This window comes from Microcoleus sp. A006_D1 (assembly GCF_036702805.1).
GTDB lineage: Bacteria > Cyanobacteriota > Cyanobacteriia > Cyanobacteriales > Microcoleaceae > Microcoleus.
In genome coordinates this window covers 560,143-605,213 of record NZ_JAUBVZ010000002.1, presented here as the reverse complement: position 1 = coordinate 605,213, position 45,071 = coordinate 560,143, and the positions used below count along the sequence as shown (strand labels likewise).

44 protein-coding genes are annotated in these 45,071 nt (G+C 46.8%); 27 read left to right on the top strand and 17 right to left on the bottom strand.

Annotated features, from left to right (window positions below; all coding sequences use genetic code 11):
- Positions 1-148: 148 nt before the first annotated feature.
- On the bottom strand, positions 149-1,522 hold the full coding sequence (locus QUB68_RS05485; protein ID WP_332990095.1) for an FAD-binding oxidoreductase: 1,374 nt from the start codon (positions 1,520-1,522) through the stop codon (positions 149-151).
- Between the two features lie 85 nt (positions 1,523-1,607).
- Between QUB68_RS05485 and QUB68_RS05480 the strand changes: the two genes are divergently transcribed.
- The 4 genes from QUB68_RS05480 to QUB68_RS05465 all read left to right on the top strand — a co-directional run bounded on the left by QUB68_RS05480 (position 1,608) and on the right by QUB68_RS05465 (position 5,608).
- Positions 1,608-3,083: an ATPase domain-containing protein gene (locus QUB68_RS05480; RefSeq protein ID WP_332990093.1), complete on the top strand. Its 1,476-nt coding sequence runs from the start codon at positions 1,608-1,610 to the stop codon at positions 3,081-3,083.
- A 225-nt stretch (positions 3,084-3,308) separates the two neighbouring features.
- Entirely contained in the window at positions 3,309-3,680 is a 372-nt protein-coding gene (locus tag QUB68_RS05475; protein ID WP_332990092.1) for a response regulator, read from the top strand.
- The gene (locus tag QUB68_RS05470) at positions 3,677-4,837 is read left to right on the top strand and encodes an ATP-binding response regulator (RefSeq protein ID WP_332990091.1); all 1,161 of its coding nucleotides are present in this window, start codon (positions 3,677-3,679) and stop codon (positions 4,835-4,837) included. The genes QUB68_RS05475 and QUB68_RS05470 overlap by 4 nt, the downstream gene beginning before the upstream one ends.
- A 33-nt stretch (positions 4,838-4,870) precedes the next feature.
- Positions 4,871-5,608 (top strand): DUF4079 domain-containing protein, encoded by a 738-nt coding sequence (locus QUB68_RS05465; RefSeq protein WP_332990089.1) that lies wholly within the window; start codon positions 4,871-4,873, stop codon positions 5,606-5,608.
- A 106-nt stretch (positions 5,609-5,714) separates the two neighbouring features.
- Here the strand turns inward: QUB68_RS05465 and QUB68_RS05460 are convergent, their stop codons facing one another.
- A complete protein-coding gene (locus tag QUB68_RS05460) occupies positions 5,715-6,566 on the bottom strand; it encodes a DALR anticodon-binding domain-containing protein (RefSeq protein WP_332990086.1) in 852 nt (283 codons plus the stop codon).
- A gap of 356 nt (positions 6,567-6,922) precedes the next feature.
- Here QUB68_RS05460 and QUB68_RS05455 point away from each other — a divergent pair, with 356 nt between their 5' ends.
- The 5 genes from QUB68_RS05455 (at position 6,923) to QUB68_RS05435 (ending at position 12,181) form a co-directional block, all read left to right on the top strand.
- Entirely contained in the window at positions 6,923-7,741 is an 819-nt protein-coding gene (locus QUB68_RS05455) for a Crp/Fnr family transcriptional regulator (RefSeq protein ID WP_332990084.1), read from the top strand.
- Positions 7,742-7,969: 228 nt separating this feature from the next.
- Positions 7,970-8,641 carry an HAD-IB family phosphatase gene (locus QUB68_RS05450; RefSeq protein ID WP_332990082.1) on the top strand — a complete coding sequence of 224 codons (672 nt, stop codon included), beginning with the start codon at positions 7,970-7,972 and terminating at the stop codon, positions 8,639-8,641.
- Between the two features lie 337 nt (positions 8,642-8,978).
- On the top strand, positions 8,979-9,599 hold the full coding sequence (mtnB, locus tag QUB68_RS05445) for a methylthioribulose 1-phosphate dehydratase (RefSeq protein WP_332990080.1): 621 nt from the start codon (positions 8,979-8,981) through the stop codon (positions 9,597-9,599).
- A gap of 301 nt (positions 9,600-9,900) precedes the next feature.
- A complete protein-coding gene (locus QUB68_RS05440) occupies positions 9,901-10,935 on the top strand; it encodes a patatin-like phospholipase family protein (RefSeq protein WP_332990079.1) in 1,035 nt (344 codons plus the stop codon).
- A gap of 430 nt (positions 10,936-11,365) precedes the next feature.
- Positions 11,366-12,181 carry an MlaE family lipid ABC transporter permease subunit gene (locus QUB68_RS05435; RefSeq protein WP_332990078.1) on the top strand — a complete coding sequence of 272 codons (816 nt, stop codon included), beginning with the start codon at positions 11,366-11,368 and terminating at the stop codon, positions 12,179-12,181.
- 311 nt (positions 12,182-12,492) lie between these two features.
- Here the strand turns inward: QUB68_RS05435 and QUB68_RS05430 are convergent, their stop codons facing one another.
- Positions 12,493-13,965: an SGNH/GDSL hydrolase family protein gene (locus QUB68_RS05430; protein ID WP_332990075.1), complete on the bottom strand. Its 1,473-nt coding sequence runs from the start codon at positions 13,963-13,965 to the stop codon at positions 12,493-12,495.
- Positions 13,966-14,282: 317 nt separating this feature from the next.
- Here QUB68_RS05430 and QUB68_RS05425 point away from each other — a divergent pair, with 317 nt between their 5' ends.
- Positions 14,283-14,627, top strand: a complete 345-nt coding sequence (locus QUB68_RS05425; RefSeq protein ID WP_332990073.1) for a Dethiobiotin synthetase — start codon at positions 14,283-14,285, stop codon at positions 14,625-14,627.
- 49 nt (positions 14,628-14,676) lie between these two features.
- Here QUB68_RS05425 and QUB68_RS05420 read toward each other — a convergent pair whose 3' ends face one another.
- From QUB68_RS05420 to QUB68_RS05410, 3 genes are all read right to left on the bottom strand, one after another.
- The gene (locus QUB68_RS05420) at positions 14,677-14,865 is read right to left on the bottom strand and encodes a hypothetical protein (RefSeq protein ID WP_332990072.1); all 189 of its coding nucleotides are present in this window, start codon (positions 14,863-14,865) and stop codon (positions 14,677-14,679) included.
- A 434-nt stretch (positions 14,866-15,299) separates the two neighbouring features.
- Positions 15,300-16,586, bottom strand: coding sequence for a glycoside hydrolase family 24 protein (locus tag QUB68_RS29940; RefSeq protein WP_442923042.1), 1,287 nt, complete (start codon positions 16,584-16,586; stop codon positions 15,300-15,302).
- A 201-nt stretch (positions 16,587-16,787) separates the two neighbouring features.
- Complete coding sequence (locus QUB68_RS05410; RefSeq protein WP_332990070.1) at positions 16,788-17,447, bottom strand: NAD(P)H-binding protein; 660 nt, start codon at positions 17,445-17,447, stop codon at positions 16,788-16,790.
- Positions 17,448-17,568: 121 nt separating this feature from the next.
- Here QUB68_RS05410 and QUB68_RS05405 point away from each other — a divergent pair, with 121 nt between their 5' ends.
- From QUB68_RS05405 to QUB68_RS05390, 4 genes are all read left to right on the top strand, one after another.
- Entirely contained in the window at positions 17,569-18,282 is a 714-nt protein-coding gene (locus tag QUB68_RS05405; protein ID WP_442923044.1) for a DUF1997 domain-containing protein, read from the top strand.
- Positions 18,283-18,463: 181 nt separating this feature from the next.
- A complete protein-coding gene (locus QUB68_RS05400) occupies positions 18,464-18,592 on the top strand; it encodes a hypothetical protein (protein ID WP_332990066.1) in 129 nt (42 codons plus the stop codon).
- Between the two features lie 20 nt (positions 18,593-18,612).
- Positions 18,613-18,888, top strand: coding sequence for a hypothetical protein (locus tag QUB68_RS05395; protein ID WP_332990064.1), 276 nt, complete (start codon positions 18,613-18,615; stop codon positions 18,886-18,888).
- Between the two features lie 134 nt (positions 18,889-19,022).
- Positions 19,023-19,781, top strand: coding sequence for a Fe-Mn family superoxide dismutase (locus QUB68_RS05390; RefSeq protein ID WP_332990063.1), 759 nt, complete (start codon positions 19,023-19,025; stop codon positions 19,779-19,781).
- Positions 19,782-20,066: 285 nt separating this feature from the next.
- On the opposite strand, the gene rsmG is transcribed toward QUB68_RS05390, so the two are convergent.
- A complete protein-coding gene (gene rsmG, locus QUB68_RS05385; protein ID WP_332990061.1) occupies positions 20,067-20,810 on the bottom strand; it encodes a 16S rRNA (guanine(527)-N(7))-methyltransferase RsmG in 744 nt (247 codons plus the stop codon).
- A gap of 162 nt (positions 20,811-20,972) precedes the next feature.
- Complete coding sequence (locus QUB68_RS05380; RefSeq protein ID WP_332990059.1) at positions 20,973-21,644, bottom strand: ABC transporter ATP-binding protein; 672 nt, start codon at positions 21,642-21,644, stop codon at positions 20,973-20,975.
- Between the two features lie 385 nt (positions 21,645-22,029).
- Here QUB68_RS05380 and QUB68_RS05375 point away from each other — a divergent pair, with 385 nt between their 5' ends.
- On the top strand, positions 22,030-23,049 hold the full coding sequence (locus QUB68_RS05375; RefSeq protein ID WP_332990057.1) for a Sll0314/Alr1548 family TPR repeat-containing protein: 1,020 nt from the start codon (positions 22,030-22,032) through the stop codon (positions 23,047-23,049).
- 15 nt (positions 23,050-23,064) lie between these two features.
- The gene (locus QUB68_RS05370; protein ID WP_332990056.1) at positions 23,065-23,523 is read left to right on the top strand and encodes a DUF3531 family protein; all 459 of its coding nucleotides are present in this window, start codon (positions 23,065-23,067) and stop codon (positions 23,521-23,523) included.
- Between the two features lie 205 nt (positions 23,524-23,728).
- Here the strand turns inward: QUB68_RS05370 and QUB68_RS05365 are convergent, their stop codons facing one another.
- The 3 genes from QUB68_RS05365 to QUB68_RS05355 form a co-directional block, all read right to left on the bottom strand.
- Positions 23,729-24,091, bottom strand: a complete 363-nt coding sequence (locus tag QUB68_RS05365; protein WP_332990055.1) for a phage holin family protein — start codon at positions 24,089-24,091, stop codon at positions 23,729-23,731.
- 20 nt (positions 24,092-24,111) lie between these two features.
- A complete protein-coding gene (ychF, locus tag QUB68_RS05360) occupies positions 24,112-25,203 on the bottom strand; it encodes a redox-regulated ATPase YchF (RefSeq protein WP_332990054.1) in 1,092 nt (363 codons plus the stop codon).
- Between the two features lie 267 nt (positions 25,204-25,470).
- Positions 25,471-25,719: a gamma-aminobutyric acid A receptor, epsilon-like protein gene (locus QUB68_RS05355; protein WP_332990052.1), complete on the bottom strand. Its 249-nt coding sequence runs from the start codon at positions 25,717-25,719 to the stop codon at positions 25,471-25,473.
- 230 nt (positions 25,720-25,949) lie between these two features.
- Here QUB68_RS05355 and QUB68_RS05350 point away from each other — a divergent pair, with 230 nt between their 5' ends.
- The 3 genes from QUB68_RS05350 to QUB68_RS05340 all read left to right on the top strand — a co-directional run bounded on the left by QUB68_RS05350 (position 25,950) and on the right by QUB68_RS05340 (position 29,572).
- Entirely contained in the window at positions 25,950-27,527 is a 1,578-nt protein-coding gene (locus QUB68_RS05350) for an aminotransferase class I/II-fold pyridoxal phosphate-dependent enzyme (RefSeq protein WP_332990049.1), read from the top strand.
- A 138-nt stretch (positions 27,528-27,665) separates the two neighbouring features.
- Positions 27,666-28,259, top strand: coding sequence for a precorrin-6Y C5,15-methyltransferase subunit CbiT (gene cbiT, locus QUB68_RS05345; RefSeq protein ID WP_332990047.1), 594 nt, complete (start codon positions 27,666-27,668; stop codon positions 28,257-28,259).
- Between the two features lie 404 nt (positions 28,260-28,663).
- On the top strand, positions 28,664-29,572 hold the full coding sequence (locus QUB68_RS05340; protein ID WP_332990045.1) for a phosphatidate cytidylyltransferase: 909 nt from the start codon (positions 28,664-28,666) through the stop codon (positions 29,570-29,572).
- A gap of 29 nt (positions 29,573-29,601) precedes the next feature.
- Here QUB68_RS05340 and QUB68_RS05335 read toward each other — a convergent pair whose 3' ends face one another.
- Positions 29,602-30,405: an LmeA family phospholipid-binding protein gene (locus QUB68_RS05335; RefSeq protein ID WP_332990043.1), complete on the bottom strand. Its 804-nt coding sequence runs from the start codon at positions 30,403-30,405 to the stop codon at positions 29,602-29,604.
- Positions 30,406-30,992: 587 nt separating this feature from the next.
- Between QUB68_RS05335 and QUB68_RS05330 the strand changes: the two genes are divergently transcribed.
- Complete coding sequence (locus tag QUB68_RS05330; RefSeq protein WP_332990175.1) at positions 30,993-31,787, top strand: pseudouridine synthase; 795 nt, start codon at positions 30,993-30,995, stop codon at positions 31,785-31,787.
- Positions 31,784-32,662 carry a helix-turn-helix domain-containing protein gene (locus QUB68_RS05325; protein ID WP_332990042.1) on the top strand — a complete coding sequence of 293 codons (879 nt, stop codon included), beginning with the start codon at positions 31,784-31,786 and terminating at the stop codon, positions 32,660-32,662. Before QUB68_RS05330 ends, QUB68_RS05325 begins: the two co-directional genes overlap by 4 nt.
- A gap of 255 nt (positions 32,663-32,917) precedes the next feature.
- On the opposite strand, the gene malQ is transcribed toward QUB68_RS05325, so the two are convergent.
- The 4 genes from malQ to QUB68_RS05305 all read right to left on the bottom strand — a co-directional run bounded on the left by malQ (position 32,918) and on the right by QUB68_RS05305 (position 38,103).
- Positions 32,918-34,426: a 4-alpha-glucanotransferase gene (gene malQ, locus QUB68_RS05320; RefSeq protein WP_332990040.1), complete on the bottom strand. Its 1,509-nt coding sequence runs from the start codon at positions 34,424-34,426 to the stop codon at positions 32,918-32,920.
- A 695-nt stretch (positions 34,427-35,121) separates the two neighbouring features.
- Complete coding sequence (locus tag QUB68_RS05315) at positions 35,122-35,247, bottom strand: photosystem II protein Y (RefSeq protein WP_332990038.1); 126 nt, start codon at positions 35,245-35,247, stop codon at positions 35,122-35,124.
- A 235-nt stretch (positions 35,248-35,482) separates the two neighbouring features.
- Positions 35,483-36,241 (bottom strand): MinD/ParA family ATP-binding protein, encoded by a 759-nt coding sequence (locus tag QUB68_RS05310; RefSeq protein WP_332990037.1) that lies wholly within the window; start codon positions 36,239-36,241, stop codon positions 35,483-35,485.
- A gap of 71 nt (positions 36,242-36,312) precedes the next feature.
- Positions 36,313-38,103 carry a CHASE2 domain-containing protein gene (locus QUB68_RS05305; protein ID WP_332990036.1) on the bottom strand — a complete coding sequence of 597 codons (1,791 nt, stop codon included), beginning with the start codon at positions 38,101-38,103 and terminating at the stop codon, positions 36,313-36,315.
- Positions 38,104-38,444: 341 nt separating this feature from the next.
- On the opposite strand from QUB68_RS05305, the gene QUB68_RS05300 reads away from it, so the two are divergent.
- The 6 genes from QUB68_RS05300 (at position 38,445) to QUB68_RS05275 (ending at position 42,915) form a co-directional block, all read left to right on the top strand.
- On the top strand, positions 38,445-39,185 hold the full coding sequence (locus tag QUB68_RS05300; RefSeq protein ID WP_332990035.1) for a DUF928 domain-containing protein: 741 nt from the start codon (positions 38,445-38,447) through the stop codon (positions 39,183-39,185).
- Positions 39,186-39,330: 145 nt separating this feature from the next.
- A complete protein-coding gene (locus QUB68_RS05295; RefSeq protein ID WP_332990034.1) occupies positions 39,331-40,065 on the top strand; it encodes a DUF928 domain-containing protein in 735 nt (244 codons plus the stop codon).
- Between the two features lie 40 nt (positions 40,066-40,105).
- Complete coding sequence (locus tag QUB68_RS05290; RefSeq protein WP_332990032.1) at positions 40,106-40,903, top strand: HAD family hydrolase; 798 nt, start codon at positions 40,106-40,108, stop codon at positions 40,901-40,903.
- Between the two features lie 96 nt (positions 40,904-40,999).
- Positions 41,000-41,308 (top strand): hypothetical protein, encoded by a 309-nt coding sequence (locus QUB68_RS05285; RefSeq protein WP_332990031.1) that lies wholly within the window; start codon positions 41,000-41,002, stop codon positions 41,306-41,308.
- A gap of 143 nt (positions 41,309-41,451) precedes the next feature.
- Entirely contained in the window at positions 41,452-42,669 is a 1,218-nt protein-coding gene (locus QUB68_RS05280; protein ID WP_332990030.1) for a DNA double-strand break repair nuclease NurA, read from the top strand.
- A 27-nt stretch (positions 42,670-42,696) separates the two neighbouring features.
- A complete protein-coding gene (locus QUB68_RS05275; protein WP_332990029.1) occupies positions 42,697-42,915 on the top strand; it encodes a hypothetical protein in 219 nt (72 codons plus the stop codon).
- A 175-nt stretch (positions 42,916-43,090) separates the two neighbouring features.
- Here the strand turns inward: QUB68_RS05275 and QUB68_RS05270 are convergent, their stop codons facing one another.
- The gene (locus tag QUB68_RS05270) at positions 43,091-44,965 is read right to left on the bottom strand and encodes an ABC transporter ATP-binding protein (RefSeq protein ID WP_332990028.1); all 1,875 of its coding nucleotides are present in this window, start codon (positions 44,963-44,965) and stop codon (positions 43,091-43,093) included.
- Positions 44,966-45,071 lie beyond the last annotated feature (106 nt).

Below are 45,071 nucleotides of genomic sequence, written 5' to 3'. Positions count from 1 at the left end.
TCGGCAGCGGATTATTTAACGGATTTAACGGATGGCAGAAAGTTCGGCAGCGGATTATTTAACGGATTTAACGGATGGCAGAAAGTTCGGCAGCGGATTATTTAACGGATTTAACGGATGAAATTCCGGTTCGTTAAAAAAATCTAGTTCACACTAGAAAACGATCGCAATTCAAGATATTTTCCGGGTCAAACTCTTGCTTAATCCGGCGCATTAGATCGATCGCACTTCCAGTATAGCCCCAAACATCTAACTCTTGCTTGATGTCAGCAGGCGCTACCAAAACAGTCAGAAAACCGCCTTTAGCCTCGCACCCCCTGCGTACCTGCAACAGCGTTTCGGCTGTCGCAGTCTCAAATCGCAAAACCCCCAAACCGCTGCCGGCATGAATCAAAGCGTCCTGTACCGGCAATTCGTTAATTGCCTTGACAGCTTCCGACGGTCTGATGCCTATTTTGCAAATAATTGCCGACTTTGTGCTATAATTCCAGACAGTTTCTGGTAATCTTTGCCATAACTGATGCTCATCGTTCTCGCCGCAGCTAGTGCCTTGCAAACCCAACTTTTCGGCAACTTCCAGCAAGCGGGCTGATTGTTGTTTAACGCTTTCGGCGATGCTTTGAAACCTCACCACTAATCCAGAACCTTTACCTAAACTCAGTTTTTCTACTAACTGCGGTGACAGCAAATCAACAGCCGTCGGTGTAAGAGCAGAAGATAATAAGATTTGAGTGGCTTCAGCTAAAGCATTAGTTTCTCCTGTCAGTATGAGAGTTCCCGATGATTCTGGCAGCGGATAAACTCGGAATGTTACTTGACTGATGATGCCTAATGTGCCGTAAGCACCGGTAAACAGTTTCATCAAGTCGTAACCGGCGACATTTTTCACGACTCTACCGCCAGCTACAGCAATTTTACCGTCCGATCGCACAAACGTCATTCCCAACAGCAAATCGCGCACGCCTCGATAGCGATGCCGCAAGGAACCCGTGTCAGCAGTAGAGATAATTCCGCCCAAAGTTGCCTGTTGCGGATATGCTGGATCGATCGGCAAAAATTGACCGGCTTTACCTAAAATTTCCTGCAAATCTGCAAACATCATTCCCGCTTCCGCAGTCACGGTTAAATCGCCCACAGCGTGTTCTACAAGCCGATTCAGGCGCGCCGTACTGACGGCAAAGATCCCCCCTGCCCCCCTTAAAAAGGGGGGTTCTGAAAGCCCCCCTTGGTAAGGGGGGTTGGGGGGTTCTAATTTAACTAAACCGCCCCAATCGATCTTGCTGCCACTTCCGCAAGGCAAGACGGCGCAGCGATTTTGCCTTGCCCAAGCAATCACCGCCGCGAGTTCTTCCTGAGTATTGGGGTAAACGGTACAGGCGATCGAAGTACCGGGCGCAACTGCTTTTTCTACCCGTTCTTGCCAAAAAGCCTCTGTATCTTGCTGCTGACAGATGCCAGAAGTGCCGACAATACTTTCTAATTCTTGTGTGCTAACGTAATTTCTGGTAGAAAAAGATTTCATGAAGGTTATCGGACGCCCGGTAAAAATAATAATCAAAACACTGCCTCAAACCATTAAATATTAATACGGGCCCGATATTCAAAACATGAACCAACAAATGTCTCAAAACCGACTTTCTGTAGGAATTACCGGTCTCAACGAAGTGATAGACGGTGGCCTGGTTCCTCAACGCTCTTATCTGGTACGCGGCGGCCCGGGTACTGGCAAGACTACCCTGGGCTTTCACTTTTTGGCGGCAGGTATTGCTCTGGGAGAAACGCCCCTATTCATTACTTTAGGAGAACCGGAAGCGCAATTGCGCGCCAATGCCGAAAGTCTCGGTTTTGACATGGAGGCGATGTCCTTCCTGGATTTGAGCCCCTCTTCAGAATTTTTTACCGAAGTTCAAACCTACGACATTTTCTCGCCGTCGGAAGTTGAGCGAGAACCGACTACACACAAAATTATCGATCGAGTCCAAGCTGTCAAGCCGCAACGCGTGTTTTTGGATGCGATTACTCAATTTCGCTACTTAGCTGCGGATGAGTTTCAGTTTCGCAAGCAAGTTTTGTCTTTTCTGCGGTTTTTGGTGGAAGGGGGGGCGACGGTGGTGTTTACCTCGGAAGGGACATTAAATGCTCCCGACGACGATTTGCAATTCATCAGCGATGGCGTAATTTATTTGGAATTGCGGCCAGAAGGGCGCACTCTGTCTGTCACTAAGCTGCGCGGTTCCAACTTCCGCGACGGCCGCCATTCGCTGCGCCTGACTGGGGCTGGGATGGAGGTGTTTCCGCGACTGCTTCCTGACAACTATCAACAGGATTTTGTGGCTGAACCGATTTCTGCTGGGGTTCCTGAAATGGATGAACTGCTGCATGGGGGACTGGAACGGGGGACTGTGACGGTGATTACTGGGCCTAGCGGGGTGGGTAAAACGACGGTGGGGATGCAGTTTATGAAGGAGGCGGCGGGAAGGGGGGAGCGATCGGTAGTTTACATCTTTGAGGAGTCAATTTCTACTCTGCTCGGCCGCTGCGAATCTGTCAATATCCCGGTTGGGGCGATGATGGCGCAAGGAAATCTTTCGGTGATACCCGTGGAACCGTTGCTGTATTCGCCGGATCAGTTTGCGAGTATGGTACGGCAAGAGGTGGAGCAGCAAAAGACGCGGATTGTGATGATTGACAGTATTTCTGGCTATCAGATTTCGATGCGGGGGCAAGATTTGGTGAATAATTTGCACGCTTTGTGCAAGTATCTCAAGAATATGGGAGTTACTGTTATCTTGATTAATGAGGTAGAAGCCATTGGCGGAGATTTTCGGCTGACTGAGATCGGGATTAGTTATTTGGCGGACAATCTGATGTTTATTCGCTATCTGGAGCGCCAACTGCATAATAGAACAGAAATCCGCAAGGCGATCGGCGTAATTAAAAAACGAGTCAGCAATTTCGAGAAAACTATGCGAGAACTGGATATTACTCGCTATGGTATCAAAGTCAGCAAACCGATACGGGGACTGCGCGGCATTTTGAGTGCGGCCCCGGTGTGGGTTGAGGTGGGAGAGGATGAAGATTGAATCAAGGTTCTCAGTGCTATTTTTGGCGGAGTGCAGCTAATGAAAGCAGTTGTCGATCTAATCAGTAGTGCGCGCAGCCCGCACCTCAGCAATAGCAGTAGTGCGCGCACCGCGCCAGCAGCATAAGTCCTGGAAAAGTTAAATATCTCGGTAAAATTGTGTATTTTCTGACTTCTAATAGCTCGCCGAAAAGTAAGGTAAACCGTATTCACAGGAAGCCGATCGATGACTGGCAACTCAATAATTTTAGCGGTAGACCGCAATCAGCGAAATCTGGAACTCCTAGCCCAATTCCTCAATAAAGAAGGATACCAGACGATCGGGGCTTCTAGCTTTGAAGAGGTGGCACAGGCGATCGGCGAACCTGCTAGAATCGGGATGGCTTTAGTAGATATTTCTGGTTTCGATCGCCGAATTTGGGACTGCTGCGAACAACTGCGAAATCACCAAATCCCTTTTCTGATACTTTCGCCCAAACAAAGCGCGGCGATTCAGCACGAAAGCCTTTCCCGCGGTGCTCGGAGTATGTTGGTAAAACCTTTGATAGTTAAAGATTTGCTGTGCATTGTTCACAGTTTGCTAGGAGAACCTGCGTGAGTCAAATTTTATTGCTTGTCGAACAGAAAGAAAATCGTCGCTTATTATTAGAATGGCTGGCAGTTCACTATGAGGTATTGCTGCCCAACTCAACGGAAAATATTGATGAAATTTTACCATTTAATCAATCTTTTGACATGGGGATAGTTGACGGTCTTGCCCTGAAACGGCACGGGCAATGGATCGCCGCCCAAAAACAAGCAGAAGGCCCGGTATGCTTGCCTTTTCTGTTGATTACATCCCGCTCGGATGTGGGAATGGCAACGCGATTTATTTGGCAAACTATTGATGATTTAATTATTGTTCCGATCGAGAAGATAGAATTGCAAGCGCGGGTGGAGATTTTGCTGCGATCGCGCCAGTTGTCTTTAACTCTCAAATTGTCTCACGATCAACTCGATCGCACCCTGCAAACAGCTAAAGAACTCAACGAGATAAAAACTTCTTTGCTGTACATGATTGCCCACGACGTTCGCAATCCTTTAAACTTCATCATCGGTACTACGCAAGTTCTTTCCAGGTACAAATCGAAATTATCAGATGAGAAAACACAAGAACTGCTAGACAAAACTCAAGTTGCAGCAAAAAGCATCGATCTGTTATTAGATGACGTTCTGCTGCTGGGCCGCTCGGAGTCGGGAAAAATTGCGCTTCGTTTGCTACCGCTAGACTTGGCAAAGTTTTGTAATGAGTTGGTAGAAGAATTTCAAAGCAGCCTGAATTTGAAGCGTCAAAATGATGCGGTGAAGTTGATTTTTGTGAATCACTGTCAATCGGCGCTCGCGTGTTTGGAGGTGAGCTTGCTGCGGGGCATTCTCAGCAATTTGCTGTCAAATGCTATTAAGTATTCTCCCCCAAATACTCAAGTAATATTTGAATTAAAACTTACTGAAACTGAGGCTATTTTTTCGGTACAGGATGCCGGAATTGGCATACCTTTTGCAGACCAAGAACGACTGTTTGATTCGTTTTACCGGGCAAAAAATGTGGGTATCATTCCCGGTACTGGACTGGGGTTGAGTATTGTTAAAAAGTGCGTGGACTTGCACGGTGGCGAAATTACGTTGAGCAGCGAAGAAGGTGTCGGGAGTACGTTTACGGTAACGCTGCCGATCGCCAAAATTGAAGAAGAGCAACTCTCGCCTGTAACGCCTTAAACTAGATACAGGTATTATCTTGGAATATTCAGTATGGAACTCGCAGATGTAATGGCACTCGTCCATCCGGCGATCGCAGTGGCGGTAGTTTTCCCGATTATTGGTACTGTTGTCAATGCAGCGTGGCAAACTCGCCAGCGCAGGCTGCAAGTCGCTGACGGTGGTAAAAGCAAAATTCCGCCGGTGGTTGGCCCGGAGCATTTGAAGTTGGGCCAGTTGCTGACTGGGGCGATCGTAGGAATTACGTTAATTGCTCTTGCCTACTCTATTTATTTTAAAAGTATTTTGGAAAAAAATCTGTGGGGAAAATCCCCCAGTCAAGTAGTTTTCATTGCACTAATGTTTGCCGCGACAATTGCTTCTTTGGTATTTTTGTATCAAGCAAGACTGCAACTTTGGCGGGGAGTTTTTGCGACTTTGACTGGTGTCGGTTTGGTGGTTTTGGGATTCCAAGAGGGGATTTTTCGCAGGGATGACGAATGGCTGGTTTCTCATTTTTATTACGGGATTGCGGCGGCGCTGTTGATGGTTTTTTCCCTGGCAATTGCGCCGGAAATTTATCAGGATCGATCGCACGGCTGGCGGAAAATTCACACTGTTTTAAACTGCATCGCCCTGCTGCTATTTTTAGGTCAAGGTGTTACGGGGACTCGCGATTTGTTGGAAATTCCTTTGAGCTGGCAAAAAGAACATCTCTATCAGTGCGATTGGAAAAATAAAACTTGTCCGAAACCTCCACAGTCACAAAGTTTTGCTCCTGCAATTAATTAGAAGATTGTTCGGCAACGGAATAATTGGTTTGTAGTGAGGACTTTAGTCCTATGATGAAAGATGAGGACTTGCATTCCGAACGCTCGAACATTTTGTAGGACTGCAATCAAAGTTCTAGAGGAGCAACGGCGTTTAATAATTCTTCTAGGATAAATCTGAGCAAAGATTGAGTTGCTAATACTAAACCCAATCGGGCTTGAGCGAGTTTTGGTGTTTCTGTTTTAACTTCGCCCCAAATCCGACATTGACTGTAAAAAGTCTGAAATGCTTGGCTCAAACTATTAGCTATTGTTAGATAATTGACTGGTTTTTCGTGGCGGCAATTCCCAAAAACCGGATCTAAGGTATCTAGCACTGTTATTAGTTGCGAAATTAAACTACGATCGCCTGGGTGCACTAACCGCAGCCGATCGCCCCCGTCAACCCAGGGTATGGGATTTGGGGCCGCCAGCGACCAAATTTGCGGTGCTGTAGCGACATCCGGCTGCGCGATCGAGATTAGGCGATCGCGGTGGGCCATTCGCAGCAGGGAACAGCAGCGTGCGTGGCTGTACTGAATCGGAAACAGTCGATCGGCTGACACCACAGGAGAGAATATGCGAGATTCAGGAACAGGTAGGGGAATTTGAGCTAAACGCTGCAACCACAGGGCTAAACCCGCATCAGTCATCTCTAGTTCAATAATTCCCGCCGGTGCGACTTTAACGGCGAAATCTGGGTAACATAGCGGTTCGAGAGTAGCGGCAAGCTGTGTGGCGATCGCCTGCGGTGTCTGCTGCCAAGTTTTAGCCAATTTCAGGGCGATCGCCGATACGTACACCACCCGCACGCTATTTTTACCCCGATTTAACGGAATTTCGCCGATTGTCCCTTCCCGGGCGATCGCGCCCTGCAACCTTAAGAGCAAGAAACGTTTCACTGTAACTTCGGGGCACTGAAAGATATTTAGTGTATCCATATTGGCTGATTTTGCGGTAAAAGTGACTGAGGAGTGTTACCGCTGGCGCTGTTGTTGTACGTTAAACTGCTGATGTCAGAGATGGTCGATCGGCTTCTCCGGGCTGGGTCACATCCAAGCAATCAGCTTTCTAGGGATTTTTTGGCTAAATATACAATAATTTACGATCGACTCATTGCTGAATTCTACCATTTTGATGTATTTTTTGCTACATTAAATTTCTTGGTAAAACTGAGAAGAGTCAGCACAGTTAACCAGCGTGCAAGCTCGATTGGGGGTTGGTTGTCTCACTTTGTATCGCACTGCTGGCAGAAGCTGTTTTTCTCACTGATTAAATATATCCCAGAGCCTCACCTATGCAATCAACTTCCACACCTCTAGAGACTATCGATCGACCGTTTATCACTTGGCAGCGAATTATCGACTGGGCCCAGGAACACTACCGCTGCCGCACTTTTAGCAAAGACGAAAAGATTCCCGCCAGACCCGGACTGCTGTATTTAGTGCAGAAAGGTTCTGTGCGGCTCGTAGGTAGCGCTCAAGTTAGCGCTACTGCGAAGCCGGGGTTAAAATCCGCTAGCAAAACTACAGAAGAAGCTTTTTTGGGCTTCGTCGGCGCGGGTCAGCCCTTTGAACTGGTTGCTCAGTCCCCGTTTACGCTCCAAGCTTTCGCTCACGCCGATCAAACTCACGTAGTGTGGATGTATTGGCACGATTTGGATAATTGGCCTCACTTCCGCCGGGAAATTTTGGATGCGTTTCGCTACCAGCACCAGCGGAAACTGCTCTGGTTGAGCACTTTGGGACAGCGCCGCACGATCGACCGACTGCTGGGTTTTCTCACTTTGTTGATCGAAGAGTTCGGCGAACCTTACGTAGGTGAGGCAGAACCGGATGTGGTTCGGGGCTACCGACTGCCCTGGACATTGACTCACGCTCAAATTGGTAGCGCCATTGGCTCGACGCGGGTGACGGTGACGCGGCTGATGGGGAAATTGCGATCGAAAGGTTTGATTAATACTGAGGATGATAATTTGATCTGTTTGCCGGCTAAGTCTACCCCCCAAAAGACTAAAAATCAAAAGCAGGATGTAGAAGCATTCCTCGAAGACGATATTGAAGACGATATTGAAGACGATATTGAAGACGATATTGAAGACGATTCTCTTGAATAATTTGCCTAAAATCCTGCGGGTGATTCCCCACAAATAGCGCATCGCTATTAGAGAAATCGCCGAAATGGTGGGAAGTTGTTAATTGCTGAAATATCAGCGATCGATTGTCGATCTCGCGAAGATAACTTAAGCCTTCCCTCTTCCCTCTTCCATCGGACGATTTCTATCTGACTTCTGCTTTCTGCAAATTGTGTAAACTTTTTCCGTTCTCGAAAGGTGCGACAGACAATGACGACCGATGACAAGCAAAAATATTCTACCCCAAATAATCAGAAACGGGTGGTGTTCTGCGACTTTGACGGCACGATAACTGTTGAAGAAACTTTTGTGGCAATGCTGAAGCGTTTCGCACCGGAATTGTCGTCTCAACTGATGCCGGAAATCTACGCTAGAAGGCTGAGTTTGCGATCGGGAGTGCGGCAGTTACTAGAGTCTATTCCCTCGGAATGTTACGGGGAAATTGTGGAATTTTCTAGGGGAAAGCTGATGCGGCCGGGATTGGTGGAATTGCTGGATTTTTTGGACGCGCAAAAGGTGGATTTTGCGATCGTTTCCGGTGGGCTTCGGATTATGGTAGAGGCGGTGATGGGCGATTTGGCACACCGGGCGATCGCTATTTACGCTGTGGATGTGGACGCTAGCGGTCTCCACTTGCAAGTCAATTCTGAGTTTGAAGGAGATGCAGAATTGGTGTCTAAGGTGCGGGTGATGCGCCTGCACCCGGCTTCTGAACAGGTGGCGATCGGAGATTCGGTGACGGATTTTAATATGGCTTTGCAGGCGAATTCGGTGTTGGCGCGCGATCGGCTTGCCGAATATCTGGACGAACAGCAAAAGCCTTATACTAAATGGGATAATTTTTTTGACGTATTAGAACATTTGTCCCAGAAATGGAAGTGAAACCAAAATAGGAATTGGGCAAAAATCTCACTCTAAGCTATATGTATTCCTGAGGTGCGCGCGGGTGGTGAGAAACCGGGTTTTTTAGCACGATACTGCGGACAGTTTTTTGGCTTGCGACTGAAACCCGGATTTTACCGTTGGCGATCGAAAAGTGTCCGGAGTATTGTCGTTACAACCCGCAGAAATAGTAAACAACCCGGTTTCTAGGCCTCGTCCATTCGTCCAGGAATGTATGTATCGGTAAGGTGTTCCACTAGCACCCTATGTTGAGATCTGCCAGCGAAATTCCTATCAAGTAAAAAAAAGTAGATAAAAAACTGAGGATTTGCAGAGAATGAGTGGCGATTTGAGATCGGATTTAATTGCAGCAGCCAAACATTTTTACGATCGCGGTTGGATGGTGGGGACTGCTGGCAATCTTTCAGCCCGCTTACCAGACGGCAGTTTTTGGATTACTGCTAGCGGGCGCCAGAAAGGGCAGTTAACTGAAGCAGATTTTATCAGAATGAGCTCCGACGGTGCGATCGTCGAGCAACCTGTTCCCGAAGCCCGCCCTTCCGCCGAAACCAGCATTCATTTAGCCGTTTACAATTGTTTTCCAGACGCTCAAGCTTGCTATCACGTTCACTCGATCGAGGCAAACTTAGTTTCTCGGCTAGTCTCCGGCGATGCAGTGCCTTTACCCGCGATCGAAATGCTCAAAGGTTTGGGGGTGTGGGAGGAAAACCCGCAAGTGGCGATACCCCTATTTGCAAATTATTTGGAAGTGCCTAAGATAGCCAAGGAAATTTGTGAATATTTTGCCGTTTGTACACCATCTGTACCCGCTTTGTTAATTCGCGATCACGGCATCACAGTCTGGGCGAACTCGCCAGCCGCCGCCTACAATTACGTAGAAATTGTAGAATACATTTTTCGCTACACGATCGCAGCCCACCAATTAAATTTAGATTGAAAATGTTAGATTAGGACAGTCTGAGACGCAAAACCTAATTATTGCACAATACGGTTTACTTAAGACTGATCTCCCTGGCACACCCCTTCCCAAGGGGGGGACAAGAAATTGCTCAAAGTCCCCCTTGCTTTTGGGGGATGCGAGGGGGATCTCCGGGGGCATAAACATGATTAACTGAACGGTATTGAATTATTGCAGGTTCGCACTGCGCACCTTACTGCATTAGAGTAGTGTGTCAAACCAGCTTTTGCATCCACCAACTTAGGAAACGAGCACACATCAAGAAGAGGCAACAAACATTATGGCTAAATATACCAGAGTCTTATCCATAGATGGAGGCGGAATTAGAGGGATTGTCCCCGCGCAAGTTGGAGTCAGCATTGAGTCAAAGCTGCAACAGAAAACCGGCAACCCCGATGCGAGAATAGCTGACTATTTTGATTTAATCGCCGGCACAAGTGCGGGAGGAATTTTAACTTGCCTCTATTTGTGTCCCGATACCGAAAATCCCAGCAGGCCTCGGTGGACGGCCCAAGATGCTGTTAATTTTTCCATCAAGAGCGGCCGCGACGTTTTTAAGAGTTCACTTTGGCAAAAAATTCACTCTCTAGACGGTTTAATAGATGAGAAATATCCCAGCGATGCCTTAGAACAATTTTTTAGGGAAAACTTTAGAGATTGCAAACTCAGCGAACTGCTAAAACCTTGTTTAATTACCAGTTACGATGTCGAAAGGAGAAAAGCTACCTTTTTCAATCAAATAGATGCTAAAAAATATCCAGAAGCCAACTATTTTATCAGAGATCTCGCCCGAGCCACATCTGCCGCTCCTTCTTACTTTGAAATTCCCAAAATCTACTCTTTGACAAACGAATCCTACGCTTTAATTGACGGGGGAGTATTCGCAAACAATCCCGCACTTTGTGCCTATGCGGAAGTGAGAAATAAATTGAGAATTGCCGACGACCGTCCCGACAGAGGCCCCACAGCAAAAGACATGGTAATTTTATCGCTGGGAACGGGACAAGCTCAGAAAAAATTCCCCTACGAAGAAGTGAAAAATTGGGGTCAAGTTGAGTGGGTTGAGCCTTTGATTAGTATCATGATGACGGGAGTTGCTGAAACTGTAAATTATCAACTAATCCAAATTTATGATGCGATTGAAAAACCCAATCAATATTTGAGAATTAATCCAGATTTGAGCAAGGAACAACCTCTGCCAATTGATGATGCTTCGGAACAGAAAATATCGGAACTCCTGAGAATTGGCAAGGAGCAAGCGGAAAAGTATAGCGAACAGTTGGATAAATTTATCGATTTGTTGCTGGCAGAGTAATCAGTCAAATTGTGTGGGTGGGGCGCGGCGATTAACTTAAATCACCAATAAATAAATCTTAAACCGCGCCCTACCCACCAATTAAAAAAAAGAATGTAACTTGAGGTTAGCTCCAAAATCGTACAGAATCAATCAGTATAGCAGTGGACAGTTGACAGTGGACAGTTGACAGTTGCAGAATCAGGAAATCACACCGTTTAGGCTATGGGTTAGGAGGCTCTATTCATGAGGTTATTTATGTCCTCACCGCTGTGGCGATTGCTATACAAATCTCAAATCGAAAATGGAAAATCGTCTAATCCACCAACAGCAGGGCAGACAGACTGAAAATATATGTTGACAAATCGTGCAATAATTGCTGTACAATTGGCGATAATCTCTATGTGACAGTGCTTCGCTCTGTTTGCAATTAATCGCCAGCCGTCAGTCATTGGTTAAAAAATACCAAAAGCGCGATCGACATTTAGATGAAACCTTAAATAACAGGTGGTTTCAGCGATTTTTAGTCACCCTGTTCCTGGGCGGCCAAGTTTTGCTGCGCGTACTCCAAGGCAAAATTGACCGCCGCAAAATCATGGAACATTTAGTAACAGTAGGCCTGGATTCTTTGCGCTCCGTGCTGCTAATAGCCTTTTTTGCGGGCATGATTTTTACCGTTCAATCCGCCAGAGAATTGATTCGGTTTGGGGCGGTTGGGGCGGTGGGAGGTGCTTTTGCTGTGGCATTTTGCCGCGAATTAGCACCAGTTTTAACGGGGGGGGTGGTGGCGGGACAAGTAGGTTCGGCTTTTGCGGCGGAGATAGGAGAAATGCAGGTGACGGAACAAATAGACGCCCTGTATATGTTGAGAACAAATCCGGTTGATTATTTAGTAGTACCGAGGGTGATAGCTTGCTGCGTCATGCTGCCGATTTTAACAATTTTTTCGGTAGCGGTGGGGATTTTGGGAGGGCTATTTGTGGCGGTTTATTTTTACGAGTTGGAACCGTCGGTATTTTTGGAATCGGTGCGGACTTTTTTGGGGCCTTGGGATTTAGTAACTGTGGCGATTAAGAGTGTAATTTTTGGGTTGATAATTGCCCTTGTCGGTTGCGGTTGGGGGTTGACTACGACGGGCGGAGGGAAAGGAGTAGGCCAAGCTGCAACGGCGGCGGTGGTGACTTCTTGGGTGTTTATCTTTGTGGCGGATTTCTTTTTATCGCTGTTGATGTTTCACGAGTTGGGGATTACCAGAAGCGGGGGTTGACAGTTGACAGTTGACAGTTGACAGTTGACAGTTGAGGGCGACCTCTACCTGGAAGTCCGAGGATTCGAGTAATGAATAGTCTTGTTTTAATTTCTCGCCTTTAAGGAAGAGGCTTTAAACCAATTCTTTCTGGTAATTGATTTTAGATTTTAGATTAGACAAGATTACAAAAATAATTAGGACGATGCTCAGAGCAACGTCCCACAAAATTGTTTTTCTTGTGGGACGTTGCTCTGAGCATCGTCCTAAAATTTGATTCAAAGGGCTTTTGCAATTCAAGTCTATTTTATGGCAATCTTGTCTATTTGAGATTAAACAGAGGGTTTCGGCTCAGGAATATAAGGAGGGCGATAGACTCGAATTGCTTGAATTGGAACTTTCCCGTTTGCTTCGGGGATGATTTCGAGGATGTGTTTGGAGTTGCTCAAATTCTGAGCCAATGTTGTAGAATACTCGCGGGTGCGATCGGCAATCTGTGGCGGAATGTAGGAATCAACAAACATCGGCTTAACCTGCCAGAAAATCTCAAACCCTTTCGGAGTCGGCTTTTTCGAGGATTCATAGGCATTTTGCAGCCACCAGTTTTTCGGTTCAATCACAACGCGGCCCGAGTTTGAGACAAACATTTGGTCGTTTGTACCGCTGCCGTCGTAACCTGTTTTAGAACCTACAACGTCAAATTTGAACTTGCTGGCGTCGCTGTTGATCTCGGTAATTACGGCTTTCCAATCTTCGACGATGAGCGGTTTTTGATTTGATATTTGGATGATTGCGGGCCAACCGACGCCCAGACTAGGGCTGGGCCTGGTGATGCTGTACAGTTCGGGAAATTCTGAGGGTTTTTTGCCGTCGATCGCAATTTTAGCAGCAATTGCCTTGCCGTTGAAAGTTTTATCGGCGATCGCATCGATCCGATTTCCTTCAAACTCCAAAACCAACTTACCATCTTGCCACTTCACATCGCTACCAACCGTATAGGTTTTGACTAAATCCTGCGGCGCTTGAGGAGAATTTGGGTTGTATCGCAGGTGTGGCTTAATCAGAGCCGCCAGCAGAAAATTCCCCCAAGCGTTGAGGTGAATGCTGTCGCTCAATAGCTGCTGTGGCTGCAAGCCATTGTCTTGCAAATACCTGAGCCAAGGTGCGCGAATTTCTGCGATTTCGCAGCCGTATTTATCTGCCAACTCAGGCAGCCATTTAGTAGAATGATTGTTGTGCCATTCATATCTTTTGACTGAATTTGAATCGTCGCTGTTGCCTGTCGGCACCCAGTCGATGTGGTCAGAATGCAAGAGTATTTCGCTAGCAGTGCGGCGGCGAACATTGGCAATTATGGCTTCGTAATCTGCATCGCCTCCGTAGACGTGAAAAATTAGCAAGTCGGGATAAAAAGGATATAAATCGTGTTCGCTGGGACGGATTAAAATTGGGGCAGCAAATCCTCCGATCGCGCGATTTTCAATAATCAAATCTGCATAGGGAAATCGCTGTTTCAAATCCTGCGCTACATCTTTCCACCAATCTTGCTCAGTGATGGATTGACCGTAAAATAGGATACGGACTTGGCGGCGTTCTGTGGGAGTGCTGGCGGCAAGTAAACCCATTGTTCTTTGAATCCTAGCTCCAAAACTAGCATTATTTGCCATAGGAGCGGGCAGGGGAAATGGCGTCTGGGCAACTATTTTGTTGATTGTCGGAACTAACAGGAAGCTCAGACACAAAAAAAACAGCCACAAGTAGCGATAAATCTTTGATTTTCTGCTATTTCCCTGCTGTCTTGCCATTGTTTTATTTTCAGATTCTGTAAAACCTACCAAGAGTAGCTGTAGGGTGGGCAATGCGCGCCTTCCGAGAGCTGTACGCTACACGGCAAGAAGCAGTTCGCGAGTTGGTTATTGCTTCTTGGTTCTGCTATAAGCTGTTACGCATTTAAATTGGATATTCGGGACGATGCTCAGAGCAACGTCCCACAAGAATTTGATTAATTTTTGACACACCGTTTAAATGCAGAACAGCTTATTTGCTATATTACCAAATTGAGCGCGACAAAAGATGATATAATGCTAACTAATTAATTGCCAGAGTATCGATCGCACGTCCCATGGATTACAAGACAGCCCGCAGTTTTCTGATCGACCAAGGAACCGCCCTCGAAACTAAGAAAAATCCCGACGCCTTTCTGATGCGCCTGAAACAAGGTCAGCCGCCCGTACCCGGACAGGTGACATCGATTTTATTAGCTTTAAAAATATTGTTTGAAGGGCTGCAAGAATCTCCAATGCTCGATCGACAATTAATCTCCGCACTGCATTTACTCTCAGTAGAAAGTTTGCTGCAATTTGAAGCCGGACTTCGCAGAGGAGTTTCTTGGCCGCCGCTGCTGAAAGAAGACTTAAGTCGAATTGCGATCGCAGTCAAGAATATCTTTTCCGGCGTGTGGCAATAATTAGCTGAGTCAACTCCCGATGTTCAACAACATAAATTGTCAAACTCTACTACTCGCAAAAGCTTTCCAGGGATGCCAAAAGAGCCGGAAGTCCCGCCAGCGTTGCCGACACCAAAGCCTCATCTTTGTAAACTCGCGATCGCACAGCACGGCTACTTTTGGACGCAGAGCCTCCGCCTTCACAATTTCCGGTTTCAACCCGCCCTAAATTTTTCGTTTTTCTCGTCAGGTCAAACATAGCAGTATCCTCAATTAATCACTAGATATGGGCCGTAAAATTTCTCGGGGCTTGCTCGATATTTCTATTATTACTCATATTCGGTAATAGAGATGAAACCAGGAAATAATTATTTATCACACTCAGGGATCAAGTTAAACTGGATAAGAACTATTATGAATTTGTTACAGGGCGCGTTTGTTTAAGCCGATCGCCCACAGCAGCCCAAACACCAGCCACCGCCATCGCCGATTTCACAGGAGGAATTCAGATAAATGATGCTAACTCTCTGTGCAGCAACAGTTCTAGCTCAAATCAGACCGACTCTGCAAAGCTTGCCTGACGGAGACTACCGCGTAAGTTTGTAGTGACTACGACCGTACTCATCTGCGGACTAAAGTCCTCACTACAAACCAATTGTATTGTTGTCGTTCTTAGGGATTTGATATAAATTGCTAAGAGCCAGCATTTGCCAATTCTTCCCGCAGCATCTTCTGGTAAACTTTTGGCAAACTAGAACTCATAGAGTTGTTCTCAATTCCATATCCCAAACTCGTCCAAGTTCCCGAAAGCATCCGCAAAACCTCAGTTAATTTTTCCTGCCGCAACATCTCAGGAATATCAGCTTTCCAAAACTTGCGATCGCTCAACCAAGCATAAACCACAGCATCCTGATCTTCCGGTTCAAAACTGTAATCTTGCCACCATACAAAATTACCAGGCCGCGGGTGATAGCGCTTCGCCTTATCCTTCCAAGTCGTAGTCAAAAATTGATACCTACCCGCCGCTGTAGTACATTTGCCCACATTTGGGCCGTTAACAATCTTCACGCACCAGTCAGGATGACGGCTCAAATCTAATACATATTTGCCGCCGTAAACAACATGATAAGGCCGAGAAACATTCGACTCGCTAGCAGAAATAGTCCGCATCAAAGCTCGAATGTAAGGATCGCCAGTTTTCATAGCCAGCGGCGGCGATTTGCTAACCTGACTCGCCGCAGGCGATAACTGCTGATTTCCCCGCAAATTGGCAACCAAAAAAACAGCGCCGCTAATTACAGCGCCGATTGCAAGTAAAAATCCGAGGATTTGAATTTCGGATCGCCTCAGCAAACCTCTTTTGTGACGGCGAAATTTTTCAGATTCAAATGCAGTCATTTCCATTTCCGCGATTTCGGCTAATTTTCGAGTCACCCGCAGCCGGCGCACCCGAAAATCGTGTTGGTATAGCGGCGCGGCTAACAGGGTTAAACTAGATAAAGCCCCCGCCAATTTGATGAGCCAGAAATCAAATTCACCGGCGATCGCCACATTTGTTAAAGTAGAGATGCCTGCGAGCATTTGCGCCGGATCGATCGATCGCGCGGGCCAATAATAAATCGCCAGTTGCACCAACAGCGCCAGATTGAATGCAAAAAAAATCACTACAACAGCATTCAACCCTTCTCGGAAGTGCGATCGAATACCAGTATGCCGCCGCTTGAACTTACGGGCTTTCGCGTTGGGGCCCGGTAGCATAGTCAGTAAGGGATTTAAGATTTTGACCGCTAAAAAGTGAGCGACAAAGAACAAAGGTAACTGAATCAGCCAAGCCGCCAGCAGCAGAGTCAGAAAGCCGATATCGTCGCTGGCGAAAGGAATACCCCTGCGAAGGACGAAACTAAAACTCTGAGCGAGAGCAAATGCCCTTAACCACGAAATCGGATAGGGGAACCAAGCTGGCCACTTGAGAGTTTTCATGCTGGGAGAGGGAAATTTCAATGGCGGATTGTCAAACTCTTAAGATTTTGCCAGATTTTGCGATCGGAAAATTGTTGTAGGGAGCGTCGATTTTAGATTTGAGATTTACTGCACAGATGTAGAGTGCGGAGCGCCCAAATTTTTGACTCTGATCAGATTGTTTTTTCTCGCTCCGCACTCTACCAATCGACCCTAATTCAATCAAACCACACCGGCAAACAACTCCTCAAAACTCTTTTGCGGGGCCTCCGGCTTCGCCACAATTTCCACAACCTTGTTGCGAGAAGCCGGCTGAAACAGCGCTTCCACGCAGACTTCAGCTACCTTAGTGCGGGGAATGCTGCTCTCAAACATTGTGTCTGCGCCCGTCATGACGATCGCATCTGAATTATCCTCATTTTTGAGACCGCCCGGACGGACGATCGTATAAGTCAAACCGCTTTTTTGCAAATACTCCTCCGCCTGCTTCTTCCAAACCAGAATCAGCCAAAACAAATTCAGCGGGTGAAAAAACTGAGAAACGCACAGAGAAGTCACCAGCACAAAATGCTCAATTCCCTTAGCCTTAGCTGCCTCCACCAAATTTTTAGTACCCTCCAAATCCACCTTGTAAGGCGCAGTCGGGTCAAAACCGGGGGCCGCCCCCGTCGCGCACAGCAACACCGTACTGTCGCCGATCGCATCCCCCAGAGAAGTCGCATTTAATACATCCCCAGTCACTAACTCTGCCTCCGGTGGTAAAATTTGCCTAGCTGTCTCTAGATTTCGGACTAGGGCGCGCACGGGAATGCCCCGCTTGACTAATTCTGCGACAATTCGGCGGCCAGTCTGGCCTGTGGCTCCTGCTACAAATGCTTTCATAAGTCGAGTTATGCTGTTCTAGGGTAAGTTTTGTGGCTATCTATTTCTCAATTGTAGGGAGAAAACTCCCCGATCACATCCCCAACCCGACTGATTGGCGTGTATTACAGGAGAGCATATGATGAGGCAGGATTCCGCTGAATATCACACTGTTCAAGCTTCTGACGAAAATTGCTACCCAGATGCGAGTTTCAGACAGCCCGAAAGTGGAAGTGCTGATGCAACAGATGAAGTTGAACCGATTTGGTTTCACACGCATTTTGAAGACAGCATGGAGATGTACGCCGATGCTGCTACGGTGGCTGAGCATTTGAACAATCACAAGAATTGGTTTTGTCAGTGCGCTTCGCCGATGAAAGCTGAGCCGATCGGCGAAAACGGCTACGATCTATTAATCGGGCGTTTTGGGGCCTTCGGCTACCGAGTTGAAGCGAGAATTGGTTTAGAGTTGCTACCGCCTGACGCTGAAGGCTGCTATTTGATTAAGACAATCCCGGTTCCGAATTATACCTCACCGGGATATGAAGTGGATTTTCGATCGGCAATGAAGCTAGTGGAGATACCGTCTCAGGAGTTTGCCGCCGATTGGCCTGCGTCGCAACGCGCCCAGCTACCGCCTGCGATTACCAGTGCGACGTGGAAGCTGGATTTAGCGGTGGGGGTTTGCTTTCCTAAGTTTATTCGATCGATGTCTCAACCTCTCATTGAAAAAACCGGCGATGCCCTTTTGGAAAAAATCATCAAACAAGTCAACCGCCGCTTGACTTATAAAACTCAGCTTGTTTTTCACGAAAGTTTAGGAATTCCCTTTCCCAAAAACCCTAAGAAACACTAACAAAACGTGCGATCTAACTCACATTTGTCAGGTGCGCCCTGCGCACCTGAAGGGATTTAATGCCAATTTTCCTTTCGTCAGGTAACAGTATTCGTAGCAAAAATTGGTAGATTGGTGCTATTTACTGAGTCTGATGGTGTTTAACGATTTGTTTTATTTATCACAAGCGTAAGTACAAACTTTGAGTTTGGGAGCAGCTAAATCTGAAGATTTTAACGAGCATCTGAAAGCTGTAGTATTGTTAGATAGAGGCGATGAAATTTTGCTGCCGATATTAGCAAGGTTGCAAAAGGCAGCAATCGATCGATAAGCAGAAGATTGGTTTAAGACTTGGCACGTCGGTTGTTAACTATCGAAAATACTCCCAGAAGTGTTAACATTCGAGTAATTTTGTGGCTGTGGAATTTGGCGAATGCTGGCGAGACTCACGACTATTGCAAGATGCGCTACAACTTCTCAGGTAACGCCAGCCACTGGTTTCCCGGCAAAAAAGCCGTGAAGCCCAGCAGCCCTTGTCCCAAGAATAATACAAAAAACCCAGTTTCGACAAAGAAACCGGGTTTGCGAGCCGGAGCACGTGACACCTATTTACACGCACCTGATTAGCCTAAACTTGAGCTATGCTCGCGAACATCACCCATCCGTCTCATCCATTCGGGCGATAAAACTTTTTTCTCAACTCGCTTCCATTTTGCTTTAATCTGAGATAAAACAGTTAATAATGCAGTTAGGGATATTTTATGACACTCAAACGCCGAGATTTCTTGTATTTGGTAACGGCCAGCGTCGGAGCTATTACCGCAGGTGCTTGCCAAGCGTCAGGAAATAATAATGTAGTGCAAGCAAGTTCAGCTCCAGAAAGCCCAAAAATAGCTCAAACTCCCGGGCCTTTTACACTGCCACCTCTGCCTTACGAATACAATGCTTTAGAACCGCACATCGATGCGCGGACAATGCAATTTCACCACGACAAACACCACGCCACCTACGTTAAAAACCTCAACGATGCTGTGAGTAAATACCCGGCTCTCAAAAATGTAACTGTTGAAAATATGCTCAAAGATTTGAGCAAAGTGCCACAAGATATTCGCACAACAGTTCGCAATAATGGCGGCGGACACCTCAATCACAGTATGTTTTGGGAAATCATGAGTCCTAAAGGGGGTGGCGAACCCACAGGGGCAATTGCTACAGCAATCAAGCAAAGTTTCGGCAGTGTTGAGGATTTTAAAGCCAAGTTTAACGACGCCGGTACTAAGCGTTTTGGTAGCGGTTGGGTTTGGCTGGTACGCAATAAAGCTGGCAAACTTGAGATTGCAACTACTGCCAATCAAGACAGTCCTTTAACTGATGGTAACTATCCAATTATGGGCAATGATGTTTGGGAACACGCTTATTATCTCAAATACCAAAACCTGCGTGCTGACTACCTAAAAGCTTGGTGGAACGTTGTTAATTGGGCGGAAATTAACAAGCGCTACGAAAAGGCGATCGGTTAGTTTAACATTGTTTGTAGTTGCGCTGTCTTCACTTCAGGGCTGCTACAAACTTTGTGAAATATAAAATATAAATATCACTTGATATCAAGTCATGTCAAATAATTATCATTAGGTTTGTAGTGAGGACTTCAGTCCTCAAAAGTCCAAGAGTGAAGCTCACTAGAAAATAGCATCGGCTAGTAACCGGAATTGATATTAGCTAGCGAGTCACTTTATAGCAGTCTTCAATCTGATGAAATACAGGACACGGCAGTGCCGTTTCCCTACCCCATATCTGTACTTCAGCTAGCGAACAGGACGCTCGAACTGCTGTACAGTTTTCCGCAAGTAAATGCAGTGTCGCGCGCCCTGACTCGTCGGCGTTGTAAATGATTCGACTGACTCAACTGTGCCGCCTAAACGCTCGATCGCACTTTGCAACTCTGTTTCTTCCTCTACCGTCCAATTTCCCCGGTAAAGTACAGCCAAACCGCCATTTTTCAGCAGTGGCAGCGCGCATTTAGCGCACAGAGAAGCGGCTCCAACTGCTCTGAGAAGTGCGAAATCGTAAGCTTGTTTGTGCTGCGGCTGTCGGGCAATTTCATCGGATCTGCCCAGCAAAGTCACAGCATTTTCTATCCCTAAAGACGGCAAAACTGTGTCCAAGAAAGTAATTTTCTTGCGAGTAGAATCGAGCAAGGTAACTGATAGATGGGGCAGGGCGATCGCGATCGGCAGACCTGGAAAACCCCCACCAGTCCCGATATCGATCGCTTTTAACACCGACTCGGCGGGCAATTCGCTATTTTCCGCCGAATTCTGATTACCTGGCAGCAGTCTCGCAATGCCCCGCAGAGAATCCCACAAATGTTTTTCCCAAAACTCGACTGGCTCAGTAATTCGAGTTAAATTCAAGGAAAGATTACCCTCAACAATTAACTCGTAAAGCCGCTGAAATTGTTGCTGCTGCGACTCATCCGGCTGCCAATTCAGCGTTTTTTGCCACAACTCATTCATCTCCGGCAACATAATAATTTCCATCTGGTTCATCTTCTAATAACTATCGAAAGGACTAATGACTAATGTTCGCGAGCGGGGACGCTCGCACTAATGACAACTGCCAACTGTCAACTGCCCACTGCCAACTGCCCACTGCCAACTGCCCACTGCCAACTGCCCACTGCCAACTGCCAACTGTCAACTGCCAACTGACTACTGACTCACACAACTCGCTTCCTTAGCCTCTAATTTAGCTCGATCGACCTCCTGCAAATCCCCGTGGTCTAAAGTCCAGAATTTATCAGCAACGCTCAACAAATCGCTAGCATCGTGAGTGACAATCAACAAAGTCCAGTGATTTTTCAACTTACCCAACAAGCTTACCAACTGGCGGCGCATCGACCAATCCAAACCCGCCGTCGGTTCGTCCAAAAGCAGCAAATGCGGCTGCCGAATTAGCTGCACCGCCAGGGCTACCCGGCGCTGTTGTCCACCACTCAAAGCGTGCGGGGAAGCCTTCAGCGGCAAATGTCCGAGTCCCACTTCTGTCATTGCTTTGTTGATTTGTTCTTGTCCCAATTCGGGATGTCCCAACCGCAATTCTTCTAAAATTGTGCCTCCGCAAAAATGCCTTTCTGGAAACTGGAACACTAAACCTCCCAACTGTTGCAAGTGTTCCGGTGTTAATTCTTGGTCGCGCCAGCGGATGTCGCCGCTAGTTTTTTCTGCTAAACCTGCTAATATTTCTAAGAGCGTACTTTTGCCGGAACCGCTGCGGCCCACAATTAGCCCCATTTGCTGCGACGGCAGTTCTAAGTTGATATTTTTCAGAATAGCATTGGGACAGGCTGTAGGATGATAGACTATGTTTTTTAGATAAAGCATTAATGCAATTGGTAATTGGGGAGAAGGAAGTTCGGCAACGGATTATTTAACGGAGTTAACGGATTTGTGCTATTAATAGTTAAGGTGTTTTTGGCTCGTGGCGAGCGCCCATAATGATTTTACATTAATTTTACATAAATCTTTACAAAAAATTCCTTTTTTTTCGAGCTTGGGCGTTTGATTTTTAACTTGTTTCATGGTATTATTTAATAATGCAAATCCGTCAGTTCATATATTAGAAGTCACACTCCCATTATTAAAATATACCTCAAGAGACCGAAAAAATCAAGCAAATTTTACTCTTTTTTGGTGGCGGCTTTCTTAGTCTGAGAATATAACTGATAAGTTTCTAGTTTACAGTATATTACACGAGCGAGAATTGACGATGACGAAAAACCCTTTAGCATCGCTGGGCAAGCAAATGTTAAGTTCTAAACAGACAGTGCGGGCGATCGCCCTTTCAGCAAGTGCGATCGCCCTGGGCATCTGCATTAACTCCGCAGTAGCGGGCGATCCCTTTCGCGCCAACAACCCGCAGGCGATCGGGCCCAACACCGAAACCGCCTTCAAAACAATGTTTCAGCAAGGGAACTACAAACAAGCAAAAGCACAAGTTCAACAATCACTATCAACCGAACCAAACGAACCGCTAGCCTATGCAATGGCAGCCTCATTATCATACATCGAGCAGGACTTCAACTCGATGAATTCCTACGCGCAAAAAACCCGCGAAGTCGGCGAAAAATTGACAAAAACAAACCCCTTGCGCGGCAACATCTACACAGCAGCAGGTCACTTTCTAGAAGGAGCAAATGCCATAGCCAAAGAAGGAACAGCCAAAGGCGCGCCCCAAGCACTAAACAAACTGCGAGTAGTATTTCAATACCTAGATGCAGCCGAAAAAATAGCTCCCAACGACCCCGAACTCAACCTGATCAAAGGCTACATGGACTTAATGCTAGCCAAAAACCTGCCCTTTTCCAACCCCAGCGAAGCCATTCAACGACTCGAAGAAAAAGCCTCTCCCCGCTACTTAGCTTATCGCGGCATGGCCGTAGGTTATCGAGACTTGAAAAAGTACGATCGCGCCCTAGAATTTGCCAACAAATCCCTAGCAGAAACGCCCAACAATCCCGAAATCCTCTATCTAAAAGCACAAATCCTGTTTTCCCAAGCCCGGGGTAAAGACAGCAACAAAACCTTACTTGAAGAAGCCCGAAAAAACTTCGACGCCGCCTTAGCAAAACCCGACCAACTACCGCGCAGTTTAGTAGCCGAAATCTTCTTTCAGCAGTGCAAAACCCGCAACCGTCTCGACAGCAAATCTCGCGACTGTGACCCGATGCGCGATAAAATTAGAGATGCAGATGGAATCTGGGGGCCGACGGCTTTACCAGCACTATAAAAATACCCAAAAACTATGCAAGTACAGTTTCGCGAGTTTAACCCCTTTGACCTTTGGATTTGGCTGAAGTTCAGCAACGTGCCTTCAAACGGTGAAAAACAGTATGTAGAAGAAGTGTTTGACTCTTGGTTTTTCTTGGGAAAACTGGGAGGATTTAATGCGGAAAATTTGCAAGTTCAAGATGAAGGCTTAGATATCAGTGACATGAATTATGACGTTAATCTAGCCGACCGAAGCATGATGGCTTTGATGCACAATATGGGAGAAATGGAGTACGAGGGAGTGTGGGCTCGATGCTGGTTTGATTTGGGGACTAGCGACGCTCTCGCCATCGATGTTTTAATTAATGTTTTCCAGCAACTCAGCAAAGAATTTGTAACAGTTGAAGAACTGATTATTGGCGGGGAAAATATCGACTGGCCTGTTGAAAATAGCCGCAGTCGAGAGGCTTTTGCTACTGATACTGATAATTAGTTATTGGTCAGTAGTCAGTAGTCATTGGTCAGTAGTCATTGGTCAGTAGTCAGTAGTCATTGGTCAGTAGTCATTAGTCATTAGTCATTAGCGGCGGGTTTTACCGGGGATATTTGCCGTAGGGGCGGGTTCCACCCGAAATACTTGCCACAGTTAACAAGATAGATAAACCCGCCCTCTTTGTTTTTGTTCGAGTTACCTTTCTCTACCGACTTGGCAGGGTACTCAACAACTGATAGAGCAAAGAGTTAATAAAACCGAGGGCTATAGCCCCCAACAAAGCACTCCAAATTCCCCAGCGCAACCGAAACCCATCGACTAGCCAAGCCGCCAATCCAAAGATAGCAGCGTTGATAACAATCATAAACAAACCAAAAGTTATCAACAAAGCTGGAAAACTAAACAACATAAAAATCGGCCGCACTAAAGCATTCAGCAATCCAAAAACCGCAGCCGAAATCATCGCTTTTCCAAAAGTGTCAATATCCACGCCGATGGGCAACTTGGAAATAATAAAAAAGCTCACAGATGTTACCAACCAAGCAATTGCCAGTGAAACAATATCCATTTGCTTATCTCCTTAAAAGACTAAACGTTAAATCGGAACAACAACACATCCCCTTCTTGTACAACATACTGTTTTCCTTCACTGCGAACCAAGCCTTTTTCCTTAGCCGCATTCATCGCGCCCGTAGCCACCAAATCTTCATAAGCCACAGTTTCGGCCCGGATGAAACCCCGCTCAAAATCCGAGTGAATAACTCCCGCAGCTTGCGGTGCTAACATTCCCGCGATAATCGTCCAAGCGCGAGTTTCCTGCGGCCCGCTGGTGAAATAAGTCCGCAAACCCAATAATTCGTAAGTAGCTCGAATCAAAGATTTTAAGCCACCTTCAGTCACCCCCAGAGAGTCTAAGAAATCCGCCCGTTCTTCCTCTGGTAGCTCTACCAATTCTGACTCAACTTGCGCCGAAACTATGACAACCTTAGCGTTTTCTGCTTCTGCGATTTCCCGTACTTGTTCGACATAGCTATTTCCAGTTCCCAAATCTTCCTCAGACACGTTAGCTGCATAGATAATCGGCTTGTTTGTCAGCAATTCTAAGCCTTTAACTAATTCAGCTTCTTCCTCGGTTAAACTGCACTGGCGCACGGGTTTTTCCGCATTCAAAACCAGGACTAACTTTTCGAGTACGTCCACTTCTGCTTGAGCTTCCTTGTTGTTGCGGGCTTGTTTGCGAGTGCGATCGAGCCGGCGTTCAATTTGAGCTAAATCTGCTAAAATTAGTTCCAGATTGATAATTTCAATATCTCGCTGAGGATCGACAGAACCCGAAACGTGAATGATATCATCATTGTCAAAACAACGCACAACGTGGACGATCGCATCTACGGCCCGAATGTGAGACAAAAACTGATTTCCCAGCCCTTCCCCCTGACTCGCACCCTTCACCAAACCCGCAATATCCACAAACTCCATCCGCGTCGGCACAGTTTGGGCAGAATTGCCAATATCGCTCAGCACCTTCAACCGTTCGTCGGGTACTGCCACGATACCCGTATTTGGCTCGATCGTACAAAAAGGAAAATTAGCAGCAGTCGCCTTGGCATTAGCCACCAAAGCATTAAACAGAGTAGATTTGCCAACATTAGGCAGTCCGACAATTCCGGCGGTAAGCATAGCTATTTAGAAATATCACTGTTTCAAAATATCATAAGTATCAGCAATATATCGTACAAGCTGCCCCAATTTTCACGCCTGTGCTCGCATAAATATCTAACTTGAGGTGGATGGCTCAACGGTTCACAAGTTGTTACACAAAAAAGCGATCGCCCATAACCTGTCCCCATCGCTTATTTATCAACAAAGTTGCGACTTGCCAGAAACTCGGTTTGGGCGATCGACCTCACAAATTCTGTTAAACTTCCCGAAGCGCTAAAACATAATTTAGATAGGTTCAGGGATTGTCTGAGGAATAGGCCCCGGCACTGTTTGAGGAATCGGAGAAGGAACAGTTTCCGGCACAGGTTCGGGAATTGGCTGCGGAATTGGCGCAGGTACCGGTTCCGGTACGAGCCCGGGAATCGGTTCGGGAACCGGGCCAGGCACCGGTGGCGATGCGGGAATCTCCGGCAGCCCCGGTTCGGTACCGGGAATCTGCGGGCCTGGAAACGGAGTAGGATTAGGAAAAATCATGTTAGTGTTTCACTCAGTTTAAGAGATGTTTCAAAGACATTTTTTCGCCACTTTTAGCTATTTTCGATAACAAAAATAACCAAGTTGTGGTAGTGTTTATTTGTCATTATTATCAACTCAAAAGTGCGGTAAATACATCTATCTAAATAGCGATATTTTCCTGCTACGCCCGCATATAACTATGCCTTAGGCATTAAACTAGATATCAAATACAGCAATTGAGATAAAGCGTGTCAGTACCAAACTCTCAACAACAAACACCCTTATTAGATGCGCTGCGCGATCGCACAAACCACCATCACGCCCCATTCTACGCCCCCGGACACAAACGCGGACAAGGCATCTCTCAAGCCTTAGTAGACTTGTTCGGTGCAGCCGTATTTCGCTCGGATTTGCCGGAATTGCCCGAGTTAGACAATCTCTTCAACCCAGAAGGTGTAATTGCCGAAGCTCAAGAGTTAGCAGCCCAAGCATTTGGAGCAGACTCAACTCGCTTTTTAGCCAACGGTTCGACTTGCGGAATTATCGCCGCCATTTTAGCGACTTGCGGCAGAGGCGATAAAATTATCTTGCCTCGAAATATCCACTCTTCGGCAATTTCAGGCTTAATCTTATCCGGTGCAATGCCGATTTTTGTCAATCCAGAGTACGATCGCACTTGGGATCTTGCCAACAGCATCACCCCAGAAGCCACAGCAGCAGCCCTAAAACAACATCCCGACGCCAAAGCAGTAATGATGGTTTACCCAACCTATCACGGCGTTTGCGGGGATTTGCGGGCGATCGCCCAAATTACCCATCAATACAACATCCCGTTATTAGTAGACGAAGCCCACGGCGCGCACTTTAACTTCCACCCAAACTTGCCACAAACGGCACTATCGGCAGGAGCAGATTTAACCGTACAATCAACCCACAAAACCCTCGGTGCCATGACACAAGCATCGATGTTGCACGTCAAGGGCGATCGTATAAATATCCAAAAACTCGATCGAGCATTGCAGCTAGTACAATCCACCAGTCCCAGCTACTTATTATTAGCATCATTAGACGCCGCCCGCCAACAAATCGCACTCCACGGCAAGGAGTTAATGGCGCAAACTTTACTATTAGCAGAAAAAGCGCGATCGCAGATTAGTCAAATTCCCGGCTTATCAGTTTTAGCACCATTAAACACACCCGGTTTTGCAGCATTAGACAGAACTAGGCTAACAGTAAAAGTATCCGATTTAGGAATTACAGGATTTGCGGCTGATGAAATTCTGCACTCGGAACTCGGAGTCACGGCAGAACTTCCCATGCCTCAACATCTAACATTTATTATCAGTTTGGGAAATACAGAAACAGATATCGACAATCTAGTTAAAGCTTGTACTCTTTTAAAAGTCACATCTGACATAATTGTCAATAAGTCTTTTAGGGGCGGGCAAGATGCCCACCCCACAATCAAATTCACTCTTTGTGGAACAGGCATCTTGCCTGTTCTTGAAAATGGTGCAACATCTCACTTAGATGGAAGAAGTCAGAAAGAAGACGAGATTCTCTCCTTCCCCCGATTTTCCACTCCCCCACTCTCCCCCCGCGAGGCCTTCTTTTCCCCAGCCGAAACAGTAGCAGCAGACAAAGCAGTCGATCGCCTGGGCGCCGAACTCATCTGTCCTTACCCGCCAGGAATACCCGTTTTGATGCCCGGTGAAATCATTACCCCAGAAGCCCTTGACTACCTGCAACAAGTCCTTGCTGCCGGCGGCAAAATCACAGGTTGCAGCGATCCCCGCCTCCAAACCCTCAAAGTTGTGCGAGAGTAAACATTAAGACTTGGGGGATAGTGGGAAATGAGGGATAGTAGGAAATGGGAAAAATCTTCCTTCTTCCCTCTTCCTTCTTCCCTCTTCCTTCTTCCTTCTTCCTTCGGAAACCTTCTTCCTTCCATTAACAATAGAACTATGCTTTGGCCCTACGTCACTCCTGGTATCCCAGACGATTTATTTGAACGTTTACCGGGAATTCCCATGAGTAAGCGAGAAGTCCGACTGCTGTTAATCTCCCACCTGCGGCTGCAAGCAGACTCGGTGGTGTGGGACATCGGCGCAGGTACGGGTACCATCGCTGTAGAAACAGGTTTGCTGTGTCCCAAAGGTCGGATTATCGCCGTAGAAAGGGACGAAGAAGTAGCAAGCTTGATTCGCCGAAATTGCGATCGATTCGAGCTCAACAACGTAGAAGTCATAGAAGGCAGTGCCCCGGAATGCCTCCAAAACCTGCCCCAACCCCCCCACCGAGTCTGCATCGAAGGAGGGCGTCCGATTAAAATGATTCTCAAGGAAGTCTGGCGGTACTTACAGCCCCGCGGTCGAGTTGTAGCCACAGCATCGAATCTAGAGAATCTTTACGCCCTTTCCGAAAGCTTCGCCGAGTTGCAAGTTCGCAACATCGAGGTAGTCCAGTCCGCCGTCAACCGCTTGGAGACTCGCGGCCTGAGTCAAACCTTTGCCGCCGTCAATCCCATATTTATTCTCAGCGGCGAGAAGCTGGATTAGTCATTGGTCAGTTGACAGTTGACAGTTGACAGTTGACAGTTGACAGCTTGCCGGTCGTTGGCTTGTCAGCAGTGATTAGTCATTAGTCATTAGTAATCTGTCATCTGTCATTAGACTGACATACTCCTAGACCAAATCAAAGATAATGATCTGGATCTGGAGGCTGTACGACTAGGAATAAAGACTAAATGCAATTCTTAACCTTTTTTACGTTCAGTTAACCTTCATACTTAAATAAGGCCGACCGTAGCTGGAGCGATCGCCTGAGTTGAGATTTTGGATCGCCAGTTGGGGATGGGGTCTTCCCTTGCAAGGGAGGAACCCGTACCTTAACAATTCTTGCATCCCAAATCCTCGCATCCAAATCAAATCACCCGCCGCCGTCTGCAAGAGAAATTCATTTTATGCCTTGGTCTCGTATCCTGAGTGGAATAGTTGCGATCGCCCTTGCTTTGGGAATGATTATTATGGGGGGATGGTACTTCACCGTCGGCTTTGGCGTCATCGTCTACCTAGGTCAATTGGAATATTTTGAATTAGCCAGGGCTAAAGGCATTTTACCCGCTGCCAAAACGACCTTAGCTGTCAGTCAAGGCCTGCTAATTACAGCAGCCCTGGCGCCGCAACTGGTTGACGCCATGTTTCCCTTAGCCGGAACCTTAATCTGTTTCTACCTGTTATTCCAACCTAAATTATCTACAATCGCCGATATTGCCTCCTCAATTTTAGGGTTGTTCTACGGCGGTTATTTGCCCAGCTATTGGATACGGCTGCGAGTCGGCCTCGACCCAGCCAATTTGGCTACAACCCAATTTTCGCAAGTAGTAGCAAGCAATTTGCCCGTTAACATTTACCCAGCGCAGTCTTGGACAAGTTCCAGCAACATATCTTTAGGATTGACTTCGCTGCTGCTGGCTTTCCTCTGCATCTGGGCCGCTGACATTGGCGCTTATTTTGTTGGCAAATTCTTCGGGCGCACTAGCCTCTCCCATATCAGCCCGAAAAAAACCGTTGAAGGTGCCGTATTTGGAGTTTGCGGCAGCATCGCCGTCGCCGCCGCCGGGTCTTGGTATTTGGACTGGCCGGGGTGGCCGTATACTGGGTGTGCTTTTGGTCTGTTGATTGGGGTTGCTAGCTTGTTGGGAGATTTAACTGAGTCGATGATGAAGCGTGACGCCGGTGTTAAGGATTCGGGACAGTTGATCCCCGGTCACGGCGGTATTCTCGATCGCACCGACAGTTATGTTTTTACCGCACCCTTAGTCTACTATTTTGTGACTTTACTGTTGCCCGCGATCGAGTCTTTCTTTTGACAAGCGCGATCGAATTGGGCGAGTTCCGGCTAAGGCAAAACTCTAATTGAACCCCGACAAACCATCTCCCCCGGACTCAAAATCAACTCCTCAATCTCCACTTCCGGCCCGAAATCAATTTTAAAATCATTGAAATCGCTGCTCTTTAATTCTCCATCCACTTCGATTTCTGGTGCTTCAAACACCAATTCGCGACCGCTGGCTATCCGCAAACCAGTCCGCAATACCAAAGGAATTTGTGTACCGCCAGAGCGCAAAATAGTCGCCGAAAGCGTCAACAAACCCGCCTCAATTTTCAGATGCGAATTTTGCAATTTCAGCGACAGTTCCCGATCTGTCAGCGGCAGCATTGGCAGCAAAAATTCGCTCAAAGCATCAGCCAGCAAAGGCGCTTTCAGCGACGCATTTAAATCCGCTTGACTGAGCCTCAAAACGCCTGCCACGGGAACCGATTCGAGCAGGCGCAGCGGTTTGCCTTTGAGAGCTTGACCGAGGTTAATGCGAATGCCGCAGCCCTCTATGGCAACTTCTGTTAGGTGTAATCCTTTATACACAGCACCGCGAGCGGCGGCCGTTACTTTGGGGATCGCACCGCTGAAAATTTGTCGATCGCTCCCCTCAATTTTCACCTTCAACTCGTCAACCTGCTCAACTTGCGATCGCAGCAACAACTGCACCGCCGGAGACAGCACCGCGCTCGCGATCCGGCTGCCTTGACTCGGCGGCTGTGGAAGGGGCTCCTCGCCTAAATTAGCAGTCTCACCAGAGCCAGCAGCGCCAGCTCTATTGTCAAATAAAAGAGAGTTGCGATCGACAGTCATAAACAATTTCAAAATATAACCTTAATATTCAAGCACAGAAATTTAACTAGGACTCGCACATCCCACCTCACAAACCTGGTTCCCGCACAGATATATCGCCCTCAACCTCCGATATATCAAGAAACTCGGTTGATGAGCGCAACTCCTATTAACTCCACAAGCAAGCATCGATCCCGAATCAGCAACACCGTCAGCCGCAAAAATCTCACCATTTTCCCCCTCTGGTTCTTTCCTGAGTTCGCCAGTTGTGCGATCCCGAGGGAAATTTCGCGATCGAGCGTATAAATTTAACCGGCAGTACGGGTTTTATGGTAGTGTTGGTTTATGGTCGGGTCAGACCCACACATCTCCAACTAGCAACAAACTAACGGTGCAAGCAATAGCCTGCCGCGAGTATTTTCCTCGTAGTTTTTGCACAACATTCAGGGTTATGCCATAAGGACAATCTGCACCAGGCGCAACGCCCTGTAAGGATTGGTTAGCAAGCATTAGAATTTATTCCCAACCAGGAATCGATCGTTGGTAGTAAGGTTAATCAATTAACCGTGTCATCTTTCCTCCCCCACCGCTCGCGTGTTGGCGGTTCCCACACTCCCGTCATGTCTGATGAAAGGCTGCAAAAAATCCTCGCCCAGTGGGGCATTGCCTCTCGCCGTCTAGCAGAACAGATGATTGTAGCTGGACGAGTCCGAGTTAATGGCAATATTGCTGGTTTAGGACAAAAGGCAAATCCCGATCGCGATTCGATCGAAGTCGATGGAATCCCAGTCAAACCAACGGATCGACCCGCTTGTGTCTATCTGTTGCTCAACAAACCCGCAGGCGTAGTTTCTACTTGCAGCGATCCCAGAGATCGATCGAAAGTTCTCGACCTGCTGCCGCCCAAACTGCGCTCTGGTCAAGGCATCCACCCCGTAGGACGCCTAGATGCAGATTCCACAGGCGCCCTCTTGCTCACCAATGATGGTAAGCTGACATTTTGTTTGACCCATCCGCGTCACTCGATCTCCAAAACTTATCAGGTTTGGGTACTCGGCGATCCCCCGGAACCCATATTGCAAGCGTGGCGTCAGGGCATCATCTTGTCCGGCAGAAAGACTTTACCAGCGCAAGTTAGAGTTCTCGATCGCGCGCGAAACAAAACTCTGTTAGAAGTCATTCTATCAGAAGGGAGAAACCGACAGATTCGGCGCACCGCCCAACAGTTGGGATATCCCGTGGTGCGCCTGCACCGCACAGCTATTGGCCCGATTCAATTGCAGCCGCCCGCGGGGCCAATATTGCCACCGGGCTGCTACCGACCCCTAGAAGATGCAGAAATTATTTTTTTATGGAATCTAGTCAACCTAACATCAATAAGCGTGCCAGTAAATCTCCAGGAGCACAGCAGATGACAAAGAATTTATTGTTTTTATTCTTCAAAACAACTAAGAAGAAACTGCATTCCCAAGAGCCAGAACCACCTCAGAAAAAGCTAGCGGAAATTGGGGCTCAACTCCGCCAGTACCGCGAACAGCAGTCGATTTCATTGGACAAAGTAGCAGTGGTAACAATGATTCGGCGGAATCTGCTGCAAGCCATCGAGGACGGTCAACTCGACCAACTCCCCGAACCGGTCTACACTCAAGGTTTGATCAAGCGCTACGCCGAAGCAATGGGTTTGGACGGAACTCAGTTTGCTGACTTTTTCCCGATCGAACCGCCAGCGCGATCGGCAGCCAAGCTATCCTGGCAAGATGGGCCTCAGTTGCGCCCGATGCACCTTTACCTGTTTTACACATTGCTAATTATCTGTTCAGTCAATGGCTTATCTCAGTTGATGGGCGGTTCTGTGACAGCAAAAAAAGGTGCAGCAGCCGAAGAACTCGCCCTTGGCCAAGAACAAGCTCGTTTATTTGCTGAGGCATCGAGCGCCTCAAAAAATCATAAACCGGATAGTTACGCGGCTGTCGAAGCAGCAAGAACAGGTACAAACTTAGATAAATCTGGCAGTAAACCAGTAATGGTTAGCGTCACTTTTAAGGCCGAATCCTGGATGCAGATTCAAGTCGATGGCAAAACAGAGTTTGAGGGAACTTTACCAATAGGAACAGTACGCAACTGGGAAGCCCAAAAGCAATTGGTAGTTCTAGCTGGTAACGCAGGCGGGGTAATGATTGCTGTTAATAACGGACAAGCCCAACCGCTGGGAGCCCTGGGAGTCGCCAAAGAAGTTGTTTTCAAAGCTGACGAACTCAAGCCTTCAGCAAAGTCCAAGAATGAAGGTTAATTGTTAATTGGTAATTGGTAATTGGTAATCGGTAATGGCTGGCAGTCCACAGTTTTTAATGAAAATGTCCGTCTTTATTGACTCATATCATGTCCTCCGAGAACCACCACAATAAGATTAGTTTGTAGTGAGGACTTTCGTCCTCTAATGGATGCGGACTAAAGTCCTCACTACAAACCGTTTCTATTACGGGCGGAGCGAAGCGGAGGGAATTGACCGGACATGACATCATTACCCATTACCCATTACCCATTATCAATTTTTATGTGGAGCACGCCCGCAGATATAAGTCATGGTTTTGAGCCGATCGCGCACCTCCCAATTCAAAGCTTCGCGCCGATACCGCCAGCCCCAATTTCCCTCTGCTTTCCCCGGAAAATTCATCCGCGCATCGGTATCCAAACCCAACAAATCTTGAAACGGCACAATTGCCAAATTAGCAATAGAAATCCAACCCATGCGGATTAAAGACCAGTGAATTCCTTGGGGATCGATGCAGCCCAAATAACGTAAAACCTCATCTCTTTCGTAGTTTTGCAGTTGATTGAACCAGCCGACAGTCGTGTCGTTGTCGTGGGTGCCGGTGTAAACTACGCAATTGCGAACGTAATTAAAAGGCAAAAAAGGATCGCCCGGGCCCGCGCCGAAAGCGAACTGCAAAATCTTCATTCCCGGAAACTCAAACTGATCGCGCAAAGCTTCCACTTCCGGAGTAATTACTCCCAAATCCTCAGCGATAATCGGCAAGTTGCCAAACTTCTCGTTAATTACCTCAAACAAAGCTGTTCCCGGCGCTTTAATCCACTCTCCCTCCATCGCAGTTTCTTGACCGCGCTTCACCGCCCAGTAAGCGTCAAATCCTCGAAAGTGGTCAATCCGAGTCACGTCTACATAAGCGAAAATCGCCTCAAAACGCTGCACCCACCACTGAAAATTATTTGCTTGCAAAGCCTCCCAATTGTATACCGGGTTGCCCCACAATTGACCTGTGGAGCTGAAGTAATCCGGGGGAACTCCGGCCATTAAAGCTGGTTCTCCAGTTGCTTCATCCAAACAAAATAAGTCGGGATGCGACCAGACATCAGCACTGTCGTGAGCTACATAAATCGGAATGTCGCCAATAATTTTAATGTCGCGCAGGTTCGCATAGCGTTTCAACTCTGTCCACTGGCGGAAAAACTCGAACTGGACGTATTTGTAGTAATAAATCTCAGTATTTAGCTGCTGCCGCCACTTGTCTAGCGCCTCCGGTTTGCGCTGAGCAATTTCTGGTTCCCAAGTGTGCCAGCTCGTGCCGTTGAAGCTGTCTTTTAATGCCATAAATAAGGCATAATCTTCCAGCCAAGTCGCTTTGCTCTCACAAAAAGCCGAGAATTCTCTTTGCTGTACCGGCGATGCTTGCGCTTTGAAGTTTTCGCAGGCTTTTTTGAGCATCGGGATTTTGTGCGCGATCGCCCGCTCGAATTCTACAGTATCCAGCCGAAATTCCGGCGAATCAGCTAAATCTTCATCGCTGAGCAATTGCTCATCCCGCAGCATTTCTGGGCTCAGCAGCAGCGGATTTCCTGCCATTGCTGAATAGCACGAATAAGGAGAATTGCCGTATCCTGTCGGGCCCAGCGGCAATATCTGCCAGTATTGCTGGTCGCTCTCTACTAAAAAGTCAATAAACCGATATGCTTCTATTCCCATATCCCCAACGCCAAATCGGCTGGGAAAAGATGTCGGGTGGAGTAGAATGCCGCTAGCTCGGGGAAAAAGCATAATCTATCTAAAGATATAGGAGTTAGACATTGACAATTTGACCTATATTCCCTACCAGTTAAACTTCGCAGTTTTTAGGGGGATTTTCAGGGCAAATACTTTTGCGATTGTCTCATATTTTCTGCGGGAACGTGCTTTCTAAATATTTGTATCGCAATCTCATCACAAATGCTGAGCAGAGCGGAAAACATCCAGCTCTTCACTTATAGCAGTTGACAGTTGACCTGTGACAGTTGACAGTTGCATAACCCGAATCAAACCATTGATGCAGTACGGGTATCGGCTCTATTCATTCCGGTTATTTATATCCTCACCGATGTGGCGGTTGCTATACCAGAAAGAATTGGTTTAAAGCCCCAAGCCTTGTAGGGAGAAATTAAAAGCAGACTATTCATTACTCCAATCCTCGGACTTCCAGGTAGCTGTCAACTATCAACTGTCAACTGTCACAGGTCAACTGTCAACTACCAACTGTCACAGGTCAACTTAATATTTTGGTCGATCGCACCCCGTTTCTGCACAATCGTTTATTTATAACTTTTATTTGGCTTTCGCCCTATCTGTCTGGGGTCGTAAATTGCCCGAGCGCCCAAAAATCGCCATCGCTCTCAACCAAATCTGGGCCACAAATGAGCCGACTGTTTTTGTATCTCCAGAAACAGTCGGCTGCGACCTTACCAGTATAGAGGCTGAGTTTAAGCTTCCTTGTTCAACAATTTCTGCACTTGTTTGAGAGCTATAGCGCCGACGTTGTAAGCAGCCCAGCCGCCAGCCAACAAGACGGGACTCAATACTATTAGTATGCGCCAGTCAAATTCCATGAGTTCTACTCCTAAAGTTTTTTAACAAATTCTCATAATCTATTTGTATCTCATTTTGTCGCCATTCAGCCTACTCTTTAAGCAAATAATGTCGCCTACAAAGTTCCTCCACAGCATCAGCCCGAGACGCAGGAGGACACGGCGCTGCTGGAATTGAAATCGAAACGCACTCGCACGCGCGGCGTAGCTATCCCTCTTGGCTGAATCGCCCGATGATCGACTCGGACGACACCAATTATCCCATAATCTGTTTGGCAATCCCTTCCACCACTTGAGTTAGAGGGTCTTTAGGAAAGTGCAGAGCAAACACCCCCTTACTGGCGAGCAGCATCATCTTATCGCTGTGGGGCAGCACCCCGACAACTGGGATGTTGTAAATACTCTCTACTTGCTGCTTCAAATCCTCAAAATCCAGCGATTCTGGGGCTTTGTTGATCGTCATCAAAATCTTGGGAACCTCTAATTTGCGAGCCACATCTACCGTGACAGCCGTTCCCTGAAAGTCTTGCTGATCCGGACGCAGAATCAGCAGCAAAATGTCGGAAATGGTGATGCTGAGCAGGGTTTCTTCGTTGAGCCCCGGGTGCGTGTCGATAAATAGGTAATCTAAGTTGAGAGCGTCGATCAGTTCTTGAAAGCCGTCGGTAAGCAGTCCCACGTCGTAGCCTTCGCGCAAAACTCGCGCTATTTCCCCTGCTTTGATGCTCGAAGGAATCAGGTAGAGGCTGCCGTTAGTAGCTAATTTTGGCAGCAGCGAACTCACATTGTAGGCCGTATCCGCGATCGGACACCGGCCCCACAGGTAATCGTTCAGGCAGCGATCCATATTGCTCTCGCTGAAACCGAACAGCACGTGAATCCCGGGCGATTGAATGTCTGTGTCTACAATGGCGACCCGATTTCCGCTGCGAGCGATAATAGATGCCAAATTTGCAGTCGTGTTCGATTTGCCAGTTCCACCCCGGTAAGAGTGGACAGAAATGATTTTTGACATGATATGCGTATGAGGGGTAAAAACGGCGAGAATCAATTATGATGCAATTCCAGATGCCGTCGAGTTCTCTGTCAATCTTCCTTGGCCCCCAAATCCTCCTTGTCTGCTAAATTATCAATTTTTTCATCTTTTATCTTCTTTTCATCGATCCTGCGCTGTCGCATCTGTTTGGCTTTGGCTTGCAAATCGCTGAACTCCTCATCGGGTTTGGTTTCGGATGAACTAGCACCGCTGCCGGCATCGATCGGGATATCCGTTTTTGAGTCGCTTTCCGATTCAATCACGGCGGTGCGCTGCTTCTGCTGTTTGGCTTTTTGCTGCAACTGAGCTAAGTATTCGTCTGCCTGACTTTCGGTTTGGGACAGCTCTGAGGCACTTGCAGTTATTTCTTGGGGTTGGGAAGGTGGTTTTTCAGAGGTTTCTTTTTTACTAATTCTCAGTTTATCTTTCTTTCTCTGCAAGTCTATAAAGAATTGTGATTGGAGAATTTCTTGGACTTCCTCGTCTTTTCTGGCTTGGTCAATTTCGACTTTGAAGACTTGTTTTACTCGATCGCTAATTGCTTTCCCGTATCCAGATTTATTAAATCTGTCTGCTGATACAATGCTGCCGCCAGTTACGATTAATGCTAAGGCTGGCGCTGCCACCGGCACCCACCCTCCCAACAGAAAAATCCCAAAGCCGAGCGCGCAACACCCCGACAGCATTGCTCCGAATGTCAGCGCCAACTGCGCTGGGTGAGCCATCCGCGATGCCACGGTTCCTCCCACAATTGACCATCCCGAAATCCACAGGATTTCTGCCCATTCCGGCCAAAACCAAAACATCGGTTTATTGTCTAAAACAGCACTCAAAAGTTGGCTGATTACTTGTGCGTGCGCCACAATCCCCGGCATGAATTGGTTGTTTTGCTGTCGCCCACTGTAAGGAGTATAAAAGAAATCTTTAACGGTTTCTGTGGTGTAACCGATCAGCACTATTTTATCTTTAACTAAATTTGGGTCGATTTTTCCTTCTAAAACATCCGTAACTGTGACTTGAGGTGCGACTTGCTGCCGGGAACGATAGTTAATTAGTATTTGATATCCCCTGGCATCGGCATTGCTGTATCCTCCGTCATTGCTTTGTAGTTGTTTTAATTGGGTTTTTCCCAGCCATAAAGATTGATCTGGTGCCAGTTGCGGAGAGATTTTTTGGCCTTGCAGGTAGCGGAGTGTTAGCTGGAGGTTGAAGGAAGCTAAAACTTGAGAACTATCATTGCAAAGATGTTTTTCAGGCGAGGATCTACCCTCAATTGTCGGCGGTTTCATAAATAATAAAGATCTCCGCAGTATGCCGCCCGGATCGACTCCAAAATCTGCAAATCCCACCCGGTTTTCTGGCAGGCCCGGAGGTGGCGGAGAACCGGGATTGTTCGCGCTCCCGTCGGTGACTAAACATACCCCGATAATTCGATCGCTCTTTTGTAAAACTTTAGTTAATTCCTCGCGCCCGTCTCCTAAAGGTACGTCTCGCAGCACGTCTAAGCCGATGACTGCTGGCTGCATTTTTTCGAGTTTTTGTAAGATTTCAGCTATTTTGCGATCGGATATCGGCCACTGTTTCAGTTTCTGAATGTCTCCTTCGGTAATCCCCACAACTAGCAAGCGCGAGTCTGGTTTTTCGTCGGGACGCCACCTCAGCATTTGGTCGTAGGCACTTAATTCTATTGGTTCGAGTATTCCTAGATGTCTGCCTGCCATCAAGGATAATGTTACTGCCGCGCTAGCAATTAATACAGACCTAGCAAATAAGAGTGATGGTTTATACATTTGACTCAATTGAGCCGCTGCCGATCGAATTTTGTTAGATATTTTACTCATTATCCCAGCATAAAAGTTTGAGTCGTTTCACACAAACAGCAGTTGTTCGGCAGGGCCCGCCTGCGCCAGACTTCCTCCATCTTAGAACACCCGGAAACTCCGACCGCTTTGTTACAAAATTTTACAGTTGGCAGCCAGTAAGTGTATGCAGGGATACTAGCGAGGTCGATCGCCGGATTCTTGGCACCCCAAATCACTTGCCGATCGAATTAATTAATGTTATTGATGATATGTCAAGGTTCAAATTGTGTATCTGGGCGCGCTCGACTAGCCTCTCAAAAATATTCGTCGCCAGCAGGGAGTGTCTGTGTTTGCAATATTATAGTGAAAGGTACAAAAAAATGAAACGTTTTCTACATCTAGCTACACTGGCGATCGGCTCCGCTGCGATCGCAGCCACCGTCCCCAGTTCACTCGCGGGAGTGCGGGGACAATCCCAGCCGATCCTGCTGAGTCAGAATGTTAATTTCCAGGCTCCCAACGTCACAGCCCCCGGCGGCAGACAAGGAGGGACACATCGCGGTTCCAAGCTTTGTCCGGCAGGTTTATCTATTACTCCTTTAGTGCCTCCAACTAATATCGGTTTAACCCTCACAGAGTCTCCTACAATTTTTGTCTACGTTCCTCAAACCTCGGCAGAAATAGAGTTTACTTTGTTGACCGAAAACGAAGACAAAGTAGTTTACGAAAAAACCTTTAAAGTTGACAAATCTGGGATTGTGGGAATTAACATTCCTGCTAGCGGCGACAACAACAAATCCCTTGAAGTTGGCAAGCGATACGTGTGGTCGTTTTCGATGGTTTGCGAACCCGACGATCGATCGGCAGATTCAGTAATTAAAGGGTTTGTGCAGCGCATAGAACCCCAGGCAACTCTCAAGAGCGATTTAGCAAATCCTGACCCGATGACGAGGCTCAACGTTTACGCTAAAAATGGGATTTGGTACGAAACTCTAGCTACTTTAGCCCAAATGCGGCGCCAGACACCGGGGGATGCCAGGTTGACAGCCAAGTGGACGCAATTGTTGCAGTCCCAAGGACTGGAATCAGTGGCAGCTCAACCGCTGGTTGGGCCTCTTTAAAGCTCGCTATTTCTTGAACTTTTGTCTGTCTTCCGATGGCGATGTGAAAAATCAAAAATTTACCCGATCGCGCCCGGGGTTAATTTAAAACTCCGGGCTAACAGTAGAGACGCGATCGAGGATATCTCTACAAGTTGGTGAAAAAATGAAACGTTTTATACATTTGGCTGCACTGGCGATCGCTATATTTGCGATCGCACTTACTATCCCCAGTTTGCTTCCACCGATGCAGGCTGTGCCCGCACCAATTCTACTGAGTCAGAATATTAATTTCAAACCCCCAGATGTCACAGCCCCCGACAACCGGCAAGGCGGAACGCATCGAGGCTGTCAGTTGCGGGATGGTTTATCTATTACTCCCTTAATACCTGACAGCAATATTGGCTTAACCCTCACAGAGTCGCCAACATTTTTTGTATATGTGTCTCAACCGGCGGCTCAAGTAGAGTTTGTTTTGCTCAACGAAGATGAATCCGAAGTAGTCTACGAATCTAGTTTAAAAATTGACAAAGCCGGAATTGTGGGAGTTAGCATTTCTGAGAAAGGCAAGAGCAAAAATATTGAGGTTGGTAAGCGATATGTGTGGTCGTTTGCACTGGCTTGCGATCCTCAAGAGCGATCGGGAGATTATATTGTTAAAGGATGGATGCAGCGAATTGAACCGCAGCCAACTCTCAAGAGCGACTTAGCAAATGCCGACCCGCGGGCTAGGCTGATTGCTTATGCTAACAATGGCATTTGGTACGATACTCTTGCTACTCTAGCCCAAATGCGGCGAAGAGCACCGGATGATGCAAGTCTGAGGGCCGAGTGGACGAAATTACTGAAGTCCCAACAACTAGAAGCGATCGCCGATCAACCGCTAGTTCAGTCTTTTTAATCGAGACTATTCACCCAAATTCCAAATCCCAAATCGCTCGATGACTAATAACTTGCCCACAATTCTAGCTCTTGATTTTGACGGTGTGATTTGTGACGGACTAATCGAATATTTCCAAACAGCTTGGCGTACCTACTGTCAAATCTGGAAACCAGTCGAAACAGTCCCCGCTCCAGATTTAGCTTTGAGTTTCTACCGAGTGCGGCCCGCGATCGAAACCGGTTGGGAAATGCCCCTGCTGATTCGCGCACTGCTGACAGGAATTACCGAAGAGCAAATTTTGCTGGACTGGGCCAACATTGTCCCGCAATTATTGACCGAAAACAATTTAAAAGCCCAGTCAGTCGGCGCTATGTTAGACGGACTGCGCGATAATTGGATTGCTGAGGATTTAGCTGGGTGGCTGTCTTTGCACCGCTTTTATCCAGGAGTAGCCGATCGCCTGCACTCGTTATTGCAGGAGAGTTCGGTGAAAGTGGCGATCGTCACAACCAAGGAAGGGCGTTTTGTGCGGGAACTTTTGCAGCTAGCGGGCGTACAAATGCCATCGGAGTTGATTTTTGGCAAGGAATACAACAAGCCGAAACACCAAATTTTGCGGGAATTTTTGGCAGCTTCTGGCAAAGATGCGACTATTTGGTTTGTGGAAGACAGGTTAAAAACTTTGCTCTCGGTGAAACAGCAGCCGGATTTATCTCAGGTAAGCTTGTTTTTGGCTGATTGGGGTTACAATACTTTGGCAGAACGCCAATCTGTGGCTCAAAATCCACTCGTTCAATTGCTTTCTCTGTCCCAGTTTGCAGGAGATTTTGCCGATTGGCTGCCCCACGAATGTTGATGTTAGACTTGTTGGCAAGGAGGTTTTTTTCGCTTGTAAAAAGCAAAAAAAAATCTCAAAATTTTCCATTTTTTTGTTGACTTTCTTACCATTGACATGGTATTATTTTATAATGGGATGGTTGTAAAAATATTATTTTTGCCACCATTCCATTATAAAGTAAATATAACACTAATTTCAGACAAAAGCAAGGAAGCCCCGAAAAAAAAATCGATTTTTTTTGAGATAAGATTTATCGCAGAAATAGAAAAATATCTTGAAATTATCTGCCTTAGATCTGCCTTAGATCTTCTGTGGTTGAGCTGGAATCAAAAAATTAGGCAAGAAGTATATATTAACCGATTTTTTGAGTGTCGTAAGTCAGATAAATTGCCAGAAAGAATTGGTTTAAAGCCCCAAGCCTGATCGGGAGAAATTAAAAGAAGACGATTGATTAATCCAATCCTTTTCCTTCCAGGAAGAGGTCGCTGTCAACTGAGGGCGGGCACTCTTGGCACCGCCCCAACTGTCAACTGTCAACTGTCAACTGTCAACTGTCAACTAAACCAATGCTAGATTTAACTAAAGCAGCCAAGGCAATGCAGGGAATGAGCCAACATTTGAATGTGGAAGCGGCTGCGGCTCGCCAGCGTTTGCAAGTGGCTCAGAATTTGCTAGAAAAAGCAGCGGTGAGACAAGAAAATTTGGTAGAATTGCAAGAGAGTTGGAGCGATCGCACTTTATTCAATGCTGCCACGCCGATCGAGCCCTTGTCCGATCGCACCTACATCACCGCACCCCCCGCCGCCCACACAGTCTTCGCCACAGACGGATCGCAAATTTCGCCCAGCCATCACGAAATCGCCTACTGCTACCTGATCAACGTCGGCACAGTCATGCTGCACTACGGGCAAAGCCGCCACCCAGTTTTAGACAGCGTGCCCGAAGTTTTCTACAAGCCCGAAGACTTGTATGCTTCGCGACAGTGGGGCATTAGAACCGAAGAATGGATGGGATATCGGCGCGCCGTTTCCGAAGCAATCGCCCTCGCAGAAATGGGCTGCGAGTGGGCAAAAGTTAACGACAATCAACTGCCCGCGCCAACTTTGGCAATGGTAGACGGTTCCCTGATTTATTGGTTTTTGGAACAGTTACCCAGTGAAGCGCGCGATCGAATTTTGCAGCCAATTTTAGAAGCTTGGGACAAATTGCGTGTAGCAAAAATTCCCCTACTAGGATACTTAAGCGCTTCTCGCAGCACCGAAAGCTTATCTTTTTTGCGGTTTCAAGCTTGCACCCACGAAGTACCAGACTGCATGACAAACTGCCCCAACGTCGGATTTTCTGCCACCAGTGCTTTTGACGAAAAAGCACCTTGTCAAGAATTTGAACCCTTGCGAGATGCCATCTTATGGGCAACAATTCTGTCCCCCGGACAAAGAAGCCCATTATGGAAATCCCACGCTCGAATTTTAGATTTATACGGCCTTAATCCCATCTATTTTTGTTACGTTCACGTTGGTACAGAAATTGCTAGAATAGAAATGCCGGAATGGGTGGTTGAAGATTCCGTACAGCTAGATTTAGCATTAGGAATGATGCTGGCTCAAGTACACAAAGGCGGTGGCTATCCCGTAACCCTCGCGGAAGCCCACAACCAAGCAGTAGTCACCGGGGGCGATCGAAGTAGCTTTTTCGCTTTGTTAGAGCAGCAAATGATTAAAGCAGGTTTAAAAAATGTCGGCATTTCTAATAAGGAAACTCGGAAGCGCGGCAGTATTGCTTAAATTAAAAATTAGAGTTTAAAATGTTATATGCCCCTAGAATTAATCATCTTAATTGCTTCCTTACTCGTATCTTGGCTGGTATTTAATTGGGCTTTTAAAGTATTGAAAGCCAGCGTCGGGACAGCAATTGCTCTAGCAGCAATTGTGCTGGCGATGCAGTTATTATTTGGGATCGGGCCAAACCAGCTTTTACAACACATAACTCACCTGCCAGAAACCATTGGGAAAATCATTTTCGGCAAGTGATTCAGATTTTAGATTTTAGATTTTAGATTTCAAATTTCAAATTTCAAATTTCAGATTTGTTCTCTCATCTAAAATCTAAAACCGCAAATCTGCCAAGTTTAGGAAAAATATTCCTTCTGTCAACTATCAAGTATCAACTGTCAACTATCAACTGTCAACTATCAACTGTCAACTGTCAACTTCCCAGCATTTGGAGCTTGTACAAACTGGCATACAACCCTTCTAGCTGCAACAATTCCTCGTGGCTGCCAGATTCTATTAATTGGCCGCGTTTGAGCACCAAAATGCGATCGACATTTCGGATAGTCGAGAGCCTGTGGGCAATGATTATCGCCGTTCTGTCCGCCATCAAACGCTCCAGAGCCTCTTGAATCAAAGCTTCCGTCCCCACATCCAAACTAGCAGTAGCCTCGTCCAGAACTAAAACACTGGGGTTGCGAATAGCCGCGCGAGCAAACGCTAACAACTGCTTTTGTCCCCCCGAAAGATTCGTTCCCCTCTCCCGCAATTGCGTATCATAACCTTGAGGCAATTCTTCAATTAAACGGGCAACATTCGTCTTTTCTGCTGCTGCTTGAATTTCCTCCATAGAGTAACTTTCGCCCAGGCTAATATTGCTCTTAACATCACCAGCAAATAGAAAGCCATCTTGAATAATCACGCCTACGTGTCGGCGCAATTCTGCTTGGGGTAAATCGCGAATATCGACATGATTAACCAGAATTCGTCCTCGCGTCGGTTCGTAAAGACGGCACAGGAGACGGATGATCGAACTTTTGCCCGCACCCGTGGGGCCGACTAATGCTACTTTTTCGCCGGATTTAATGGTAAAATTTAGGTCTTGCAGGACGTATTCGTTCTCTTTATAGGCAAACCACACATTCTCAAATTGGATTTCTCCCGATTCAGATTCACCCGCGTAATCTTGGTTTCTTTCTGCTTCTCTTTTGCTTCTTCCTGCTGCTTGCTTCCGTCTTCCTTCTTCTTGCTCTTCCCTAGTTGGATCTTTAATTTCTATCGGTTCGTTGAGAATATCGCTAATCCGTTCGACGGCGGTAAATCCTGCTTGAATAGCGGTAAATTTCTCCGCAAATTGCCGCAGTGGATCGAACAGACGCTGAGCAAATAAAATAAATGCTGACAGAGTACCAAAGTTAATCGTACCTTGCAGAAGTTTTTGACCGCCCATCCACAAAACGGCTGCAATCGCCACTAAAGCAATCCATTCTAATGTCGCAGATACGGCTGAGTCGTAAAAGATAGTTTTATCGACAGCTTTAATGTAGCGTTTATTGGTGACACTAAACAATTCTGAGTTGAATCTTTCGCGACGGAATAGCTGCACTACGCCAATACCAGTCAGGTTTTCTTGTAGTTGGGCGTTCAGATCGGAAAGTTCTTCTCTGGTATCGTAATTTGCTAGGCGAAATTGGTTCTGAAAATAAACTATTAAGGCGCTAATTGGTATCATCATTAGTACCAACATTAAAGCTAGTTGCCACTGCATGGTAAACATGAAAATGGCAATCACTAAAATTGAAAATAAATCGCTGACAATCCCGATCGCCCCGCCGGAAAATACTTCCCCCAAAGCTTCTACATCGCTGGTGAGGCGAGTCATCAATTTACCGACAGGAGTGCGATCGAAAAACCGCACTGCTAGCGATGTGACGTGGGCGAACAAATCATTTCTAATATCAGTCGTAATAATTTGCCCTACTTTGGTAACTAAATATCCTTGGACTGATTGCAGTGCCAATCTAACTGCTATAGTTAGCATCAGCAAAACTGCCAAAATATTTAATGCAGCAGATAAAGGCAATCCCCGCAAGAATTCATAGGTAGGTTCCGCCCGAATTACTGAAATTGCCTGTCCGATCAGAATCGGTTGAATTGCTCCTGAAACTGCTAGCGGTACTAATAGCGCGATCGAAATCATCAGCAAGCGTTTGCTGCGGGTTGCGTAAGATGCCAACCTCATGAATAACCGCCAGTCTGTATCGCGGCGGGGTTGGTTTTTGGTGTCTGCTACGGGTGAGGAAATGGTCATTTACAGGAAAAATGGTACAATACATCCAATTAATAATTGTAACAAATAGAATCAGTTAAGCACCAGAAGGGCGGGTTTTGTATTGAGATTGTCTGCCGAATCTGAA

What these genes read in the sequence shown, in the direction of transcription:
- QUB68_RS05485 (WP_332990095.1), bottom strand. Translation starts at nt 1,522, where the DNA reads ATGAAATCTTTTTCTACCAGAAATTACGTTAGCACACAAGAATTAGAA.
- QUB68_RS05480 (WP_332990093.1), top strand. Translation starts at nt 1,608, where the DNA reads ATGAACCAACAAATGTCTCAAAACCGACTTTCTGTAGGAATTACCGGT.
- QUB68_RS05475 (WP_332990092.1), top strand. Translation starts at nt 3,309, where the DNA reads ATGACTGGCAACTCAATAATTTTAGCGGTAGACCGCAATCAGCGAAAT.
- QUB68_RS05465 (WP_332990089.1), top strand. Translation starts at nt 4,871, where the DNA reads ATGGAACTCGCAGATGTAATGGCACTCGTCCATCCGGCGATCGCAGTG.
- QUB68_RS05460 (WP_332990086.1), bottom strand. Translation starts at nt 6,566, where the DNA reads ATGGATACACTAAATATCTTTCAGTGCCCCGAAGTTACAGTGAAACGT.
- QUB68_RS05455 (WP_332990084.1), top strand. Translation starts at nt 6,923, where the DNA reads ATGCAATCAACTTCCACACCTCTAGAGACTATCGATCGACCGTTTATC.
- QUB68_RS05450 (WP_332990082.1), top strand. Translation starts at nt 7,970, where the DNA reads ATGACGACCGATGACAAGCAAAAATATTCTACCCCAAATAATCAGAAA.
- mtnB (WP_332990080.1), top strand. Translation starts at nt 8,979, where the DNA reads ATGAGTGGCGATTTGAGATCGGATTTAATTGCAGCAGCCAAACATTTT.
- QUB68_RS05440 (WP_332990079.1), top strand. Translation starts at nt 9,901, where the DNA reads ATGGCTAAATATACCAGAGTCTTATCCATAGATGGAGGCGGAATTAGA.
- QUB68_RS05430 (WP_332990075.1), bottom strand. Translation starts at nt 13,965, where the DNA reads ATGGCAAGACAGCAGGGAAATAGCAGAAAATCAAAGATTTATCGCTAC.
- QUB68_RS05425 (WP_332990073.1), top strand. Translation starts at nt 14,283, where the DNA reads ATGGATTACAAGACAGCCCGCAGTTTTCTGATCGACCAAGGAACCGCC.
- QUB68_RS05420 (WP_332990072.1), bottom strand. Translation starts at nt 14,865, where the DNA reads ATGTTTGACCTGACGAGAAAAACGAAAAATTTAGGGCGGGTTGAAACC.
- QUB68_RS29940 (WP_442923042.1), bottom strand. Translation starts at nt 16,586, where the DNA reads ATGAAAACTCTCAAGTGGCCAGCTTGGTTCCCCTATCCGATTTCGTGG.
- QUB68_RS05410 (WP_332990070.1), bottom strand. Translation starts at nt 17,447, where the DNA reads ATGAAAGCATTTGTAGCAGGAGCCACAGGCCAGACTGGCCGCCGAATT.
- QUB68_RS05405 (WP_442923044.1), top strand. Translation starts at nt 17,569, where the DNA reads ATGAGGCAGGATTCCGCTGAATATCACACTGTTCAAGCTTCTGACGAA.
- QUB68_RS05390 (WP_332990063.1), top strand. Translation starts at nt 19,023, where the DNA reads ATGACACTCAAACGCCGAGATTTCTTGTATTTGGTAACGGCCAGCGTC.
- rsmG (WP_332990061.1), bottom strand. Translation starts at nt 20,810, where the DNA reads ATGAACCAGATGGAAATTATTATGTTGCCGGAGATGAATGAGTTGTGG.
- QUB68_RS05380 (WP_332990059.1), bottom strand. Translation starts at nt 21,644, where the DNA reads ATGCTTTATCTAAAAAACATAGTCTATCATCCTACAGCCTGTCCCAAT.
- QUB68_RS05375 (WP_332990057.1), top strand. Translation starts at nt 22,030, where the DNA reads ATGACGAAAAACCCTTTAGCATCGCTGGGCAAGCAAATGTTAAGTTCT.
- QUB68_RS05370 (WP_332990056.1), top strand. Translation starts at nt 23,065, where the DNA reads ATGCAAGTACAGTTTCGCGAGTTTAACCCCTTTGACCTTTGGATTTGG.
- QUB68_RS05365 (WP_332990055.1), bottom strand. Translation starts at nt 24,091, where the DNA reads ATGGATATTGTTTCACTGGCAATTGCTTGGTTGGTAACATCTGTGAGC.
- ychF (WP_332990054.1), bottom strand. Translation starts at nt 25,203, where the DNA reads ATGCTTACCGCCGGAATTGTCGGACTGCCTAATGTTGGCAAATCTACT.
- QUB68_RS05355 (WP_332990052.1), bottom strand. Translation starts at nt 25,719, where the DNA reads ATGATTTTTCCTAATCCTACTCCGTTTCCAGGCCCGCAGATTCCCGGT.
- cbiT (WP_332990047.1), top strand. Translation starts at nt 27,666, where the DNA reads ATGCTTTGGCCCTACGTCACTCCTGGTATCCCAGACGATTTATTTGAA.
- QUB68_RS05340 (WP_332990045.1), top strand. Translation starts at nt 28,664, where the DNA reads ATGCCTTGGTCTCGTATCCTGAGTGGAATAGTTGCGATCGCCCTTGCT.
- QUB68_RS05330 (WP_332990175.1), top strand. Translation starts at nt 30,993, where the DNA reads ATGTCTGATGAAAGGCTGCAAAAAATCCTCGCCCAGTGGGGCATTGCC.
- QUB68_RS05325 (WP_332990042.1), top strand. Translation starts at nt 31,784, where the DNA reads ATGACAAAGAATTTATTGTTTTTATTCTTCAAAACAACTAAGAAGAAA.
- malQ (WP_332990040.1), bottom strand. Translation starts at nt 34,426, where the DNA reads ATGCTTTTTCCCCGAGCTAGCGGCATTCTACTCCACCCGACATCTTTT.
- QUB68_RS05315 (WP_332990038.1), bottom strand. Translation starts at nt 35,247, where the DNA reads ATGGAATTTGACTGGCGCATACTAATAGTATTGAGTCCCGTCTTGTTG.
- QUB68_RS05310 (WP_332990037.1), bottom strand. Translation starts at nt 36,241, where the DNA reads ATGTCAAAAATCATTTCTGTCCACTCTTACCGGGGTGGAACTGGCAAA.
- QUB68_RS05305 (WP_332990036.1), bottom strand. Translation starts at nt 38,103, where the DNA reads ATGAGTAAAATATCTAACAAAATTCGATCGGCAGCGGCTCAATTGAGT.
- QUB68_RS05300 (WP_332990035.1), top strand. Translation starts at nt 38,445, where the DNA reads ATGAAACGTTTTCTACATCTAGCTACACTGGCGATCGGCTCCGCTGCG.
- QUB68_RS05295 (WP_332990034.1), top strand. Translation starts at nt 39,331, where the DNA reads ATGAAACGTTTTATACATTTGGCTGCACTGGCGATCGCTATATTTGCG.
- QUB68_RS05290 (WP_332990032.1), top strand. Translation starts at nt 40,106, where the DNA reads ATGACTAATAACTTGCCCACAATTCTAGCTCTTGATTTTGACGGTGTG.
- QUB68_RS05285 (WP_332990031.1), top strand. Translation starts at nt 41,000, where the DNA reads ATGGTATTATTTTATAATGGGATGGTTGTAAAAATATTATTTTTGCCA.
- QUB68_RS05280 (WP_332990030.1), top strand. Translation starts at nt 41,452, where the DNA reads ATGCTAGATTTAACTAAAGCAGCCAAGGCAATGCAGGGAATGAGCCAA.
- QUB68_RS05275 (WP_332990029.1), top strand. Translation starts at nt 42,697, where the DNA reads ATGCCCCTAGAATTAATCATCTTAATTGCTTCCTTACTCGTATCTTGG.
- QUB68_RS05270 (WP_332990028.1), bottom strand. Translation starts at nt 44,965, where the DNA reads ATGACCATTTCCTCACCCGTAGCAGACACCAAAAACCAACCCCGCCGC.